We start from the raw sequence: 42,886 nt of genomic DNA, 5'->3' as shown, positions 1-42,886 counted from the left end.
CGTCAACGTCCTGTGGGCTCTGATCCGTGACCGACGGTGTTACGAAGTGACACCCCCAGCGACTACGGCAGCTTGACAACAGCATTAGGAAGCGACCGGTGCGCACAGCCCCGCCAGCTCGTCCATGGAGAGGCCGAGCACTCGCGCCAGTGCGGCCACCGTGAAGAAGGCCGGAGTCGGGGCCCGGCCGGTCTCGATCTTGCGGAGAGTCTCGGCGGAGAGACCGGCGCTCGCCGCGACCTCCGCCATGCTGCGGCCACCGCGGGCCTCGCGGAGCAGCCGCCCGAGCCGCTCACCGCGCTCGCGCTCTTCGGGGGTCAAGGGGTTACGGACCATGCCCCCATACTAATACCGGTATAGTAATTGGCATGGTGGAACTGAAGACGGACACATCGATCGATGCCATGCACGAGGCCGGCCAGGTCGTCGCCCGCGCCCTGACAGCCGTACGAGAAGCCGCTGACGTGGGCGTTTCCCTGCTGGAGCTGGATGAGGTGGCGCATGCCGTCCTCCGTGAGGCGGGGGCGTCGTCCCCCTTCCTCGGCTACCGCCCCTCCTTCGCCCCGACGCCCTTCCCCGCGGTCATCTGCGCCTCGGTGAACGACGCGATCGTGCACGGCATCCCGACCGCCTACCGCCTGCGCGACGGCGACCTGGTCTCCATCGACTGCGGCGCGAAGCTCGGCGGCTGGGCCGGTGACTCGGCGATCAGCTTCACCGTGGGCCGGCCGCGCCCGGCGGACCTGCGCCTGATCGACACCGCCGAGCGCGCCCTGGCGGCCGGTATCGAGGCGGCCGTGGTCGGCAACCGCATCGGCGACATCGCCCATGCCGTCGGCACGGTCTGCCGCGCGGCCGGCTACGGCATCCCGGACGGCTTCGGCGGCCACGGAATCGGCCGCCAGATGCACGAGGACCCCTCGGTCCCCAACGAGGGCCGCCCCCACCGGGGCCTGCCCTTGCGCCACGGCATGGTGCTGGCGATCGAGCCGATGCTGATCGCGGGCGGCACGGACGGATACCACGAGGCCCCGGACGGCTGGACCCTCAAGACGAACGACGGATCGAGGGCGGCCCACACGGAACACACGGTGGCGATCACGGACAGCGGCCCCCGGATCCTGACCGATCGGGGTTAGGCAGACCCCCGTCCGCGGGCGCCCTGCACATGCCCACCGCCCATATCCGTGCCAACCTGACATAAGCGCACCATGTCCGGGTTACCCGACTCCGGTACGTCGTCAACGAAGGTACGGAACCGATGACCAACGGCTTCAACGGACCGGAGGGCTACGGCGACCCCTTCGGCGAATTCCTGGCCCGATTCTTCGGCGGCCCCCGCCCCGGCCCCCGCCAGATCAACATCGGCCAGCTGCTCAGCCAGCCGGCCCGGGAACTCGTCCGCGGCGCCGCCCAGTACGCCGCCGAACACGGCAGCCGGGACCTGGACACCCAGCATCTGCTCCGCGCCGCGCTCTCCGCGGAGCCCACGCGCACCCTGCTCAGCCGGGCCGGGGCCGACCCGGACTCGCTGGCCACGGAGATCGACGAGCGCTCGGGCCCGGTCCAGCACCCGCCGGGCGAGGTCCCCCCGCCGACGTCGCTGTCGCTCACCCCGGCCGCCAAGCGCGCCCTGCTCGACGCGCACGACCTGGCCCGGGCCCGCGGCACCGGCTACATCGGCCCGGAGCACGTACTCAGCGCCCTCGCCGCGAACCCGGACTCCGCCGCCGGGCACATCCTGAGCTCGGCGCGCTTCAGCCCCGCCGGCGGCCTGCCGCCCGAGGTGCCGGACACCGCGCCGCGGCCCGAGCGGCCCCGGGCCGCGGACACGCCCACCCTGGACAAGTACGGCCGCGATCTGACCGAACTGGCCCGGCAGGGCCGGATCGACCCGGTGATCGGACGGGACGAGGAGATCGAGCAGACCATCGAGGTGCTCTCCCGGCGCGGCAAGAACAACCCGGTGCTGATCGGCGACGCGGGTGTCGGCAAGACCGCCGTGGTGGAGGGGCTGGCGCAGCGGATCGCGGACGGGGACGTCCCGGACGTGCTCAGCGGGCGGCGCGTGGTCGCGCTGGACCTGACGGGGGTCGTCGCGGGCACCCGTTACCGCGGTGACTTCGAGGAGCGCATGACCAACATCGTGGGCGAGATCCGCGCCCACTCCGACCGGCTGATCGTCTTCATCGACGAGCTGCACACCGTGGTCGGCGCCGGGGGCGGCGGCGAGGGCGGTTCGCTGGACGCGGGGAACATCCTCAAACCGGCTCTGGCCCGCGGGGAGTTGCACGTCGTGGGCGCCACCACGCTGGAGGAGTACCGGCGGATCGAGAAGGACGCGGCGCTCTCCCGGCGCTTCCAGCCGATCCTGGTGCCCGAGCCGACCGCGGCGGACGCCATCGAGATCCTGCGCGGCCTCAGGGACCGCTACGAGGCCCACCACCAGGTCCGCTACAGCGACGAGGCGCTGGTGGCCGCCGTGGAGCTGTCCGACCGGTACCTCACCGACCGCCGGCTGCCGGACAAGGCGATCGACCTGATCGACCAGGCCGGTGCCCGGGTACGGCTGCGGGCGCGCACCAAGGGCACGGACGTACGGGCCATGGAGCGCGAGGTCGAGCAGCTGGCCCGGGACAAGGACCAGGCGGTCGCGGACGAGCAGTACGAGCTGGCCACGCAACTACGGGACCGGATCGTGGAGTTGAAGCAGCGGATCGCGGACGCCGACGGCAGCGGCGCGGCCGACGAGGGACAGAACCTGGAAGTGACCGCCGAGGCCGTCGCGGAGGTCGTGTCACGGCTGACCGGCATCCCGGTGGCCAGCCTGACCGAGGAGGAGAAGGACCGCCTGCTGGGTCTGGAACAGCATCTGCACGAGCGGGTGGTGGGCCAGGACGAGGCCGTGCGGGTGGTCTCCGAGGCGGTGCTGCGTTCGCGGGCCGGGCTCGCCAGTCCGGACCGGCCGATCGGCAGCTTCCTCTTCCTTGGGCCGACCGGCGTCGGCAAGACCGAACTGGCCCGGGCGCTGGCGGAGGCGCTGTTCGGCAGCGAGGAGCGCATGGTCCGGCTGGACATGAGCGAGTACCAGGAGCGGCACACCGTCAGCCGCCTGGTGGGCGCCCCGCCCGGCTACGTCGGCCATGAGGAGGCGGGACAGCTCACCGAGGTGGTGCGCAGGCACCCGTACTCCCTGCTGCTGCTCGACGAGGTGGAGAAGGCGCACCCGGACGTCTTCAACATCCTGCTCCAGGTGCTGGACGACGGGCGGCTGACCGACTCGCAGGGCCGCACGGTGGACTTCACCAACACCGTCATCGTCATGACCAGCAACCTCGGCTCGGAGGCGATCACCCGGCGCGGCGTGGGGGTCGGCTTCGGCGCGGGCGGTGAGGAGGCGGACGAGGAGGCGCGGCGGGAGCGGATCCTGCGGCCGCTGCGCGACCACTTCCGGCCCGAGTTCCTCAACCGGATCGACGAGATCGTGGTGTTCCGGCAGCTCGACCCGGACCAGCTGCGGCGGATCACCAATCTGCTGCTGGACCGGACGCGCAGGCTCATGCAGGCGCAGGACGTCGCGGTCGAGTTCACCGCGCCCGCCGTCGACTGGCTGGCCGCGCGCGGCTATCAGCCCGAGTACGGTGCCCGTCCGCTGCGCCGCACCATCCAGCGCGAGGTCGACAACCAGCTGTCGCGGCTGCTGCTGGACAACCGGGTCGCCGGGGGCGGCCGGGTGACGGTGGACGTCGAGGACGGACGCCTCGCCTTCCGCGCGGTGGCGCGGGACGCGGCACCCGCCCCCGAGCTGTGACTACGGCACCGGGTGCACGACCATCGCGGAGCCGCCGCCCCGGCGTACCTTCTCGGCGGCGGCGAGCCACTTGCCGCCCGGCAGCCGCTGTACGCCGGTGGCCGCGCCGATCTCGGGATTGAGCCGGAAGCCGTGCCCGATCGACTCCAGCTCGGCCCGCAACGGGCTGTTGTACAGCCCGGGTTCGAGCTCGGTGGTCGTCTGGTTGCGCTGGCTGGCCCGGGGCGCGGCGATGGCGTCGACGAACGGCAGGCCCCGGTCGAGGTGGCCGGTGAGGGTCTGGAGCACGGTGGTGATGATGGTGGCGCCGCCGGGTGAGCCGAGGGCCACGACGGGCTTGTCGTGCTGGTCGAGGACGATGGTCGGGGCCATGGAGGAGCGCGGGCGCTTGCCCGGTCCCGGCAGGTTGGGGTCGTGGACGGCCGGGTTGGCGGGGGTGAAGGAGAAGTCCGTCAGCTCGTTGTTGAGCAGGAAGCCCCGGCCGGGCACCGTGATGCCGCTGCCGCCGGTCTGCTCGATGGTGAGCGTGTACGAGACGACGTTGCCCCACTTGTCGGCGACCGTGAGATGGGTGGTGCTGTCGCCCTCGTAGGTGGTGGGGGCCGCGGTGCCGCCCGCGGCGCAGGGTGCCGGACGGCGCGGGTCGCCCGGGGCGAGCGGGCTGGTCAGCACCGCGTCGTCCTTGATCAGGCACTCCCGTGAGTCGGCGTACCGCTGGGAGAGCAGTTCCCTCGTCGGTACGTCCTCGAAGGCGGGGTCGCCGACCCAGCGCCCGCGGTCCGCGAACGCGATCCGGCCGGCCTCGATGGAGCGGTGCAGGTACTGGGCCTCGCTCGCCTTCGAAAGGTCCGTGCGCTCCAGGATGTTGAGGGCCTCGGCGACGGTCGTGCCGCCGGAGGAGGAGGGCGCCATGGAGTAGACGTCCAGGCCCCGGTAGGAACTCTTCGTGGGCGCCTGGGACTTGGTGCGGTAGGTGGCGAGGTCCCGGGCGGTGAGGTCGCCGGGGCGGGCGTTCCAGCCGGAGGCGGGGTCGACGGGCGGGTGGTTGACCGTGTCGACGATGTCCTCGGCGAGGTCGCCGCGGTAGAGCGCGCCGGTTCCCTTCCGCGCCAGTTCGGCGTAGGTGCGGGCGAGATCGGGGTTCTTGAAGGTGGACCCGACCACCGGCAGCTCGCCGCCCGGCAGGAACAGCTCGGCGGTGTCCGGGAAGTAGCGGAACCGGGTCTCGTTGGCGGCGGTCTGCGCGCGGAAGGTCGCGTCGACGGTGAAGCCGTCCCGGGCTAGCCGCTCGGCGGGCTTCAGCAGCGTGCCGAGACTCTTGCTCCCCCACGTGTCCAGCGCCCGGCGCCAGGTGGCGGGCGTGCCGGGCGTGCCGACGCTCAGTCCGCTGCTGACGGCCTCGGCGAAGGGGATCGCCGTGCCGTTCTCCAGGAACAGCCCCGAGTCCGCGCTGGAGGGGGCGGTCTCACGGCCGTCGATCGTGCGTACCGTACGGGACTTGGCGTCGTAGTAGACGAAGTAGCCGCCTCCGCCGATGCCCGCGGAGTAGGGCTCGGTGACCCCGAGCGCGGCGGCGGTGGCGACGGCCGCGTCGACGGCGTTGCCGCCCTTTCTCAAGACCTCGATCCCGGCGGCGGAGGCGTCCGCGTCGACGCTCGCGACGGCACCACCGTGGCCGACGGCGACGGGGACCTTCTCGACGGCCGGGCCGGAAGCGGCGGGCGGCGCCGCCCCCACCGACACCACGGCGGCCGAGACCGCGAGGACCGACAGCTTGTGTGCGACGGAAAGACGCATCCGCACCTCCAGTCAGGGACCGTTCGCGCAGCCTAATGGATGGACATGCCCCCGTCAGGAGCACCGGCTAGCATGCGCGCCCATGAATGACGACCTGCGCAACATCGTCCTGGGTGTGGTCGCGGCCGGCCTCAGCGCCGCCCTCGGCTGGGTGGCCCGCACCTACTTGTACAAGCGCAAGCTCCGCCGCAAGCAGGCCTTCTTCGGGCTGCCCGACAACTCCGAGTCGCTGCTCGTGGTGAACCGTGAGGCGGGCGGGCCCGAACTCACCGTGATGCGCCACGATGTGTTCGCGCTGCTCGAACTGGCCGCGCTGATCAAGGACTGCAACGCGCACGCCCAGGTCGTCGCGCACGACGCGGCTCAGCAGGGCTTCGGTGAGCGCACCGAGTTCTGCGTCGGCGGACCGGCCTCCAACCGCCGGATGACCGCCCATCTCGCGTCCCTGCTGCCCGGCATACGGGTCAATGTGGACGCCGAGCCGGGACCGGACCGGGGTGCCTTCCAGATCGGCAGCGAGCGCTACCGGATGGATCCGGGCCGGGGCGAGTACGTCATCCTGGCCCGGCTCACCGCGGGCCAGGGCGCGGGCTCGCGTCCGGTGTTCCTCTTCTGCGGACAGCGGGCGATCACCAACCAGGCCGCGACCCGCTATCTGGCCCGCAACCACGAACGGCTGTCCCGCAGACACGGCAACCACTCCTTCGTGCTGCTGCTGAAGGTCGTCAACTCGCAGGCGTACGGCCCCGATGTGGTGGAGCTGGTGGCGGACGTGACCCGGGAGGCGCAGTCGCCGCTGCCGACAGCGGCGGTCGCGCGCAACTCGCACCGCGCTTCCTGAGATCGTTCACTCACCGGCAATCGTTACTCCCACGTAACTTACCGACGGGTTACCCACGGTAAGAGCCCGAGGTTACCGTCGGGTCACTTTGCACTGACACGAGTGAGGAGTGACCTGTGGGATCTCGCACGGCTCTGCGCACCACCGCCGCGGGCATCGTCTCGGCGACCCTGATCGCCGGCATCGGCCCGGTCGCGTCCGCCGCCACGGGCGGGCTCCGCTTCGTCGACATCACCGGCGACGGCGGGACGACGCTCAAGGCGAACGTCATCACCCCGGCCGGCGCCGACGGCACGCGCCGCTACCCGCTGCTGGTGTTCCCCACGAGCTGGGGCATGCCCCAGGTCGAGTACCTCGCCCAGGCCCGCAAGCTCGCCGACTCGGGGTACGTCGTGGTCGGTTACAACGTCCGCGGCTTCTGGCAGTCCGGTGGCGAGATAGAAGTGGCGGGCCCGCCCGACGTGGCCGACGCCTCCCGGGTGATCGACTGGGCGCTCGCCCACACCCCCGCCGACGCGGAGCGGATCGGCATGGGCGGGGTGTCGTACGGGGCGGGCATCAGCCTGCTCACCGCCGCGCACGACGACCGGGTCAGAGCGGTCGCGGCCCTCAGTGGCTGGGCGGACCTGATCGGCTCGATCTACTCGGGGCGCACCCAGCACACCCAGGCCGCCGCGCTGCTGGACGGCGCGAGCCTGGTCACCGGCCGGCAGAGCGCCGAACTCAGAGAGATCTTCACCGCCTTCCAGTCCTCCGACCTGAGCAAGGAGGACATGATGCTGGCCTGGGGGAAGAAGCGCTCGGCCACGACGTATCTGGACCGGCTCAACGACCACGCCCCGGCCGTGCTGCTCGCCAACGCCTGGGGCGACTCGGTCTTCCCGCCCAACCAGTACGCGGACTTCTACGAGAAGCTCACCGGCCCCAAGCGGCTGCAGTTCCGCCCCGGCGACCACGCCACCGCCGAACTGACCGGGCTGCTCGGCCTGCCCAACGACGTCTGGACCGACACCGAACGCTGGTTCGACCACCACCTCAAGGGCGAGGACAACGGCATCGACCGCGAACAGCCGGTCCGGCTCAAGTCCCGTTCCCAGGGCGGCTACGAGGGCTACCCGGATTGGAAGTCGGTCGGCGCGACGGACCGGAAGATCGCCCTCGCGGGTTCCACCACGATCCGTACGAACGTCAACTCCGGTGCGGACGGCGGGCTCGTCCTGCTCTCCGGCCTGCTCGACCAGATCGCCCAGGTGCCGCCGATGGCCTCCATCCCGCTGCTCCCCCGCCGCTGGGCGGCCGTGTGGCAGTCGGGGACGTACGCAACGGCCCAGCAGGTGCGCGGCACGGCCCGGCTGCACACCACCCTCACCCCGACCGCGGAGAGCGGCACCCTCATCGCCCACCTGTACGACGTGGGCCCGCTCGGCCTGGGGAAGCTGGTCAGCACCGCGCCGTACACCTTCCACGGGCGTGCGCCCCACCAGCCGTTCGGCGTCGATCTGGAGCTGTTCTCCACGGCCTACGACGTCCCGGCGGGGCACCGGCTGGCCCTGGTCGTCGACACGGTCGACCCGCTCTACGCCGAGCACAACCCGACCGGCGCGCAGCTGACCTTCTCCTCACCGGCGAACGACCCGTCGTACGTGTCGGTCCCGTTGCGCGAGCAGTGATCTCCGGCTGCCGCCGGGCGGGTATGGCTCTGTGACTGCCGCCCCCTGTGGTCGAGGGGCCGTAGGGGGATCCCACTAGGCAGCGCCCCGGCCACGGTGACCGCTACGGGGACGAACCGCCCATCGTAGTGGAGGCTCGGCGCGCGGCAGGTGCCGGGCCGACGTCACGCAGATCGATCAACGGATCGAGAACCATGCCCAGCCCTACTCACTCTCAGCTGTGTCGTGGTTGCCGCAACCTACCCAGACAATAGGGGAGTTAGAGGACGACACGCACTTTTCGGGCATTAGCCGTATTTAAGCCGCGGCTCGGGCCAGGGCTTCACGCCTCCGCGACCTCCGCGTAGAGCTGCGACAGCTCGGGCGCACCGCTGGCGGCCCATTCGTGCCCGGAGGCGACGACATCGAACTCGCGCCCCGAGGAGAGCCGTACGACCGGCTGGCCGTTGGACCAGATCTCCCAGCGCGCGCCCGGGACCGTCCGCACGATGACCGTGCCGAGGTAGAGCCCCGCGTCGTTGCCCAGCCAGGCCAGCACCTCCTCGTCGTCCCGCCAGCCCGGGAGCAGCTGGTCCAGGGCCTCCAGCGAGGCCGCGGAGTCGTCGAGCCGGACCCCCTCCCGGGCCGCCCGGGAGCGGAGCAGATCGCACTCGGCGAGCAGGTCGGCGATGCCCTCGTGCGTGTCGTCGCCGTCGGAGAACACCGCGACGCCGAAGGCGGGGCCGCGCCGTCTGCGCCGGCCGCCCAGGAAAGGGATGTTCATACGCTCAGCCTCGCACCGACCATGCCACCGGCACCACCGGCGCGCGGAAACCAGCCACCCGGAAACCTCTTGCCAAAGCTTATTCATGCTCCGTAGAGTTCATCAGGTCATGAGTTCAACGGATGTTGACTTTGGCCTTCCGGGAGGCGGGGACCCGTGCGGAAGATTCCATTCCAGGTGAACGAGGGTGGACTGGTCGCCCTGCTGCCCAACGGTCATGTGGAGTTTCTCGCCGACTCGGCGCGTCCGCTGATCCTGCGTCACAACGCCGGACGGCCGGTTTCGGCCGAGGAGTTGATGACCCACACGCTCAGCGATCCGCTGGTGACCCTGGACCGGTTCCATCTGTCCGCCCCGGCCATCGCGTTCGTGGAGACCACGAATCTGTGCAACCTGCGCTGCAAGCACTGTTACGCGGACTCCGCGCTCAAGCGCCCCGACGAGATGTCCACCCCGCGCATCAAGGCCCTGCTCGACGAGTTCGCCGAACTGGGCGTGCTCCAGGTCTTCCTGACGGGGGGTGAGATCTTCTCCCACCGGGACGCCGTGGAGATCATCCGGTACGCCCGCACCAAGCCGTTCAGCACCCAGATCTTCACCAACGGCCTGCTCATCACCGAGGAGCGGCTCGCGGCGATCCCGCCGGGCCAGTCGTTCTTCATCAGCTTCGACACCGCCGACCCCGAGCGCACCGTGCGCGGTCGGATGGACTTTCCCAAGCTCCAGAACGCCTTCGAGATGATGCGCCGGCACGGCCATGTCTTCCGTACCGCGATCTCCGTCCACCGCAACAACATCCAGGACGCCGAGGAGATCTTCGAGTGGTGCGCGGAGCGGGGCTACCCCCGGCCGCAGTGGCTGGAGACCCACCCCGTGGGCCGCGCCCTGCTCCACCCCGACATGCTGCTGCGCCCCGAGGACGTCGACGAGGTCTTCGAGGTCTACCGGCGGTGCATGGAGCGGTACTCCAGCGGGCCCGACATCGAGCCGGAGGGCACCGCCGGCACGGCACCCGGCGGGCGCGCCGCGGACGAGATCCGCGGGGTGGACACCATCCAGTTCTGCCAGCGCCTGGAACGCGCAGTCGGCCAGGAGAAGTGCGGCCGCTCGGTCGTCTACGTCAACAGCCGCGGCGACGTCTACCCGTGCAGCAACTGCATGTCGGGACAGCTGCACCGGGCCGGGAACCTCGCCGAGCGGTCCTTCGCCGACATCTGGGAGACCGGCTTCGACGCCTTCCGTGACATCCGGTTCAGCGACCACACCGTGTGCGGGAGCTGCCCGGTGGCCGCGGAGGACCTCTGGTGCCAGTTCCGGTGCCCGCCGCTGGCCCGCAACCTCACCGGTGACCCGAAGGGGTGCGGTGCCACCGAATACCTCCAGGAGTTCATGCTGCGCGCCGGCCGCTACTGGCGGGAGCGCAAGCGACGCGACGTACGCCTGACTCTCACCCCGCGTTAGCCGCGGCCGCACCGGCCGCGTGCCGACCGCGCCCGGCGGCCTCGCCGGGCCCACCGACCCCGCTCCCGATGTCGTGAGCGGGCCCCGTCCGCGGGCGGCGCGACCGCTGCCGCCCCTCATCGAAGGGAACACGGACATGCCCGAAGAGAAGAAGGTCATCCGCATCCACCTCGAGCCCGGCCAGGAGGGCGTGACGCTCAGCGCCGTCGGGGCCGCCTCGGCCACCGCGCCCAACGAGACGCTCCTGGTGGAGGCCACCAACATCACCGAGGCCACGGTCATCGAGGTCGAGGTCTGACCCACCGCCGTGGCGAGACGGACCGGAGCGCAGCAGGACCCCCCGGGCTCGTAGAGGGACGGGCTCGCGGAAGAGCGCTCGAGGGACCCCTGGAACCGTCGAGGGACCGGAACCGGGGACGAGCGCTGCACGGCCTTCCCGGCCCGTGAGGGACGGGCCGGGAAGGGCCGCGCGAACGTCATGCGCGGCGTGACCGACGAGCGGGGCCCAGGCCCTGTGGGCCCAGCCCGGACAGGAGACGAGGTCGCGATGAGCACAACTGCTTCAGCCGGCACCACCGCCGTGCGCCCCGGCACAGGACTCGCGCGGCTGCTCCAGGAGAACCCGGCCCTCAGGATCGGCCAGGACGACTACAACATCAACGTGACGGCCAACTACGGCGACCGGCTCGACCCCGACGAAGTCGCCGACGCCCTGCGCGCCCATCCGGGCGCCGGCCGGCCCGCGCACCTGTACTTCCATGTACCGCTGTGTGCGTACATCTGCCACTTCTGCAACTACGTCAAGCGCAAGATGCCCGGCGGCGCGGAGGGCGAACACGCCTCCCGGCTCTGGACCGACCTGCTGCTGGAGGAGTCCGAGCGGCGGCTGGCGCACGCGCCCTGGCTCTCCGGGGCCCGGATCGAGTCGGTCTACCTGGGTGGCGGCACCGCCTCCCTGCTGGGCACCGAGCAGTTGGCGCGGCTGGTCGAGCACATGCGGGCCGACTACGCGCTGACCGACGACTGTGAGATCTCGCTCGAGGGCAACCCCGACAACTTCCTGCACGACGAGCTGGCCGAGGCCTGCGCGATCGGCTTCAACCGGTTCAGCGTGGGCGTGCAGTCGCTGCAGAGCGAGGTCAACGCCTTCGCCGGGCGGGGCCACGACGCGGAGATGTCGCTGCGCGCGATCGAGAAACTCCGGGCGACCGGGCGGCCGTTCAACGTCGACATGATGTTCGGGCTGCCCCATCAGACGCCCGAGAAGGTCGCCCACGACATCCGCACGCTGATCGACCTCGATGCCCCGACCATCACCATCTACCGGCTGCGCAACGCGGACCGGGCGAAGATGGGGATCGGCAACCGGGCGCTGTGGAACGTGGAGAGCGTCCGCGACCGGCTGCGCGAGGAGCATGCCTTCCCCGGCCTCGACGAGACGTACGAGATGCGCGAGGCCATCGTGGAGCTGCTGCTCGACGGCGGCTACCACCCGAGCCCGTGCGGCTGGTGGAACCGGCCCGGCATCTACCCGGACGGCAACATCCCGCGGGTCTCGCGCAACAAGTGGCAGCGCCACGACTCGATGATCGCCTACGGCCCCGGCGCCTACGGCTGGCTCACCGGCGACGACGACACGGTCGTCCAGACCCACAACATCGCGGACATCAGCGGCTACGCCCGGCATCTGCAGAACGGCCCCGGCCTGCCGCTGGCGTTCGGGCGCAGGCTGGCCGGCGCGGAGTCGATCGGGATGGTCCTCGGGTTCGCGTTCAAGGCGAACCAGCCCATCGACGCGGCGCGTTTCCGGCGCCGGTTCGGCATCGAGCTGTTCCACGACGAGCCGTTCGCCGGGGTGTTCACCGAGCTCCTTCAGCGCGGGCTCGTGGAGCCGGTGCCGGGGGCCGCGGAGAGCGTCGTGCCCACGCTGGACGGCGAGGCCCTGCACGAGGAGATCATCAGTGTCTACTTCCACCAGCGCATCGGCTCCTTCGCCGAAGCAGTCTGCCGGAGGTGAGACCGTGCGTGTCCACCGCCACCTGCAGTGGCGCCGCGATCCGGACGGGACGGCCTACCGTGCCCGGCGGTCGTTCCCGGCCGGACCGCCGAACGCGACGGTGCTGCTCGCCGGCCCCGGCAGCGTCTCGCACCTCGACGGCGAGGGACGCGACGACGAGCTGCTGGAGCGGCTGACGGTCCGTCTGGTCGCCTCCGGCGCCCAGGTGTTGCAGTGCGACATGCCCGCCCGCGACCGCAACATCCCCGCCTCGGCGGCCGACGAGCGCATCCGTGCCGGGCGCCTGAGGCGGCTGCTGGACGGCTACCGGCACCTGATGACCGGCCCGCTGTCCCTGGTGGGCTTCTCGCTCGGCGGCCAGGCGCTGCTCAGGCTGCTGGAGTCCGGCTCACCGTCCCGCGCCGACCGGGTCGTCCTGATCGGCACGGTGGTGGAGACGGACGCCTTCCTGACCTCCCGCGTCCCCCTGATCGAGCTGGTCTACGGCAGTTTCGACCTGGTCGGCTATCTCGCCGACGAGTCGGACGACACGCTGCCGCCCGCGGTGTTCGAGCCGGCCCTGTACGCCGACTGGTCCGCCCGTCATCTGATCGGCACCCACTCACCCGCGGTCCGGGTCCACGTCCTGGACGGACTCGGTCACACCCTGCACCCGTGCGGTCCGGGCCCGGCCCGGGACCCGCTGCCGGCGCTCACCTCCCTGGTGGGCATCACCTCATGACGTCACGTCAGCTCACAGCACGACAGGAAAGGGAACGAGATGCCCGCGAGTGAGACGGTCTCCAGCCGGCGGTTCGACAAGATCGCCGACAACTTCGCCACCAGCGAGGTGCACCGGTCGAGCCCCACGATGGAGGCGCTGCACGAGACACTCGGGCCGCAGACCGGCAGCGCGATCTGCGACGTGGCCTGCGGTGCGGGCCACCTCGCCCTGTCCTTCGCCGATGAGTACCCGGCCCGGCTGGTCGGCGTCGACCCGGCGCCGTCGATGCTGGAGTCGTTCCGCAAGCTGGCCGCCGAGCGGCAGGTGACGGTGGAGACGGCGCAGGCCGCCGCCGAGGAACTGCCCTTCCCGGACGCCTCGTTCGACCTGGTGGTGTCCCGGCTCGCCCCGCACCACTTCCAGGACATGCCGAAGGCGGTCGGGGAGATGACCCGGCTGCTGCGGCCGGGCGGGCGGCTGGCGGTGATCGATCTGGAGGGCCACGAGGACCCCGTGATCGACGCGCTCAACCACGAGTTGGAGATCCTGCACGACCCCACCCACCAGCGCAGCTACACCCTCGACGAATGGGTCGGCTTCCTCCAGGGCGCCGGGCTCAACGTGCCGGTCGCCCGCGGCCGTCAGGCGGAGAGCCGCACCGGGGTGCCGGTGAAGCGCTGGTGCGAGATCGCCTCCTCCGGCGCCGAGGCCGAGGCCGCGATCCGCAGGCGGCTGGCCGAGGCCCCGGCGGAACACCGGGAGGCGCTCGGCATCCGGCAGGACGGCGAGGAGTTCTACATCCCCGTGCGCACCTGCATGGTCATCGGCGTCAAGCCGCTGGGCGGGGGGCGCTGACATGCCGATCATCAGGCTGTTCTCCCCCGACGCGAGCCCGGGTGCCACGGCCCTGGAGCAACTGTCGCAGGCCGTCACGGAGTTGCTGGGCCTGCCCGCCGGTCACTGCTGGGTGTGGTGGCAGCGTCTTGAACCGGGCACCTATCACCGGCCCGAGTGGCGCGTCCCGGACACTCCCCCGGCCCCGGTCGGGTTCGTGGTGTGCAAGGAGAGCTACACCAAGGACCAGGTGGGCGCGCTGCTCCGGCTGATCCAGCAGCGGCTCGCCGAGCTGCTGAACGTCCCGGCGGAAGGGATCTTCCTGACCGTCCAGCGGGCCGTCGCGGGCGAGTTGCTGGTCCGGGACGAGGTGTGGTTCGCGCATCTGGAGGAGCCGCGGCCGGGCGCCGTCACCGACCTGGTGCCGATCGGGCGCGTCCACAGCGACCGCAGTGACCTCTCCGACGACTACTGGGGCGACGTCACCTCGGTGATCCGGCTGGACGGGCAGCGGTTCGGTCCCGAGGCGCTGCTCGGCCTGGACGCCTTCTCCCATCTGGAGGTGGTCTTCCACTTCCACCGGGTGGCCCCGGAGAAGGTGCACACCGGGGCGCGGCATCCGCGGGGCAACCCCGAGTGGCCGCGGGCCGGGATCTTCGCCCAGCGTGCGAAGAACCGCCCCAACCGCATCGGGGTCTCGCGCTGCCGGCTGCTGAAGGTCGACGGGCTCGACGTCCATGTGCGCGGCCTCGACGCCGTGGACGGCACGCCCGTGCTCGACATCAAGCCGTATCTGACCCAGTTCGGGCCGCGCGAGGACGTCGTACAGCCCGCGTGGGTCGACGATCTGATGCGCGACTACTACTAGAACGTCCGCCGATCGGAGCCGACATGAAGAAGTCCGCCGAGCGGGAGCGGCTGCCGCGCACCGCCCGGGCGCTGCTGGCCGCGGTGTTCGTGGACGCCCTCGGCAGCGGCCTCTACATGGCGGTCTCCGTCGTCTTCCTCACCCGCTACCTGGACCTGGGCAGCAGTGAGGTGGGGCTCGGTCTGGCGGTCGCCGGCGCGGTGTCGTTCGCGCTGCTGGTGCCCACCGGGATCCTGGCGGACCGGGCCGGTCCGCGCACCATGCTGATCGCCGCCCATCTGACCCGGGCGGCGCTGCTGGCGTGCTACCCGTTCGCCTCCGGTTTCGTGCCCTTCCTGCTCGTGGTGTCCCTGCTGGCGGTGGCCGACCGGGCCGCCTCGCCGCTGGTGCAGGGGATGTTCGGGGCGGCGGTGGAGTCCGGGCAGCGGGTGCGGGCGATGGGCATGGCCCGCTCGCTGCAGAACCTGGGGCTCTCGCTCGGCGGGCTGGCGGCCGCCGGGGCGCTGCTGTGGGACAGCGACGGGGTGTACCTGGCCGTCGTGCACGGCAACGCGCTGTCGTTCGTGCTGGCCGCCGCGCTGGTGGCCCGGCTGCCGGCCGGGCAGGGCGGCGGCGGCCGGCCGCTGCCGTGGCGGCGGCGCCTGGCGGTCTTCCGGGACCGGCGGTTCACCGGCCTGACCGTCCTCAACTCCGTGGTGAGCCTGCATGTGACGGTGCTGACCATCGGCATCCCGCTGTGGGTGCTGGCCCATGACGAGCTGCCCCGGTCCGTGATCGCCTGGACGCTGGTGCTCAACACGGTCGTCGTCGTCCTCTTCCAGGTACGGGCGACCCGCGGCATCGAGAGCGCCGCGGACGGCGGCCGGGCACTGCGGCTGAGCGGTCTGCTGCTCGCCGTCGGCTGCTGCGCGCTGGCCGCGACCGGCGAGCTGCCCACGGCCTGGGCGGTGACGGTGCTGCTCGCGGCGGTGGCCTTCCAGGCGTTCGCGGAGATGCACCAGCAGGCGGGCGCCTGGGCCATCTCCTACGACCTCGCGCCCGAGGACCGCCGTCAGGTGTATCTGGCTTTCTTCAGCCTGGGCAACGCCGCCCGCAACACCTACGGTCCGCTCGTCGTCACGTTCCTCGTGGTGCAGCGCGGGGCCGTCGGCTGGCTGCTGCTCGGCGCCTTGGCCCTCGGCTGCGGTGCCTGGGCGGCGCGGGCCGGCCGGCCGTCCACCGCTTCCGGTGCGCAGCCCGCACCGGCCGTATCGCTGACCGATGTCCAAGGAGAGACCCATGGCACCCACCCCTGAGCAGTCCGTCATCATCGTCGGAGCGGGACCCACCGGATTGGCACTGGCCTGCGAGCTGGCCGCCGCCGGAGTCTCCTGCACCGTCCTGGAGCGCCGTACGGAGGCGTCCGCGCAATCCCGTGCCATGGCCCTGTACAGCAGGACCCTGGAGGTGCTCGACCTGCGCGGCCACGCCGACGCGCTCACCGCGGTGGGCCGGCCGGTCGGCCGGATGCTGCCCGCGCAGGGCGCGGTGATCGACTTCACCGCGAGCGACAGCCCCTTCCCGGCGCTGTACGTCGTCCCGCAGAGCCGCACCGAGGAGGCGCTGCAGCAGCGCGCGATCGATCTCGGGGTCATCGTGCAGCGCGGGGCCGAGGTGTTCGGCCTGGAGCAGGACGCGACGGGCGTCCGGCTGCAGGTGCGCACCGAGTCCGGCGAATGGGAGGAGACCGCGGACTACGTCGTCGGCTGCGACGGGGCGCACAGCGCGGTGCGCGAGCTGTCCGGCATCGCCTTCCGCGGCCGTACGTACGACATCGCGCCGATTCTCGCGGACGTACGGCTCGAGACGCCGCCGCCGAACGACGTCGCGATCCTCTGCGGCGGCGGCGCGATGATGGTGTCCATCCCCTTCGGGGACGGTTTCCACCGGATCGCGGTGGGCCACCGGGACCACCCGTGGACGCGGGACGAGGTGACGCTGGAGGAGCTGTCCGAGCGGCTGACGGAGGTCCTCGGCTTTGACCCCAAGCCGCACGAGCCGCGCTGGATGGCCCGGTTCAAGATCCACCAGCGGCTCGCGGACCAGTACCGCACCGGCCGGGTGCTGCTCGCGGGCGACGCGGCGCATCTGCACTCCCCGCTCGGCGGGCAGGGCCTGAACCTCGGCATCCAGGACGCCGTCAACCTCGGCTGGAAGCTGGCCGCCACGCTCCAGGGCTGGGCGCCGGCCGGACTGCTGGACACCTACCAGAGCGAGCGCCGGCCGCAGGCGCAGAAGATCCTCAAGGCCACCGATCACGCCACCCGGATGGCCACCCACCCCTCGCCGGTGGTGACGGGTCTGCGCCGGGTGGTGCTGAGCCGGCTCCTCGGGCAGCGCCGGATCCAGAAGTTCGCCGGCGAGGCGCTGTCCGGACTGCGCGCCGGTTACGCCGGCCGGGGCCGGCCGGCCGCGCTCGGCGGTGCCCAACTGCGCCCCGGCCAGCGGGTGCCGGACCTCGCGGTGCCGCAGGCGGAGGGCGCGCCGGTACGGCTGTACGAGCTGATGCGCGACGGCCGCTTCCTCCTGCTCGACCTGGGCGGGGACGGCGGGGCCGCGGCGGTCGCGGACGCCTGGGGCTCGCGGGTCTGCCCGGTCCGGGTGGACGGTCCGGTTCCGCAACTCGCCGGTATCAGCGCGGTGTTGGTCCGCCCCGACGGCTACGCTGCCTGGGTGGACAGCACATCGTCGCCGACGGGCCGGGAAGCGCGCGTACGGCAGGCCCTGCACCGCTGGTGCGGCACCGAGGGGCCCACCCCGGCGCGGCAGCCCGCCGGCACCGCCGGGGCGGCGGCCCTCGCCCGGCCGGCCCGGCGGGAGCAGTCCGGAGCCACCGACACGGCGCCCGCCTCCGCCGACCGCACCTGACGAGGCACCACCGCGGCCGGCCCTGAGTGATACCGCCGGCCGCACTCCCGCGCGGCGGCCCGGTGCCGCCGCGCGGGCACCAGCACGGATCGGAAGCAGAAAGGTTCGTCGCCATGGCACAGCAGCTGATCTCGGGGCGTTCCCAGCGGACCCGCGAGGCCATACTGCGGGCGGCGCGGATGCACTTCGCGGCCGACGGGTACCAGCGGTCGACGATCCGGGCCATCGCGGCCACGGCGCGCATCGACCCCTCCATGGTCATGCGCTACTACGGCAGCAAGGAACAGCTCTTCGACGCCGCCCTCGACGTGGACCTGCACCTGCCGGACCTCACGGGCACGCCCCCGGAGCTGCTCCCGCAGGCGCTGGTCACCCACTTCCTCGCGCCGTGGGAGGACGACCTGGCCGAGGGCTCGATGCGGCTGCTGCTGCGCTGCGCGGCGACCAACGAGCGGGCGGCGGAGCATCTGCGGCAGATGCTGCACGAACAGTTCACCAGCAGCCTGCGCGGCGCCCTCGGGGCGGAGCGCGCGGCGGCGTGCAGCGGGATACTCGCGGCGCAGCTGCTGGGGGTGGCGTTCACCCGGTACGTCCTGCGGCTGCGGCCGATCGCGGACCTGCCGGTGGCGGCGCTGGCGGAGCTGGTGACGCCGTCGCTGCGGACGGTGCTGGCGGCCGAGTAAGGAAGAGCCCAAGACTCCGTATGGTCATGGCCTCGGGGTGACCCACCTGATAAGATATTTTCACTGTACAGTGAATTAATTGTTCCGACAGACCTCGTCCGAAGTGCAGTGATGTCATGAAACCCAGGCGCACAGACGGTTCCGCTTCGATGTCGGGAGGATCCGGGAAGACCGACTCGACCGACGTTCCGTCCGCTCGGCGCAGCCGTCCGAGGCGTGCCCGCAGCGGGCGTCGCCCAGGGGACAGCGGAACCCGCGACCAGATCCTGGAAGCGGCCCTCCATCTCTTCGCCGACCGGGGTTACGCCCGGACGACGATCCGGGCGATCGCCGAGGCCGCCCAGGTGGACCCGGCGCTGGTGCATCACTTCTTCGTGAACAAGGAGGGGGTGTTCGACGCCGCGATCAATTCCTCCTTCAGCGTCTCGATGGCCTTCGAGGAGACGCCGATGGGCGACACCGCCACCACCCAGGCGGCCTGGGTCGCGCAGACTTACTTCTCCTTCTGGGAGAACGAGAAGACGCGCTACGCCATGACCGCCATCTACCGGGCGGGCATGGCCGACAGTGCCACCTCGGACGTGCTCCGGGCCCGTGTCGAGGCGAGCTCCAAGTCCTGGGCGAACGCCTCCGGTTACCGGGACCTGCCCGACGCCGAGACTCGTGCGTCGCTGGCCGCCAGCCATCTCGCCGGGCTCGCCATCATGCGCTACGTCCTGCAGATCCAGCCTCTGGCCAGCATGGAGTATGCCGAGTTCCTGGCCTGGGTAGTGCCGGCGCTGGAGCAGCGGCTCTCCCCAGAGCTGCAGCCCCGTCGGTACAACGAGGGCGAGTCGGACTGATCCCCGCCGGGGCGCCACGCCGTACAGCGGAGGCGGGCGGTCCTGACGCAGGGCCGCCCGCCCGTGTCAACTGCGTGGTGATACAGCGATGGCTGCGGGACCGCTGTGGCGACGTCCGTTCAGACGCTGTTGCGCCAGACGGTCCTCAGCGCCATCAGGCACACACCGGGACCCACCCCGACCATGAGGCCGCGCGCCCCCGGCTCCGGCCGCTTGGCGAAGGTCCGCTCCAAGACCTCCAGCACGGACACAGATCCCAGGTTGCCCAGTTCGCGCAGTGAGTCGTGGGCCAGTCCGAACATCTCCGGAGGGCAGCCGAGACCGTCGGAGAGACAGTCCAGGATCCGAGGGCTTCCGGTGTGCGAGACGAGGAACTCCGGGGTGCCGTCTGTGCCGGCGGGCGCGGTCGCCTTCAGCCATTCCCTGAGCTCCGGCAGAACACCGCCGACCACCTGCGTCAGGCGCGGGGAGTTGAAGCCGTGTACGCCGTCGTCCTCCATACGACTACCGACGACGTCCTTGCCGCCGACGTCCAGGAACTCCCAGGAACCCACGACCTCCATGTGCGGGCCCGTCGCCCGCTCCCGGACCACACAGGCTCCGCCCGCGTCACCGATGATGGCCTTGAAGATCATCCCGTCCATGCCGGTGTCGCCGGGGTGCAAGTGGTGACTCAAGGCGTCCGCGCACACCACCAGCACGATGGCGTCCGGGCGGGCCTTCACCAGCTCAGCGGCCGTGGAGACCGCGAACACTCCTCCGACACAGCCCATCTGGGTCACGGGTATACGCCGGACCGATGGGGACAGGCCGAGCCGCTCCATCAGCAGGACGTCGAGTCCCGGCATGCTGTGCCCCGTGGCGCTGGAGACGACCAGAGCGGTGACGTCCTCCGGCTTCAGCCCGGCCTCCCGCAGTGCCGCGCGTCCTGCGCGTTCCGCGAGATCCAGTGACTCCCGCAGATGCTCGCGGTGGCACTCCAAGACCGGACGGTCGGCGCGGAACTGCTCTTCCAGCGGGCGTGTGTACCAGCGCGTGCGGACCGAGGAGCGGCGGATGATCTGCCGGACGAGACGCAGTCTCGGGTGGTCCGGGTACAACTCGGACACCCGTTCTATGAGTTCGTCGGTGGTCACCTGGTAGCGGGGCAGAGCGACAACAGGTGCGGTGATGACGGGCACGACGTCTCCAAAGCGGTGGGAAGCCAGCGGAAGAAGGAGGCACTCACCACGTCCGGCCCGGTGATCGGGCGCCCGAACGGCGTCGCAGTCGCCGCCGGTTGACTCTCGTCTGGAAAATCGCGCATGCCGAACACTCCCCCCGGTGTCTGACGGTGCTGTCCTTCGCGGGCGCCTCAAGGGCGCAGATCGTCGAGCGCGCATGACAAACAGCGCGCGCTCGACGGCACACGGCGATGCAGGAACGTTGCTTTCGAGGGCTTCCCCTGTCGGACACTCCCCTGGGTCGACCTCGCAACTAGAAGGTACGAGGCGGTAGTTGACTACAGCTAGAGCGAAATTCAACGCGTATGGAATTCAATCCGAGAGGACAGCCCAAAGCACCGGCCACCGGGATCACACCGAGAAAGGGCCGACCGCCATGCACGCACCACCGCACTACGCGGACCCCGACCCCTGGACCGAACGCGCCGCCTGCCGCGATACCGACCCCGAGACCTTCTTCCCCCTCCCCGGCGCCTCCGGCGGCGTGGACCGGGAGGCCATGGCCAAACGCCTGTGCGGGCGCTGCCCGGTGGCCCGGGAGTGTCTGCGCGAGGCCCTGGTCCACGACGAGGGCGCCGGGATCTGGGGCGGCTTCAACGCGCGTGAACGGCGTGAGCTGCTGCGTATCGCCGGCACGCTGGAGTCGACGGCCGCGGAGCTGGCCGCGTATCTCGCGGGTGGCGGGCGCAGGTTGAGCGCGACGCCCCGGGAGCGGCCGGCGTACGTGTGGTACCTGCGCCGGCACGGCTGGACCCCGCGCCGGATCGCCGGCGCCCTCGGCATCAGCTTCGGGCAGGTCCAACAGGCCTGGCAACTGGCCGAGTTGGCGTCGTCGTGCACCCGCGGCCCGGTGAGCGGCATGCCGAACCCGCGGGCGCCCAGGAAACGGGTGCGCCGGTCCGGCGCCGACACAGGGGAGGTGACCGGCGTCGAACGCCCCGCCATACGCGGCGGCGTGGCATCGCTGGGCGGCCTCCCACTCCCCCGGTACGGCTCACGGGCCCGGCCGCCCGGCCCCCAGCAACCCCAACTCCCCTCCGGCGGAGGCCATCCGGCGGGGCCGGTACCTGCGGACCGACGGGGGGTGCCGCTGGCGGGGGGTGGACGGCGGGCGCCGGGCGTCGGTGGCGGGTGGGGAGTCTCCCCGGCTGCGGCGGACGGGCCAGGTGGCCGGCGTACCCCCGTGCCGCCGGGATCCCGAGCGCCGGGCGCCGGTGCCGGACCCGGAGTTGCGCCCGCGGGCGACGGGGCGCAGTCCTCTCCTCGGTCGGCCGGTGGTGCCGGGTCCTCCGTGGAGCCCGCCCGTCGGTCGGCCGGTGCCGGGTCCTCGGCGGAGGCCGCCCGTCAGTCGGCCGGTGTCGGGTCCTCGGCGGAGTCGGCGGCCGCAGAGCGGCGGGATTCGCGGTCGATGATCGCCGACCGGACCCGCATGCCCCTCATGCCCAAGGCGCGCCGTCTGCCCACCGGCCCTCGGGTCACGCTCACCAGCAGGTCCGCGCGCACCTTCGTCGCCCCCGGCAGTCCTCGGATCACCATCACCATCCGGCCCGTTCCGGGGGCCCCTGCCGGTGAGCGGGGTGCGTCATGAGTCCCGTACGGATGGGGCAGGACCGGCGGCTCGCGGGGACCGTCATCACGGAAGACGGCGCGGAGATCGTGGTCTACGCGCACGGCTCGCCGGAGGCCGAGGCCACCGTCGTACTGTCGCACGGGTGGACCATGTCGGCCATCGACTGGCGGCCGCACATCGACGCGTTGACGCGGCCCCGGCCCGGCTTTCCCGCGCTGCGGGCGGTCAGTTACGACCAGCGCGGGCACGGCAGGTCCACGCGGGGGCAGGCGCCGCTGGACATGGCGCTGCTCGGCCGGGACCTGGACCTCGTCCTGCGCCGGGCGACCGCACCCGAGGACGGGCCGGTCCTGCTCGTCGGCCACTCCATGGGCGGCATGGCGGTACAGCAGCTCGCCGCGGCCAGGCCCGATCTGTTCGGGCCGTGGGTCAGCGGCGTCGCGCTGTTCTCGACCTGCGTGGAGGACGTCGGGGCGGTCCCCTTCGTACCGCAGGACCGGGGCGCGCAGCGCAGGGCGCACGCCGAACGGCTCGTCTCCGACGGCATGTTGCGTTCGCCGGGCTGGGCCATGGCCGTGCACCGGTTGCTCACCGGACCGCTGTCCCACCCCTCGACCGCCCCGATCTGGCACGCCCTGTTCGGGCGCGGCCCGGGCACCGACACCGCACGGGCCGGCGCGCACGCGCTGCGTACCATCCCGCCGCTGATCGTGGCCGAGTTCTTCGCCGCGCTCACCACACACGCCTGCGCGGGCCGCCTCGGCGCGCTCGGCCGGGTGCCGACCCGGATCCTCGTCGGCGCCCTGGACAGCTACACACCACCCGCCCAGGCCCTGCGCCTGGCCGACGACATCCCGGGGGCGAGCCTGCACACCGTGCCGAAGCAGGGCCATGACCTGCCGTACGAGCGTCCGGTGCTGGTCGTGGAGACCGTGCACGCGCTCTTGCGCGACCTACGAGACCGACGCGAGCCGGCCCCGAGTGAGCCTCGGGAACTCGCCCTCGAAACGGGAGCGGAACAATGAGCAAGCCCCCGACCCCCGATACCGAGGCCCTGCGCCCCGATGTCCTCAAGGCCAGGCGGATCGTGGTGAAGGTGGGTTCGTCCTCGCTGACCACCGCGGTCGGCGGCCTGGACTCGGACCGCGTGGACGCCCTCGTCGACGTCCTCGCCCGCACCCGCGCCACGGGCACCGAGATCGTGCTCGTCTCCTCCGGCGCCATCGCCGCCGGGCTCGCCCCGCTGGGCCTGGCCGAGCGCCCGCAGGACCTGGCCGGGCAGCAGGCGGCCGCCTGCGTGGGCCAGGGCCTGCTGGTGGCCCGCTACACGGCCTCCTTCGCCCGCTACGGCCTGCGGGTCGGCCAAGTCCTGCTGACCGCCGACGACATCGGCCGCCGCGCCCAGTACCGCAACGCCTACCGCGCCCTGACCAAGGTGCTGTCCATGGGCGCGGTGCCGATCGTCAACGAGAACGACACGGTGGCGACTTCGGAGATCCGCTTCGGCGACAACGACCGGCTCGCCGCCCTCGTCTCCCACCTCGTCCGCGCCGACCTGCTGGTGCTGCTGTCCGACATCGACGGCCTGTACGACGGCGACCCGCGGCGGCCCGGGGCGCAGCGCCTGAAGGACGTCCACGGCCAACAGGATCTGGCGGACGTCGAGTTGGGCGGCGCCGGCAATTCGGGGGTGGGCACCGGCGGGATGAAGACCAAGGTGGAGGCGGCCCGGATCGCGACCGGGGCCGGTGTCCCGGTGGTCCTCACCGCCGCCCGGCACGCGGCCGACGCGCTGGCGGGCCGGGAGACGGGCACCCTCTTCCACCGCACCGGCGACCGCAGCTCCGACCATCTGCTGTGGCTGGAGCACGCCAGCAGCCCGCGCGGCAGCGTCCAGCTGACGGCGGACGCGGTGCAGGCCCTGGTGCAGGGCCGCGGGGCGCTGCCCGCGACCGGGGTGACCCGGGTGGCGGGCCAGTTCGTCGCGGGTGATCCGGTGGAACTCCTCGACGAGGAGGGCCGTGTGGTCGCCCGCGGCCTGGCCTCGCTCGCCTTCCAGGAGCTGTCGCTGCTGCGCGGCCGTTCGGGCCGGGAGGTGGTCCACCAGGACGACCTGGTCCTGCTCCCGGCCGCGGCCCGCGGCGGGCTCCCGTCACAACTGCGCCGGCAGGTGAGCGTACGGGTGCTGCCGGCCCGCGAGTTCGCGGCACGGGACGCGGGCGGACCCGGGCTCGGCTGACGACCGGCAGCAGGGCGGCGCCCGTCGGTTTCCCCGACGGGCGCCGCCCTGTCGTACGAGGCCCACGACGGGCCCGACTTGCCGAGGCCGCTCCGCCTTCCCGCTCCGCTCCGCTCAGTCGATGCTGCGGACGATGTGGAACTCGGCGGGATCGTCCTCCACTCCGGCCAGCCCCAGCGGGGGCGGCACCTCGGAGCGGCGGCGGACCCGCCGTGCCTCGTCCCGGTACACGAGCCGGCCCGCCGGCTTCGTCTTCGTGATGATGCGTATCTGCATGAACGGACCTCCCGTCTAGGGCAGCGGGGCGGCGGTTCCGCCCTTGATGTGCCCATCGCCCACCAGGACGTACTTGGTGGTCGTCAGCGCGGTCAGACCCATCGGGCCGCGCGCGTGCAACTTCTGGGTGGAGACGCCGAGTTCGGTGCCCAGGCCGAGCTCACCGCCGTCGGCGAAGCGGGTGGAGGCGTTGACGGCGACGACCGCGGTGTCCAGCGCGCCGACGAACCGGCGGGCGGCGGTGTGCGAGTCGGTGACGATGGCCTCCGTGTGACCGGTGCCGTAGCGCCGGATGTGCTCGACGGCCTCGTCCAGCGAACCGACGACGGCGGCGGAGATCTCCAGGTCGAGATACTCGCGGCCCCAGTCCTCGTCGGTGGCGGGTACGACGGCCGCGTGCCGGGCCCGTACCCGCGCGTCCCCGTGCACCACCACGCCGCGTTCGGCCAGCGCGGACAGGGCGCGGGGCAGGAAGGCGGGCGCCACGGCCTCGTGGACGAGGAGGGACTCGGCGGCGTTGCAGACGGACGTCCGCTGCGTCTTGGCGTCGAGCAGGATCGCCAGCGCCTTGTCGAGGTCGGCGTGCTCGTCGACGTAGACGTGGCAGTTGCCGACGCCGGTCTCGATCACGGGTACGGCGGACTCGCGCACGGTGGTGCGGATGAGCTCGGCGCCGCCGCGCGGGACGAGGACGTCCACCAGGCCGCGCAGGGACATCAGTTCGCGTACGGCGGCATGCGTGGTGCCGGGCACCGTCTGCACCGCGTCGACGGGCGCGCCGGTGTCCGCGAGGGCCTTGCGCATGGCGGCGACGAGGGCGGCGTTGGTGTGCCGGGCGGTCGAGGAGCCGCGGAGCAGAACGGAGTTGGCGCTCTTGAGGCAGAGGGCGGCGGCGTCGACGGTGACGTTCGGGCGGCCCTCGTAGATCATCCCGATGACACCGAGGGGGACTCTGATCCGCCGTACCTCCAGGCCGTTGGGCCGGACGGTCCCGTCCACGCCGGCGCCGACCGGGTCGGGCTGGGCGGCGAGGAAGCGCACGGTGCCGGCGAGCGTGTGGAGCTGCTCGCGGGTGAGGGTCAGCCGGTCCAGTACGGCGGCGCCGAGTCCGGCGTCCCGGGCGGCGGCCAGGTCGCGCTGGTTCGCGGCGAGGATGTCGGCGGGGTCGACGGTCAGCCGCCGCGCGATGGCGAGCAGCGCGGCGTTCCGTACGTCACCGGAGGTACCGGCAAGCAGCCGGGCGGCGGCGCGGGAGGCGAGGGCGGCATCGCGCACGTCCTCCGTCCTGACCTGCGGCGCCACGTCCCGGACGCCGACGGCCGCATCGGCGGTCATCCCTCACCGCCGTCCTCCACCTGCTCCACGGGCGGCGGCGCGGGCACGGTCCCCGACAACTCGGCCAGCATCACCCACGCCAACGCCTCGGCCTCCTCCGGATGGACGGTGAGACCGGTGCCAGTGCTGCTCATAGGAACTCCCTGCGATATAGGGGCGCTGCCGTGTCCCACCCACAAGAGGAACTCAACAACTGGTGAACTCACCCCCCACGAGACTTGCACGAGCCATGAACCCCGACAAGACCGGCACTTCGGCTCCACGAGAGCGACTGGACTGAACCTTGAGCGGGGCTCCACGCGGCGGCAGACGGGAACACGGAAGGAACCCACCGCCCGGCCGAAGCCCGGCGACGTCACCGCCGCGGCTCCGGCGTCGCCCCCACCGCCACCGTGGTCGACCTGCGCAGCCGTATCCCCCAGAAGTGGCCGCCGGGCGCGGCGACTTGCGGGCGGGACCCCTCCGGTGCGCCGTGGGTTTCCGCGCGGGCCAGCATAAACACGCCCCGTCCCGCCGCGGCCGCCGCGACCAGGCCGGCGGCCACCGTCATCAGCCCCGTCGCGTACCGGTCCCCCAGCACCGCCACCCCGAGCACCACGGCGAACACCGGGTTCACCAGCGTCACCGTGGCCAGCGGAGCCGCCAGTCCGCCCCGGTAGGCGAGCTGGCACAACAGCAGCCCGGCCGGCGCGAGGAACAGCACCCCGCCCGCGACCAGCACCGTCGACGTGATGGTCCCCGAGCCGGCCCCGGTCACCCGGAGCACCGCGGTCTGCGCCAGCGCGCTCGCCGCCGCGAAGGCGACCCCCGCCGCGGCCGCGTACGACAGACTCGCGACCGTCACGCTCCGGGCGGCCGCCGCCGCGACCACCGGCACTCCCATCGCGACCGCGGTCAGCAGCCCGACCCCGACCAGTTCACCCGTGTCCAGCGTGCGGCTCTCCCCGGCGGACGGGACGAGCGCCAGCAGTCCCACCACGCCGGCCACCGTCAACGCCGTCCCCGCCCACTGCGCGGACGTCATCCGCTGCCGCAGCACTCCCGACGACAGCAGGGGCGCCGCGACCAGCGTCAGCACCCCGAGCATCTGCACGGCGACGAGCGAGCCGTACCGTAACGCGGCCGTGTGCAGCACGGCCCCCAACGCGTTGAGCAGCACCGCCACCCACCACGCCCCGGACCGCCGCAGTCCGACCCCCCGCGACCCGGCGGCCCGCAGGGCGGCCATCCGCTGCGCGACCGCCGCGGCCGCGTACGCCAGCGCGGAAGTCGCACCGAGCACCAGAACCGAGAACACGGTGGTACGTCCTTTCACCGCGCCGGGCACGGAGTCGTAATATTTCACCCTCCGTTGAAGTCTACGGGTGCTGAATTAACCCGCGCAACCGGTTCGAGACGGACTCCATCCGACATCCACGCGCATTCCTGCCGCGCCTCCTACCCTCACCGCACGCACGAGCCCGGCAACGCCATCTGGATCACGGAGAGTCGCTCATGACGTACGTCATCGCCCAGCCCTGCGTCGACCTCAAGGACAAGGCCTGCGTCGACGAGTGCCCCGTCGACTGCATCTACGAAGGCCAGCGGAAGATGTACATCAACCCGGACGAATGCGTCGACTGCGGCGCCTGCGAGCCCGTCTGCCCGGTCGAGGCGATCTTCTTCGAGGACGACGTCCCCGGCGAGTGGACCGACTTCCGCCGGGCCGACACGGAGTTCTTCGCCGACCTCGGCTCCCCGGGCGGCGCCGCCAACCTCGGCCCCGTCGAGTCCGACCACCCGGTGGTCGCGGGGCTGCCCGTGACCGCGAAGCCGTGACGAACGGGTGAGTTCGGCCGCCGTGCACACGACCCTCGTTGACCTGCGCCCGCCACGTCCATAGCTTCGTGCCCGCCTGACATCACGTCAGCAAAGGGCGTCACGGAGGAGAGGGGCGGGACGTGCGGCTGAGTCTTCGGGGCGCGGGGGTCGTGTGCGCGCTGATCGCGGGGCTGCTGCCCGTGACATCGGTGACCGCCCACGGGGCGACGGCTGCGGCCGAGCCGCTGCCCTTGGAGCAGCTCTTCGACAACACCGCGGTCAGCGACGACGCCCGCCCCGGCGAGGCGGACTTCGACGGCTCGGGCGCCTCCCTGTCGGCCACGGACCTGGCCGCCGCGGGCTGGCACCCGGGCCGCGCGTTCACCGTGCAGGGCGCCCGTCTCACCTGGCCGGACCGCACCCCGGGCGAGCCCGACAACGTCCTCGCCGCCGGACAGGACATCCGCCTCCCCGGCCGCGGCGACGCCCTCGCCTTCCTGGTCGCCGGCACCACCGGCACGGACGTGACCGGCACCGGCACCGTCGCGTACGCGGACGGCACCAGCACCCCGTACCGGCTCACCGCCCCCGACTGGCGCACCGGCCCGCTCGCCACCAAGGCGCTGGCCCTCCCGCACATCAACACACCGGCCGGCCGGCTCACCGAGAAGGCCCGGCTGTACGTCGTCACCGTGCCGCTCGCGGCCGACCGCGAGGTGACGTCGGTACGGCTGCCGCACGCGGCCGGACTCCATGTGTTCGCGGTGTCGGTGCGCACCGACACCCTCGGGTGGACCGGCACCTGGTCCGCGGCCACCGGCGGCTACCCGGCCGTGGGTCCCTGGACCGACCGGACGCTGCGGCTGGTCGTGCACACCTCGGCGGGCGGGCCGCGGGTGCGCGTCCGCTTCGACAACACCTTCGCGGCGGCGCCGGTACGGATCGGCAGCGCCACGGTGGCCGTCCAGGCGTCCGGCGCCACGCCGCAGGGAGCGCCGGTGCCGCTGTCCTTCGGCGGCGCGGCGGGCAGCGAGATCCCGGCGGGCGCCCAGGTGTTCAGCGACCCGCTGGGCTTCACGGTGCCCGCGGACACGAACCTCCTGGTCAGCTTCCATCTGCCCGGCACGGTGGCGGCGGCGCCGGTGCACCGGCTCGCGGTGCAGCGGTCGTACCTCAGCGAGCCGGGCGACCACGCGGCCGACGGTACCGCCACGGCCTACACCTCGACCCTGACCAGCTGGCCGCTGCTCGCCGGGGTGGACGTGGGCGGCGGGCCGGGTTCGGTGGTGGTGCTCGGCGACTCGATCACGGACGGGTCGCATTCCACCCTCGACGCGAACCGGCGCTGGCCCAATGTGCTGGCCACCCGGCTGCTCGGCCAGGACGAGGTGCCGCACTATGGCGTGCTCAACCAGGGGATCTCCGGCAACCGTGTGCTCACCGACCGCTACCCCGGGGACGGCGTCTCCACGGAGACCGCCGGGGTGAACGCGCCCCACCGCTTCGACCGTGATGTCCTCGCCCAGCCGTCGGTACGGACCGCGGTGGTCTTCGAGGGCGTCAACGACGTGCTCGCGGGCGCGACCTCGGAGCAGGTGATCGAGGGCCTGCGCCTGCTCGCGGACCGGGGACGCGAGCGCGGGCTGCGGATGCTGGCGGCCACGATCGTACCGTGCGAGGGCGCGGCCAAGTGCACGGCCGCGGTCGACGCGGAGCGGGCCGAGGTGAACGCGTGGATCCGGGCCACGGGGGTCTTCGACGGCGTCCTGGACTTCGACGCGGCCCTGCGGGATCCGGCGCGCCCGTCGCGCCTCCTGCCGGAGTACGACAGCGGGGACCATCTGCACCCGGGTGACGCGGGGCTCGCGGCGCTGGCCGCGTCGGTGGATCTGCGGGCGCTGGTGCCCGTGCCGTGAGGGGCTACACGTCCAGGTCGACCACTACCGGCGCGTGGTCGGAGGCGCCCTTGCCCTTGCGCTCCTCGCGGTCCACGTACGCGTCCTTGACCGCCGACGCGAACGGTTCGTTGCCGTAGACGAGGTCGATGCGCATGCCGCGGTTCTTGGGGAAGGCGAGCTGGCGGTAGTCCCAGTACGTGAAGGGGTGGTCGTACTTGAGGGGCCGCGGGACCACGTCCGACAGGCCCGCCTCGCGCAGGGACGCCAGGGCCGCCCGCTCGGCGGGGGTGACATGGGTCAGGCCCTCGAAGGCCGCCACGTCGAAGACGTCGTCGTCCGTCGGCGCCACGTTGTAGTCGCCCAGCACCGCGAACGGGCGGCTGCCGGCCGCGTCGCCCGCGACGGCCGCCTTCAGGGCCTCGAACCACTGGAGCTTGTAGGCGTAGTGCGGGTGGTCCACCTCGCGGCCGTTGGGCACGTACACCGACCAGACGCGGACCGGGCCGCAGGTCGCGGAGATGGCGCGGGGCTCGGCCGAGCCGTCGTAGCCGGGATCGCCGGGCAGGCCCTTGACGACGTCCTCGATCCCTATGCGGGAGAGCACCGCCACGCCGTTCCACCGGCCGGTCGCGTGGACCGCCGCCTCGTAACCCAGCTCGCGCAGCTGCTCGGCCGGGAAGGCGGCCTCGGCGACCTTGGCCTCCTGGAGGCAGAGCACATCGGTGCCACTGCTCTCCAGCCAGGCCAGGAGCCTCGGCAGGCGGGCGGTGATCGAGTTCACGTTCCAGGTCGCGATACGCATGTCCCACAACCTACCCGGCGGCACTGACAATCAGAGAGCCGCGCTCTGGCCGGGCGCGAGCCGCAGGTGCTCGGCGCCACCGAGGGCGCCGATCTGGTTGTCGTAGATCGGCCGGGCGAGGTCGGTGAGCAGGGCGTCGTGGATGTCGTAGGCGCGCCGCGGTTTCACCTCGCGGACGTACTCGATGACCTCCGAGATCTTGCTCCAGGGGGCCATGACCGGCAGCATCAGCGTCTCGACCGGGTGGTCGGGGACGGTGAGGGCGTCGCCGGGGTGGAAGACGCGGCCGCCGTCGACGAGATAGCCGACGTTGGTGATCCGCGGGATGTCCGGGTGGATGACCGCGTGCAGTTCGCCGTGGACCTGGACGTCGAAGCCCGCCGCGGTGAAGGTGTCGCCGTGGCCGACGGTGTGCACCCGGCCCGGGAAGGCGGCCGAGATCTTCTCCGCGACCGACCGCAGGGTCCAGATCTCGGCGGCCGGGTTGGCCTCCATCGCGGTGCGCAGCCGCTCTTCGCTGAAGTGGTCGGGGTGCTCGTGCGTGACGAGGATCGCGTCCGCGCCGACGGCGGCGTCCTCCTCGCTGAAGCCTCCGGGGTCGAGGACGAGCACCCGCCCGTCCTTCTCCAGGCGGACGCAGGCGTGCGTCTTCTTCGTGAACCTCATGGCACCATCCTGCCCGCCGCGCCACAGCGCGGGCTCACTCGGTGGGGGTGGTCTCCTCGCGTATCACCTGCTGCGCCACCTTGAACGCGCTGTTCGCCGCCGGTACACCGCAGTAGACCGCGGCCTGGAGCAGCACTTCCTTGATCTCGGCGGGCGTGAGGCCGTTGCGCAGCGCGGCCCGCACGTGGAAGGCGAGCTCGTCCAGGTGGCCGCCCGCGACCAGAGCGGTGAGGGTGACGCAGCTGCGCGCACGCCGGTCGAGGCCGGGGCGGTCCCAGATCTCGCCCCAGGCGTAGCGGGTGACGAACTCCTGGAAGTCGCCCGAGAACTCGTCGGCCTGCGCCAGCGCCCGGTCCACATGTGCGTCGCCGAGCACCTCGCGGCGCACCTTCAGGCCGGCGTCGTACGGATCCGGCCGGCCGCCCTCCACCGGGGCGGGGACGGCGGCGGGGGCGATCTCGGCGATGGGCGCGGGCTGCGGGGGCGCGACCGGCGCCGCAGCGGCGAGGACCGGCTGCACGGGCGCCGCCGGGATGGCGACCTGGCCGGGGGACGGCTCGTAGGCGGGCTGCCAGGCGGTGGAGAAGTGTCTGACCAGCAGATCGGTGACGGCCGCCGGCTGCTCCACCGGTACGAGGTGGGAGGCGCCGGGGACCACGGCGAGCCGCGCGTCCGGGATGCCGGCGACCAGGGTGCGGGCCTCGGCGGGGCCGGTGACCTGGTCCTCGGAGCCGACCAGGACCAGGGTGGGCACGCCGATGCTGGTCAGCTCGGTGCGCACGTCGAAGGAGGCGAGCGCCTCGCAGGCGGCGATGTAGCAGCCGGGGTCGGTGGTGCGCACCATCTGTACGGCCCAGTCGGTGATGGCGGGCTGGGCGCCGGCGAAGCCGTGGGTGAACCAGCGCTCGGGCGAACTGCGGGCGATGGGGTCGAGGCCGTTCGTCCGGACGATCACCCCGCGCTGCCGGAACTCGTCGGCGGTGCCGAAGCGGGGCGAGGCGGCGATCAGGGCGAGCGAGGCCAGCCGCTCGGGGTTGCGCAGCGCCAGCTCCACTCCGATGGCGCCGCCGAACGCGCAGCCCGCGTAGCCGAAGCGCGGCACGCCGAGACCGTCCAGCGTGACGAGCAGCCGCGTGGCGAGCTCGGCGACCGAACCGGCCGGGTACGCCGGGGCGCCGCCGTGTCCCGGCAGGTCGAACCGGAAGACCCGCCACTGCTTCGTCAGCTCGGGGACCTGACGGTCCCACATGTGCCAGGTGGTGCCGAGCGACGGGCCGAGGATGAGGACCGGGGCGTCTTGCGGGCCGTCGAAGCGGTACTGGAGGGCAGGGGTCTTCGTCTCACTCACCGCTCCACGCTAGCGTCCGCGCCTCGGTGCCCCGCCCCCGGTCCCCCACTCCCCCCATCCGGCTCCCGGACTTCGGCGACGAACCCTCACACGCTCTTCACCGGGCGCGCCCGGTCCGCCGTCATGACCCGGCCGGACCGCCCAGGCCGGTCAGCGCGCCGACGGGGTCCAGGTCCGGGGTGCCGCGCGGCCACCAGTCGTCGTGGCCCGGTTCCGATTCGTACGCGTACCACAGGCCGTCGCGGCCGAGGCGGAGCTGGACATGGCCGCGGGGGTGGGTGAGGCGGTTGCGCCAGGGGCGGAACGCCGGGAGGTCGGCGGCCAGGAGCAGAGGGCGTGCCCGGTCGAAGCGGCCGGCCGGCGGGTCCCATGCCTCCTCCAGTACGGCGAGCCCCTGCTCGCCGCCCTGGCGCCACGCGGCGACCGCCCGGGCCAGGTCGGCGGGCGTGCGGTCGGCGGCGGAGGCGAGCGAGGCGTACAGGGCGCGGGTGCCGGCGGTGAGGCCCGCTCCGGGGCGGGCCGCGGCGAGTCGTACGGCGTCCTGCCACAGCGTCAGTTCCGCGAGCGGGTCGTGGCCGGTGCCGAGCAGGGCGTGTGCGCGGGCGGCGGCGTCGGTGGCCAGCTGGTCCAGCGCGAACGGGTCCGGGCCGCCCGGCGCCGCCGGATAGACGGGGGGCTGCTCGGGGTGCGGCGGGACCGGCAGCGGCGGCGGGAGCGGCGGGAGTTCGCGGGGCGCGAGAGCTTCGCTCGCCCGTACGCCCGGCAGCGGCGCCGGTCCCTGGTCCTGCGCGACACGGGCCGACCGTGCGGCGCTAAGACGGGACAGGGCGTCCAGGAGCTCGCGCTCACCGCGGCCGCGCAGCAGGAGCAGGACGAAGGGGTCGGCGTCGAGCAGCCGTGCCGTCTGGTAGCAGAGGGCGGCCGCGTGTTTGCAGGGGTGGCCGTAGTCCGGGCAGCTGCACTGGGGCTCCAGGTCTCCCGGGCCGGGCAGCAGCGGCACACCGCACTCGGCGAGGGAGTGCGGCATCTCCTTGTCGAGCAGCGCGGCGATATGCCCGGGCCGCTCGGCGGCGACGTCCAGGAACCGCTCCCAGTCGGCGTCGTCGAGCGTCCGCAACCGCACCTGCACGCGGTACGGCCGGGGGCGGCTCCCCTTCACGTACGCGAGGACCAGGCCGGGGGTGACGGTGATGGCGTCCACGTGCCCCTGCTCGGCGTAACCCCGCCCGCGCGCCAGCCGCTTGGGGTCGAGCGCCCCCTCTTCCAACGCCGCCACCCAGGCATTGCCCCACCACGTCTCGGCGAACCCGGTCCCACCGGTGCCTCCGGCGGGAAGGGCGGGGAAGGTACGCCGGTGATCCCCGTCCCGGGAGGGAGCGGCCATGGTGCGGGGCACGGCGGCGCGGACGCCGGGGGGAGCCGCGCGGACACCGGGGGGAGGAGAGGCGGGGTGAGGGTGCGGGGGGTTGGCGGCATGGGTTGCCGGGTGGGGGCGCGGGAGGTTGGCGGCATGGGGGGTGGCGTGGGGGCGCGGAGGGTTGGCGGCGTGGGGGTCGGGGGCCGTCGGGTCGGCGTCACGGGCATGGGCATGCGGCCGGTCGGCGCCATGCGGGTCGGCGTCAGCATGCGGGGCGAAAGCCGTCGGGTCGGCGACAGCATGCGGGGCGAAAGCCGTCGGGTCGGCGTCACGGGCATCGGGGTGGGCCCGACCGGCGCCACGCGCGTCGGCATAGTCGGCATAGGGGGCGAGGGCCGTGGGGTCGGCGCCACGGGCATCAGGGTCAGAGGCGGGAGCCGTCCGGTCGGCGCTGTCGGCATCGGCATGGGGATCGGGAGCCGTCCGGTCGGTACCACGGGCGTCGGCGTGCAGCCGGTCGGTGCCGTGGGTACCGGCGCTTCCCTGGCTGCGGGCCTGCGGGTGGGGAGGCATCGGGTCGGCGTCGTGTGCGTCGGTGGTCCGGGTCCGGGAATCGCGCCCGTTAGTGCCCGTCTCGGTCGGCTTCTCCTCCGGGGACTCCGCATCGGCGGGCAGTCGGAAGGCGCCGGAGAGCAGTTCCCGCAGGGCGCGGGCGCGGGCCGCCGGTGCGTCGCTCCGCGCGGGGCGGGGGTGACGCGCGCGTCCCGGGACCGGGGTCGCCGGCTTCGGCTCGGCCCGGCGCGCGGCACGCAGCGCTTCCCGCGCGACATCCGCGGGGCGCACCGTCGGCGGGTCGGCGGAGGCGGTCCCGGGCGTGCCCGCCCCGGTGTCACCCGCCGGGTCCGGGCCGTCCCCGGCACCGGCGCGCCGCAGCGCGGCACGTGCCACGTCGCCGGGGCGGGCCTCACGCGTGTCCGCCCCCGTCGTGGCGGGATCCGAACCGCCGGACCGCTCGCCCTTGCCCTCCCGTTCCCGCGCCATCCGCAACGCCCGCCGAGCCGCCTCGGACAGTTCCCCGGCACTCCCGCCCATGCCCCGCGGCTCGGGGCGCAGCACCCGGCCGCTCTCCTCCGACAGCTCGGTCCCAGGACGTTCCTCGCCCTCAGGGCCCCCGCCCTCCCCCGCACCCGCGCCGAGAACACCCCCGTCCCTCCCCTGCCGCTCCCCCTCCCGCGCAGCCCTCCGCACCCGACCGCCCTCCCCCGACAGCCCGGCCACAGAACGTTTCTCAACCTCAGGGCCCCCGCCCTCCCCCGCACCCGCGCCGAGAACACCCCCGTCCCTCCCCTGCCGCTCCCCCTCCCGCGCAGCCCTGAGCGCCCTGCGGGCCTCGTCCGACGGGCGGGGGGTCATGAGGTCCTCCGCAGGGAGACCAGGTCGGAGAGTTCGCGGGCCGTCAGTTCGGTGAGGGCGGCTTCGCCGGAGCCGAGGATCGCGTCGGCCAGAGCCCGCTTGGACTCCAGCATCTCCGCGATGCGGTCCTCGATCGTGCCCTCGGTGATGAGGCGGTGGACCTGGACGGGCTGGGTCTGGCCGATGCGGTAGGCGCGGTCGGTGGCCTGTTCCTCCACGGCCGGGTTCCACCAGCGGTCGAAGTGGATGACATGACCGGCCCGGGTGAGGTTCAGGCCGGTCCCGGCCGCCTTCAGGGAGAGCACCAGGACCGGAGTCTCGCCCGCCTGGAAGCGGTCCACCATGCGTTCGCGCTCGGGGATCGGTGTGCCGCCGTGGAGGAGGTCCACGGGGACCGCGCGGGAGGCGAGGTGGGAGGTGATCAGCCGGGCCATCCCCACGTACTGCGTGAAGACCAGTGCCGAGCCGTCCTCCGACAGCAGGGTGTCCAGCAGTTCGTCGAGCAGCGCCAGCTTGCCGGAGCGGGCCGCCAGGGACTCGCCCGCGGCGGGCTCCTTCAGGTACAGCGCGGGGTGGTCGCAGATCTGCTTCAGCGCCGACAGCAGCTTCAGGACCAGACCCCGGCGCGCCATGCCCTCCGCGGTCTCGATGGCGAGCATCGACTCCCGCACCACCGCCTCGTACAGCGCGGCCTGTTCACGGGTGAGCGGCACCGGGTGGTCGGTCTCGGTCTTGGGCGGCAGCTCCGGGACGATCCCGGGGTCGGACTTCTTGCGGCGCAGGAGGAAGGGCCGCACGAGCCGCGCCAGCCGCTCCACCGCCTCCTGGTCCTCGCCGTTCTCCACCGCACGCGCGTGCCGGGCCCGGAAGGACTTCAAGGGGCCGAGGAGCCCCGGGGTCGTCCAGTCCAGCAGGGCCCACAGCTCGGAGAGGTTGTTCTCCACCGGGGTGCCGGTCAGCGCCACCCGCGCCGGGGTCGGAATGGTGCGCAGGGCCTTGGCCGTCGCCGAGTAGGGGTTCTTCACGTGCTGGGCCTCGTCCGCGACGACCATGCCCCAGTCCTGCTGGGCGAGGACCGGCGCCGCGGACCGCATGGTGCCGTACGTCGTGAGGACGAAGCCGCCGGTCAGGTCGTCCAGGGTGCGGTCGGGGCCGTGGAAGCGGCGCACGGGGACGCCGGGCGCGAAGCGGGTGATCTCGCGCTGCCAGTTGCCGAGCAGGGAGGCCGGGCAGATCACCAGGGTCGGTTCGCTGCGGGCCCGCTTCAGATGCAGCGCGATGAGGGTGACGGTCTTGCCGAGGCCCATGTCGTCGGCGAGGCAGCCGCCGAGGCCCAGGGAGGTCATGAGGTCCAGCCAGGCCAGGCCGCGGAGCTGGTAGTCGCGCAGGGTGGCGGCCAGGCCGGGCGGTGGCGCGGCGGGGCGGACGCCCGCCGTGAGGCGGTCGCGCAGGGCGGCGAGGGCGCCGACCGGCACCGCCTCCACCGACTCGCCGTCGACCTCCGCGGTGCCGGTGAGGGCGACGGACAGCGCGTCGACGGGGTCGAGGAGGCCCAGTTCGCGCTTGCGGGCCTTGCGGACCAGGGCGGGGTCCACCAGCACCCAGTGGTCGCGCAGCCGGACGACCGGGCGGTGCGCCTCGGCGAGCGCGTCCATCTCGGCCTCGCTGAGCGGCTCCCCGCCGAGCGCCAGCTGCCAGCGGAACTGGAGCAGGTCCTCGCTCTCGAAGAAGCCGGTGCCGTCGGTCGCCGAGCCCGGGGCGGGCCGTACCACCGCGGCGGCGGTGAGGTCCTGGGCGAGGTCGCGGGGCCAGTGCACCCCGACGCCCGCCGCCGCGAGCCGGGTCGCCGCCACCCCCAGCAGATCGCCCAACTCCTCGTCCGACAACGCCAGTACGTCGGGTACGTCCTGCTCGGTGAGCCGGTCCAGCGGCGGCCAGACGCGGGCCGCGCGGCGCACCGCGAGGGCGGCGTCGACCCGCGCGCGGGGACCGAAGGCCGTATCCGCCTCGCCCGCCCACAGCGCCGCCGCGTCGGCGACCAGGGTGGGGTCGGCGAGGCTGTGCACCTGGACGATCGCCGCGCCAGCGTGGCGCACGCCCTCCTCGCTGTCGAACAGCTGGTGGGCCGCCAGGTCCAGGCGCAGCGAGATGCGGACGCCCGCGTCCATCCCGGCGGCGACCTCGGCCGCCCAGTCGTGGGCGTCGGGCAGGCGCTGCGGCCGGCGGTCCGCGAAGGGCTTCCCGCAGGCGTGGGGGGCGGCCGGGGTGCGGGGCAGGGTGTCGGCGACCGCGTCGAGGAAGGAGCGCATCAGGGCTTCCGGCTCGGGCAGCCGGAGCGGTCCCGGGCCGGGCAGCGGCACCGCGTGTCCTTCGGGGGGCAGGGCGGCGGCGATGGCCCGCAGGTGCGCGATGTCGTCCGGGCCGAGGGGGCCGGCCCGCCAGGCGTCGTGGCCTGTGGGGGTCAGTCCGGGGAGGAGCCGGCCGCGCGCGGTGAGCCGTAGGGCGTGCTGGGCGGCGGCGCCCCAGGCGGCGGTGGCGGGGTGAGCCGCGGGGTCGCGGCGGGCGCGGACGAGGAGGGGCAGCGCGGCGTCCAGGGGGAGGGTCAGGGCGGGGGCGGGCCTGCGGCGGACCCCGGCGCCGTGCCGCCGTACCACTGTCAGCTCGGTGGGCCCGGGGCCCAGGGGCAGGGGGGCGTCCTCGGGGTCCCAGAAGGCGATCCGGCCCTCGCGCGGCAGGGGCGCGGGCAGGAAGACGGCGGCGAGGCGCACGGGCACGAAGTCCGCCGTACGGAGATCGCCGGTGCGGTCGGCCGCTGTCGCCGTGTCGTTCATACGCCCTGTCACCTCCCGTCCCTGAGTCGGATCAGTCGTCTTCGACTCTACGGGCGGGGTCTGACAATCGGCCCCGCCGCCCGGTCCGGGCGGGGCCGGACGGCTAGGGAACCGTGCGGGAGACGACGTAGACCATGGGGAAGGTCGGGTTGCCCGTGTTGACCACGATGTCCTGGGTGGGGGCCGGGTTCTTCTGCTCGCGGACGATCCCGAAGTACGCGCCGGGCCGGGAGCCCTCGCCGGCGAACTTCCAGCCGGTGACCTTCTGGTCCCGGGTGCCGATGGTGATGTCGCCCCGCTGGAGGTCGTTGCGGTGCAGCCCGAGCTCGGCCAGGAAGGCGTCCAGGCCGGCGTGCGTGGTCTGGAACTGGACGTAGAGCCGGCTGGTGCGCCAGTTGTTGGTCTCGTAGTACGCGACCTGGTTCGCGGGGTGCGGGACCGGCACCTGGTAGAGGCGGCGCTGGACCTTGGACGGCCAGCCCTCGGTGAGTCCCCGCGCCGCGTACTTGGCCTCCTTGTCCTTGCCGCTGTCCCGGCTCTGATCGGCGGAGATCACCAGGTAGCCGGCGGGGACGCCGATGAGCAGGACGATGATGAGCAGGGTGAGCGCCCGGCGGCGGATCATGTGGCGCCGGTCCTCGGCGGGCCGCGACGGCTCGTCCGCCGGTTCGGCCTGGTGCGGCAGTTCAGGGGTCACGCGGGCCCCTGCGGCGCGCGGCGGGAGGACACGTACCGCTCGTAGCGCTCATGGCGCTCCACCCGGCGCCGGTTGGCGCGCCGGAAGCGGCGGGCGACCAGGCGGGCGAGGTCCGCGGCGCCGACCATGCCGGCCTCGGGGCCGAGCTGGGCGCGCGCGATACGGGCCTCGGGGCGGTAGCCGCGGCCGGTCAGATGGCGCTTGAAGGCGTCCCGCGCGGGAACGATGAGCAGGTCGTCGGCGGCCGAGACACCGCCGCCGATGACGAAGCAGGACGGGTCGAGGGCCGCCGCGAGGTTGGCGATGCCGACGCCGAGCCACTGGCCGATGTCCTGGAGCAGCTCGATGCACATGGCGTCGCCGTCCCGGGCCAGCTCGGTGATGACCGGCCCGGTGATGTCGGGGACGCTGCCCTTGACGTGCTCGATGAGCCCGTACGCCACCGGGGAGTCGGCCGCGGCCAGCTCACGGGCCTCGCGCACCAGGGCGTTGCCCGAGCTGTACTGCTCCCAGCAGCCGCGGTTGCCGCACGGGCAGCGGTGGCCGCCGGGCACGACCTGCATATGGCCGAACTCGCCGGCCACGCCGAACTTGCCGCGCTTGACCTGCCCGTCCTCCAGGATCGCGCCGCCGATGCCGGTGCCCAGCGTGATCATCACCAGGTGGGTCTCGCCGCGGCCCGCGCCGAAGCGCCACTCGGCCCAGGCGGCGGTGTTGGCGTCGTTGTCGACCAGGACGGGCACGGCGAGCCGTTCGGCGATGCGGTCCCTGAGCGGTTCGTTGCGCCAGGACAGGTGCGGGGCGAACAGGATGCGGTTGCGGTCGGCGTCCACCCAGCCGGCCGCGCCGATGCCGACGGCGTGCACGTCGTGCCGGTCGGACAGGTCCAGCACCAGTTCGACGATGGTGTCCTCGACGACCTTGGGGCTCTTGGACTTGTCCGGGGTCTCCGCGCGGAGCTTCTCCAGGATGTTGCCGTCGGCGTCGACGACGCCGGCCATCACCTTGGTGCCGCCGATGTCGATGCCCACGGTGGGCACTCGGGGGGCGGTCAGGTGTGACCGGCGCTCCCTTGTGCCGACTGTGCGCAGAGCCGTGGCGCGGCGGGAGCCGATGGGGGCGTTGAAGGTGCCGTAGGTGCTCATCGGGCCCGATTCTGCCTCACCGCGGGTAGGGGTGCCGTAGAGGGAAACAATGGGGTGGTTTCTGCGGTACGCCGTCTGCAGGTCGTATGTGGCTCGTCGCGCAGTTCCCCGCGCCCCTAGGTACGTTTCAGCTCCCGGCGTAGATCATCGAGGTCGTTGCCGCCTGCCATCTGCCTGGTCAGCTCGTCCAGGGTGATCTCATGCCGCTTGTGGTTGCCCACCATCGTGCCCCTCTTCAGCAGCACGAAGCGGTCGCCGACCATATAGGCGTGGTGCGGATTGTGTGTGATGAACACAACCCCCAGGCCCTCGTCCCGCGCCGCCGCCACGAGCTTCAGGACCACGCCGGACTGCTTCACGCCGAGCGCCGCCGTCGGTTCGTCCAGCACCAGGACCTTCGCTCCGAAGTGCACGGCCCGCGCGATGGCCACGCACTGGCGTTCGCCGCCGGAGAGGGTGCCGATGGGCTGGTCGACATCGCGGAGGTCGATGCCCATGTTCCGCAGCTCCGTGTAGGTGGCGCGGCGCATGTGGTCGACGTCCAGGCGCTTGAAGGGGCCGACGCCCTTGCGGGGCTCGGAGCCGAGGAAGAAGTTCCGCCACACCGGCATCAGCGGTACGACGGCCAGGTCCTGGTAGACGGTGGCGATGCCGCGGTCCAGGGCTTCGCGCGGGGAGGACAGCTTCGCCTCTTCGCCGTCGAGGCGCAGGACGCCGCCGTCGTGCTGGTGCAGCCCCGCGATGATCTTGATGAGGGTGGACTTGCCCGCGCCGTTGTCGCCCAGGACGCAGGTGATCTCGCCCGCGTGGACCTCCAGGGAGACGCCTTCCAGGGCGCGGATGTTGCCGTAGTGCTTGCTGACGTCGGCCAGCTCGACGAGTGTCACTTGGTGGCCTCCGCGCGCTTGCGGACCCAGGCGTTGAGCAGGGTCGCGAGGAGCAGCATCGCTCCGAGGAAGAACTTGAACCAGTCGGGGTTCCACTCGGCGTAGACGATGCCCTTGCTGGTCATGCCGAAGATGAACGCGCCGACCGCGGAGCCGACCGCGCTGCCGTAGCCGCCGGTGATCAGACAGCCGCCGATGACGGCCGCGATGATGTAGATCAGCTCGTTGCCGACGCCCTCGCCGGACTGGACGACGTCGTAGGAGAAGAGCAGGTGCTGGCCCAGGATCCAGGCGCCGAACGCGACGCCCATGTAGAGGCCGATCTTGGTCCTGGCGACGGGGACGCCGACCGCTCGGGCCGCGTCCTGGTTGCCGCCGACCGCGAAGATCCAGTTGCCGGCGCGGGTGCGCAGCAGGATCCAGGAGGCGACGGCGACCAGGCCGAACCACCACAGGATCGTCACCTTGACGTCGACGCCGCCGATGGTCAGCGTCGAGGCGAAGACGTCGCGCGCGCTCGGGAAGCCCTCCATGTCGGCGATCGACTTGGTGGAGACGGTGCCGTCGATCAGCTTGGTGAAGCCGAGGTTCATGCCGGTCAGCATCAGGAAGGTGCCGAGCGTGATGATGAAGCTCGGCAGTTTCGTGCGGGTGAGCATGATGCCGTTGAAGGCGCCGATGGCCAGGGTGACCAGCAGGGACACTCCGACGCCGACCCAGGTGTTGGCCGTCATCTGGTAGCTGAACATCGACGACACCAGGGCCGAGGACGTCACCAGCACGCCCGCCGACAGGTCGAACTCGCCGCCGATCATCAGCAGGGCGACGGGGACCGCCATGATGCCGATGGTGGAGGACGCGTACAGGACCGTGCTGAGGCTGGCGGCGCGCAGGAAGCCGTCGGCGGCGAGCGCGAAGAAGACGAAGACGGCGAGGGCGCCGACGACCGAGCCGAGTTCGGGGCGGCCGAGGAGCTTGCGCAGCGGTGAGGTCTCGACGAGCCGTTCGTCGACGGTCGCGGCGCTCATCGGGTGCCCCGCTTCGTGTACTCCTCCAGCGCCGCGGCCTGGTCCTGGGTGATGATCTGCGGGCCGGTGAGCACGGGCCTGCCGCCGCCGAGGACGTCGTCGTTGTACTTGTACAGCCACAGCAGGTCGACGGCCTCGTAGCCCTGGAGGTACGGCTGCTGGTCGACGGCGAAGCCGAGGGTGCCGTCCCTGAGCGAGGCCGCCACCTTGGCGTTGAGGTCGAAGGTGTCGATCTCGGCGTCGCTGCCGGCGCCCTGTTTGGCCTTGACGGCGGTGTCGGCGTACGGGGCGCCGAGCGTGACGACCGCGTCGATGGAGCCGTCGGCCTGGAGCTTGGCCTCGATGGCGGACTGCACGTCCGGCATGCTCGTGCCGTTGACGTACAGGTCCTGGACGGTGCCGTCGAAGGTCTTCTTCACCCCGTCGCAGCGCTGTTCGTGACCGACGTTGCCCTGCTCGTGCAGCACGCAGAGGGCCTTCTTGCGGCCGCGCTCGTTCAGCTCCTCGCCGACGGCCTCGCCGGCGATGGTCTCGTCCTGTCCGATGTGGGTGAGCGCGCCGAACGCCTTGGACTGCTCCGAGCCGGAGTTCACCGTGATCACCGGGATGCCGGCCTTGCGGGCGCGGGCCACGGCGGCCTTCATGGCGTCGGGCTTGGCGAGGGTGACGATGATCCCGTCGACCTGCTTGTCGACGGCGGCGTCGACGAGCTGCGCCTGCTGCTGGCCCTCGTCGTCGTGCGAGTACAGGAAGTTGATGTTGTCCTTGACGGCCGCCTGCTCGGCGCCGCTCTGGACGATGTCCCAGAAGGTGTCGCCATCGCCCGAGTGGGTGATCATCGCGAAGGTCCAGCGGGGGGTGTTCACCGCCGCCTTCCCCTGGGCCGCCGCGGCCTTGCGGGCGTCCTCGGCGCGCTTGCCGCCGGTGCTGCTGCATCCGGCGAGGGACACGCACAGTGCCCCCGCCAGCGCGAATCCTGCCCAGGTCCTCAACCGTGCCACGAGGCCGTGCCCTTCTTGCTGTGTGCTGACGTACGCAAGGGGCCAGTGACATCACCGGCCCCAAACGTCTCAGTATCAAACACAGGGGTCATGCGCCCGGTGACCGGGGGACCGCGAGTCGGTTGCCTTGTCCGGACATTGAGACGAACGAACGGCCGGGGAGAAGGACCTTC

Annotated in this window: 38 protein-coding genes (1 of these 38 cut by a window edge); 19 read left to right on the top strand and 19 right to left on the bottom strand. The window is 72.6% G+C overall.

Going from position 1 to position 42,886, the window contains the following annotated elements:
• Positions 1-84: 84 nt before the first annotated feature.
• Positions 85-336 carry a helix-turn-helix domain-containing protein gene (locus ACWD11_RS28305; protein WP_389420597.1) on the bottom strand — a complete coding sequence of 84 codons (252 nt, stop codon included), beginning with the start codon at positions 334-336 and terminating at the stop codon, positions 85-87.
• Positions 337-368: 32 nt separating this feature from the next.
• Here ACWD11_RS28305 and map point away from each other — a divergent pair, with 32 nt between their 5' ends.
• Both map and ACWD11_RS28295 read left to right on the top strand, forming a co-directional pair.
• On the top strand, positions 369-1,139 hold the full coding sequence (gene map, locus ACWD11_RS28300) for a type I methionyl aminopeptidase (RefSeq protein ID WP_389420596.1): 771 nt from the start codon (positions 369-371) through the stop codon (positions 1,137-1,139).
• Between the two features lie 122 nt (positions 1,140-1,261).
• The gene (locus ACWD11_RS28295; protein WP_451286352.1) at positions 1,262-3,811 is read left to right on the top strand and encodes an ATP-dependent Clp protease ATP-binding subunit; all 2,550 of its coding nucleotides are present in this window, start codon (positions 1,262-1,264) and stop codon (positions 3,809-3,811) included.
• Here the strand turns inward: ACWD11_RS28295 and ggt are convergent, their stop codons facing one another.
• Positions 3,812-5,608: a gamma-glutamyltransferase gene (ggt, locus tag ACWD11_RS28290; protein ID WP_389420594.1), complete on the bottom strand. Its 1,797-nt coding sequence runs from the start codon at positions 5,606-5,608 to the stop codon at positions 3,812-3,814.
• Positions 5,609-5,690: 82 nt separating this feature from the next.
• On the opposite strand from ggt, the gene ACWD11_RS28285 reads away from it, so the two are divergent.
• Both ACWD11_RS28285 and ACWD11_RS28280 read left to right on the top strand, forming a co-directional pair.
• Positions 5,691-6,449 (top strand): hypothetical protein, encoded by a 759-nt coding sequence (locus ACWD11_RS28285; protein WP_389420593.1) that lies wholly within the window; start codon positions 5,691-5,693, stop codon positions 6,447-6,449.
• A gap of 116 nt (positions 6,450-6,565) precedes the next feature.
• Positions 6,566-8,119 (top strand): CocE/NonD family hydrolase, encoded by a 1,554-nt coding sequence (locus ACWD11_RS28280; RefSeq protein WP_451286350.1) that lies wholly within the window; start codon positions 6,566-6,568, stop codon positions 8,117-8,119.
• 322 nt (positions 8,120-8,441) lie between these two features.
• On the opposite strand, the gene ACWD11_RS28275 is transcribed toward ACWD11_RS28280, so the two are convergent.
• Complete coding sequence (locus tag ACWD11_RS28275; protein ID WP_451286348.1) at positions 8,442-8,882, bottom strand: DUF6278 family protein; 441 nt, start codon at positions 8,880-8,882, stop codon at positions 8,442-8,444.
• Positions 8,883-9,038: 156 nt separating this feature from the next.
• On the opposite strand from ACWD11_RS28275, the gene ACWD11_RS28270 reads away from it, so the two are divergent.
• From ACWD11_RS28270 to ACWD11_RS28225, 10 genes are all read left to right on the top strand, one after another.
• Entirely contained in the window at positions 9,039-10,343 is a 1,305-nt protein-coding gene (locus ACWD11_RS28270; protein ID WP_389420590.1) for a radical SAM protein, read from the top strand.
• 136 nt (positions 10,344-10,479) lie between these two features.
• Positions 10,480-10,641, top strand: coding sequence for a hypothetical protein (locus tag ACWD11_RS28265; RefSeq protein WP_250079159.1), 162 nt, complete (start codon positions 10,480-10,482; stop codon positions 10,639-10,641).
• Positions 10,642-10,890: 249 nt separating this feature from the next.
• The gene (locus ACWD11_RS28260; protein WP_389420589.1) at positions 10,891-12,360 is read left to right on the top strand and encodes a coproporphyrinogen-III oxidase family protein; all 1,470 of its coding nucleotides are present in this window, start codon (positions 10,891-10,893) and stop codon (positions 12,358-12,360) included.
• A gap of 4 nt (positions 12,361-12,364) precedes the next feature.
• Positions 12,365-13,081 carry an alpha/beta hydrolase gene (locus ACWD11_RS28255; RefSeq protein WP_451286345.1) on the top strand — a complete coding sequence of 239 codons (717 nt, stop codon included), beginning with the start codon at positions 12,365-12,367 and terminating at the stop codon, positions 13,079-13,081.
• A gap of 39 nt (positions 13,082-13,120) precedes the next feature.
• Complete coding sequence (locus ACWD11_RS28250; protein WP_389420587.1) at positions 13,121-13,918, top strand: class I SAM-dependent methyltransferase; 798 nt, start codon at positions 13,121-13,123, stop codon at positions 13,916-13,918.
• A gap of 400 nt (positions 13,919-14,318) precedes the next feature.
• Positions 14,319-14,765 carry an SAM-dependent methyltransferase gene (locus tag ACWD11_RS28245; protein ID WP_389420603.1) on the top strand — a complete coding sequence of 149 codons (447 nt, stop codon included), beginning with the start codon at positions 14,319-14,321 and terminating at the stop codon, positions 14,763-14,765.
• Between the two features lie 23 nt (positions 14,766-14,788).
• On the top strand, positions 14,789-16,060 hold the full coding sequence (locus ACWD11_RS28240; protein WP_389420586.1) for an MFS transporter: 1,272 nt from the start codon (positions 14,789-14,791) through the stop codon (positions 16,058-16,060).
• Positions 16,044-17,672 (top strand): FAD-dependent oxidoreductase, encoded by a 1,629-nt coding sequence (locus ACWD11_RS28235; protein ID WP_451286343.1) that lies wholly within the window; start codon positions 16,044-16,046, stop codon positions 17,670-17,672. Before ACWD11_RS28240 ends, ACWD11_RS28235 begins: the two co-directional genes overlap by 17 nt.
• A 113-nt stretch (positions 17,673-17,785) precedes the next feature.
• Positions 17,786-18,355, top strand: a complete 570-nt coding sequence (locus tag ACWD11_RS28230; RefSeq protein ID WP_389420584.1) for a TetR/AcrR family transcriptional regulator — start codon at positions 17,786-17,788, stop codon at positions 18,353-18,355.
• 149 nt (positions 18,356-18,504) lie between these two features.
• The gene (locus ACWD11_RS28225; protein WP_389420583.1) at positions 18,505-19,197 is read left to right on the top strand and encodes a TetR/AcrR family transcriptional regulator; all 693 of its coding nucleotides are present in this window, start codon (positions 18,505-18,507) and stop codon (positions 19,195-19,197) included.
• A 119-nt stretch (positions 19,198-19,316) separates the two neighbouring features.
• Here the strand turns inward: ACWD11_RS28225 and ACWD11_RS28220 are convergent, their stop codons facing one another.
• Complete coding sequence (locus ACWD11_RS28220) at positions 19,317-20,378, bottom strand: type III polyketide synthase (protein ID WP_389420582.1); 1,062 nt, start codon at positions 20,376-20,378, stop codon at positions 19,317-19,319.
• A 418-nt stretch (positions 20,379-20,796) separates the two neighbouring features.
• On the opposite strand from ACWD11_RS28220, the gene ACWD11_RS28215 reads away from it, so the two are divergent.
• From ACWD11_RS28215 to proB, 3 genes are read left to right on the top strand one after another with little or no spacing between them, the layout of a single operon-like run.
• Positions 20,797-22,008, top strand: a complete 1,212-nt coding sequence (locus ACWD11_RS28215) for a WhiB family transcriptional regulator (RefSeq protein ID WP_451286340.1) — start codon at positions 20,797-20,799, stop codon at positions 22,006-22,008.
• Positions 22,005-23,015 carry an alpha/beta fold hydrolase gene (locus tag ACWD11_RS28210; RefSeq protein WP_451286338.1) on the top strand — a complete coding sequence of 337 codons (1,011 nt, stop codon included), beginning with the start codon at positions 22,005-22,007 and terminating at the stop codon, positions 23,013-23,015. Before ACWD11_RS28215 ends, ACWD11_RS28210 begins: the two co-directional genes overlap by 4 nt.
• The gene (gene proB / locus ACWD11_RS28205; RefSeq protein ID WP_451286336.1) at positions 23,012-24,229 is read left to right on the top strand and encodes a glutamate 5-kinase; all 1,218 of its coding nucleotides are present in this window, start codon (positions 23,012-23,014) and stop codon (positions 24,227-24,229) included. Before ACWD11_RS28210 ends, proB begins: the two co-directional genes overlap by 4 nt.
• 114 nt (positions 24,230-24,343) lie before the next feature.
• On the opposite strand, the gene ACWD11_RS28200 is transcribed toward proB, so the two are convergent.
• From ACWD11_RS28200 to ACWD11_RS28185, 4 genes are all read right to left on the bottom strand, one after another.
• Positions 24,344-24,505, bottom strand: a complete 162-nt coding sequence (locus ACWD11_RS28200) for a hypothetical protein (protein WP_389420578.1) — start codon at positions 24,503-24,505, stop codon at positions 24,344-24,346.
• A 15-nt stretch (positions 24,506-24,520) separates the two neighbouring features.
• Positions 24,521-25,840 (bottom strand): glutamate-5-semialdehyde dehydrogenase, encoded by a 1,320-nt coding sequence (locus ACWD11_RS28195; protein ID WP_389420577.1) that lies wholly within the window; start codon positions 25,838-25,840, stop codon positions 24,521-24,523.
• On the bottom strand, positions 25,837-25,974 hold the full coding sequence (locus tag ACWD11_RS28190; RefSeq protein ID WP_389420576.1) for a hypothetical protein: 138 nt from the start codon (positions 25,972-25,974) through the stop codon (positions 25,837-25,839). Before ACWD11_RS28190 ends, ACWD11_RS28195 begins: the two co-directional genes overlap by 4 nt.
• Before the next feature lie 221 nt (positions 25,975-26,195).
• The gene (locus ACWD11_RS28185) at positions 26,196-27,137 is read right to left on the bottom strand and encodes a DMT family protein (RefSeq protein ID WP_389420575.1); all 942 of its coding nucleotides are present in this window, start codon (positions 27,135-27,137) and stop codon (positions 26,196-26,198) included.
• A 197-nt stretch (positions 27,138-27,334) separates the two neighbouring features.
• Between ACWD11_RS28185 and fdxA the strand changes: the two genes are divergently transcribed.
• Positions 27,335-27,658: a ferredoxin gene (gene fdxA, locus ACWD11_RS28180; protein WP_389420574.1), complete on the top strand. Its 324-nt coding sequence runs from the start codon at positions 27,335-27,337 to the stop codon at positions 27,656-27,658.
• A 122-nt stretch (positions 27,659-27,780) separates the two neighbouring features.
• Entirely contained in the window at positions 27,781-29,556 is a 1,776-nt protein-coding gene (locus tag ACWD11_RS28175; RefSeq protein ID WP_389420573.1) for an SGNH/GDSL hydrolase family protein, read from the top strand.
• A gap of 4 nt (positions 29,557-29,560) precedes the next feature.
• Here the strand turns inward: ACWD11_RS28175 and ACWD11_RS28170 are convergent, their stop codons facing one another.
• The 11 genes from ACWD11_RS28170 to ACWD11_RS28120 all read right to left on the bottom strand — a co-directional run.
• Positions 29,561-30,340 carry an exodeoxyribonuclease III gene (locus ACWD11_RS28170; RefSeq protein ID WP_389420572.1) on the bottom strand — a complete coding sequence of 260 codons (780 nt, stop codon included), beginning with the start codon at positions 30,338-30,340 and terminating at the stop codon, positions 29,561-29,563.
• 30 nt (positions 30,341-30,370) lie between these two features.
• A complete protein-coding gene (locus ACWD11_RS28165; RefSeq protein ID WP_389420571.1) occupies positions 30,371-31,006 on the bottom strand; it encodes an MBL fold metallo-hydrolase in 636 nt (211 codons plus the stop codon).
• 34 nt (positions 31,007-31,040) lie between these two features.
• Entirely contained in the window at positions 31,041-32,354 is a 1,314-nt protein-coding gene (pcaDC, locus tag ACWD11_RS28160) for a bifunctional 3-oxoadipate enol-lactonase/4-carboxymuconolactone decarboxylase PcaDC (protein ID WP_451286332.1), read from the bottom strand.
• Between the two features lie 121 nt (positions 32,355-32,475).
• Positions 32,476-34,827 carry an SWIM zinc finger family protein gene (locus ACWD11_RS28155; protein WP_451286330.1) on the bottom strand — a complete coding sequence of 784 codons (2,352 nt, stop codon included), beginning with the start codon at positions 34,825-34,827 and terminating at the stop codon, positions 32,476-32,478.
• Positions 34,828-35,120: 293 nt separating this feature from the next.
• The gene (locus ACWD11_RS28150; RefSeq protein ID WP_451286328.1) at positions 35,121-37,955 is read right to left on the bottom strand and encodes an SNF2-related protein; all 2,835 of its coding nucleotides are present in this window, start codon (positions 37,953-37,955) and stop codon (positions 35,121-35,123) included.
• A gap of 103 nt (positions 37,956-38,058) precedes the next feature.
• Positions 38,059-38,652: a sugar kinase gene (locus ACWD11_RS28145; protein WP_451286326.1), complete on the bottom strand. Its 594-nt coding sequence runs from the start codon at positions 38,650-38,652 to the stop codon at positions 38,059-38,061.
• Complete coding sequence (locus ACWD11_RS28140; RefSeq protein ID WP_389420567.1) at positions 38,649-39,797, bottom strand: ROK family glucokinase; 1,149 nt, start codon at positions 39,795-39,797, stop codon at positions 38,649-38,651. Before ACWD11_RS28140 ends, ACWD11_RS28145 begins: the two co-directional genes overlap by 4 nt.
• 116 nt (positions 39,798-39,913) lie before the next feature.
• A complete protein-coding gene (locus tag ACWD11_RS28135) occupies positions 39,914-40,684 on the bottom strand; it encodes an ATP-binding cassette domain-containing protein (RefSeq protein ID WP_451286324.1) in 771 nt (256 codons plus the stop codon).
• On the bottom strand, positions 40,681-41,712 hold the full coding sequence (locus tag ACWD11_RS28130; RefSeq protein ID WP_451286322.1) for an ABC transporter permease: 1,032 nt from the start codon (positions 41,710-41,712) through the stop codon (positions 40,681-40,683). Before ACWD11_RS28130 ends, ACWD11_RS28135 begins: the two co-directional genes overlap by 4 nt.
• On the bottom strand, positions 41,709-42,713 hold the full coding sequence (locus ACWD11_RS28125) for a sugar ABC transporter substrate-binding protein (protein ID WP_451286320.1): 1,005 nt from the start codon (positions 42,711-42,713) through the stop codon (positions 41,709-41,711). Before ACWD11_RS28125 ends, ACWD11_RS28130 begins: the two co-directional genes overlap by 4 nt.
• Before the next feature lie 171 nt (positions 42,714-42,884).
• Positions 42,885-42,886 carry a 2-nt sliver of a GntR family transcriptional regulator gene (locus ACWD11_RS28120; RefSeq protein ID WP_389420601.1) on the bottom strand. Its footprint extends 748 nt past the window's final position, so a 2-nt sliver of its 750-nt coding sequence is all that appears in the window; its start codon lies off the right edge, out of view; only part of the stop codon is in view: it crosses the right edge, with 2 bases visible at positions 42,885-42,886.

Source organism: Streptomyces sp. NPDC002776, from assembly GCF_053592195.1.
The sequence above is the reverse complement of the archived record's forward strand: the minus strand, read 5'-3'. Positions and strand labels throughout refer to the sequence as shown.

Excerpts from the sequence above, each read along its gene's own strand:
- ACWD11_RS28140 (WP_389420567.1), bottom strand. The coding sequence starts at position 39,797 with ATGAGCACCTACGGCACCTTCAACGCCCCCATCGGCTCCCGCCGCGCC.
- ACWD11_RS28165 (WP_389420571.1), bottom strand. The coding sequence starts at position 31,006 with ATGAGGTTCACGAAGAAGACGCACGCCTGCGTCCGCCTGGAGAAGGAC.
- ACWD11_RS28250 (WP_389420587.1), top strand. The coding sequence starts at position 13,121 with ATGCCCGCGAGTGAGACGGTCTCCAGCCGGCGGTTCGACAAGATCGCC.
- ACWD11_RS28295 (WP_451286352.1), top strand. The coding sequence starts at position 1,262 with ATGACCAACGGCTTCAACGGACCGGAGGGCTACGGCGACCCCTTCGGC.
- ACWD11_RS28240 (WP_389420586.1), top strand. The coding sequence starts at position 14,789 with ATGAAGAAGTCCGCCGAGCGGGAGCGGCTGCCGCGCACCGCCCGGGCG.
- ACWD11_RS28305 (WP_389420597.1), bottom strand. The coding sequence starts at position 336 with ATGGTCCGTAACCCCTTGACCCCCGAAGAGCGCGAGCGCGGTGAGCGG.
- ACWD11_RS28210 (WP_451286338.1), top strand. The coding sequence starts at position 22,005 with ATGAGTCCCGTACGGATGGGGCAGGACCGGCGGCTCGCGGGGACCGTC.
- ACWD11_RS28275 (WP_451286348.1), bottom strand. The coding sequence starts at position 8,882 with ATGAACATCCCTTTCCTGGGCGGCCGGCGCAGACGGCGCGGCCCCGCC.
- ACWD11_RS28215 (WP_451286340.1), top strand. The coding sequence starts at position 20,797 with ATGCACGCACCACCGCACTACGCGGACCCCGACCCCTGGACCGAACGC.
- ACWD11_RS28190 (WP_389420576.1), bottom strand. The coding sequence starts at position 25,974 with ATGAGCAGCACTGGCACCGGTCTCACCGTCCATCCGGAGGAGGCCGAG.
- ACWD11_RS28170 (WP_389420572.1), bottom strand. The coding sequence starts at position 30,340 with ATGCGTATCGCGACCTGGAACGTGAACTCGATCACCGCCCGCCTGCCG.
- ACWD11_RS28235 (WP_451286343.1), top strand. The coding sequence starts at position 16,044 with ATGGCACCCACCCCTGAGCAGTCCGTCATCATCGTCGGAGCGGGACCC.
- ACWD11_RS28150 (WP_451286328.1), bottom strand. The coding sequence starts at position 37,955 with ATGAACGACACGGCGACAGCGGCCGACCGCACCGGCGATCTCCGTACG.
- fdxA (WP_389420574.1), top strand. The coding sequence starts at position 27,335 with ATGACGTACGTCATCGCCCAGCCCTGCGTCGACCTCAAGGACAAGGCC.
- ACWD11_RS28130 (WP_451286322.1), bottom strand. The coding sequence starts at position 41,712 with ATGAGCGCCGCGACCGTCGACGAACGGCTCGTCGAGACCTCACCGCTG.
- ACWD11_RS28195 (WP_389420577.1), bottom strand. The coding sequence starts at position 25,840 with ATGACCGCCGATGCGGCCGTCGGCGTCCGGGACGTGGCGCCGCAGGTC.
- ACWD11_RS28200 (WP_389420578.1), bottom strand. The coding sequence starts at position 24,505 with ATGCAGATACGCATCATCACGAAGACGAAGCCGGCGGGCCGGCTCGTG.
- ACWD11_RS28265 (WP_250079159.1), top strand. The coding sequence starts at position 10,480 with ATGCCCGAAGAGAAGAAGGTCATCCGCATCCACCTCGAGCCCGGCCAG.
- ACWD11_RS28285 (WP_389420593.1), top strand. The coding sequence starts at position 5,691 with ATGAATGACGACCTGCGCAACATCGTCCTGGGTGTGGTCGCGGCCGGC.
- proB (WP_451286336.1), top strand. The coding sequence starts at position 23,012 with ATGAGCAAGCCCCCGACCCCCGATACCGAGGCCCTGCGCCCCGATGTC.
- ACWD11_RS28230 (WP_389420584.1), top strand. The coding sequence starts at position 17,786 with ATGGCACAGCAGCTGATCTCGGGGCGTTCCCAGCGGACCCGCGAGGCC.
- ACWD11_RS28260 (WP_389420589.1), top strand. The coding sequence starts at position 10,891 with ATGAGCACAACTGCTTCAGCCGGCACCACCGCCGTGCGCCCCGGCACA.
- ggt (WP_389420594.1), bottom strand. The coding sequence starts at position 5,608 with ATGCGTCTTTCCGTCGCACACAAGCTGTCGGTCCTCGCGGTCTCGGCC.
- map (WP_389420596.1), top strand. The coding sequence starts at position 369 with ATGGTGGAACTGAAGACGGACACATCGATCGATGCCATGCACGAGGCC.
- ACWD11_RS28225 (WP_389420583.1), top strand. The coding sequence starts at position 18,505 with ATGTCGGGAGGATCCGGGAAGACCGACTCGACCGACGTTCCGTCCGCT.